Source organism: Clostridium manihotivorum, from assembly GCF_004015185.1.
Taxonomy (GTDB): Bacteria; Bacillota; Clostridia; order Clostridiales; family Clostridiaceae; genus Clostridium_AR; species Clostridium_AR manihotivorum.
Genome location: NZ_CP025746.1, coordinates 1,729,734 through 1,787,404, shown reverse-complemented (window position 1 = coordinate 1,787,404; position 57,671 = coordinate 1,729,734). Strand labels below are relative to the sequence as shown.

Genomic DNA, 57,671 nt, shown 5'->3' with positions numbered 1-57,671 from the left:
CTAAAATTACTGCAATTGTCTTTCCCATTGAAAACTTTGATATTATCTCTACAGGCATATATACCATAAATACCGTTGGTATTGCAGTATATAAAACATATTTTATAACACCACTAAATATCCCTTCTGGATATATAGAAAAACTTATCATAAACTCAGTAATAAGCCCTACCAAGCTGTCAACATTTCCTGCATAGAAGCTTATACTATGACAGGTTACAATCACTGATGCAAAAATTAGTGCTGCAGTTATAGAGAATGTGATGAACAAAAACAAACTCTTTATATGAACTCCATTAAGTACTATAAAAAGTATTAGCCCATACATTGTATCTCCCCAAGCAGACACTACAGTCTTGGAGCAAATTATATTTGAAAGTGGGTCTTTAGGCTGAAGCAAGTAAGTATCTAACTCTCCATTTAATATCATCCTTGTTATATTGCTCAGGTTACCAAAGGCTACAAAGCTTATTCCAAAGCCTGTTGACATTATAGACCACAACATCATCACATCTTTAAAGCCATAGCCTCCTATAGACCTTACATTGTCAAAAAGTATCCACCAAAAAAATATAAAAGCTGAGTTATTTAATATCATACCAAAGGTTTGAACTAAAAAGCTTACCCTATATTCCATTACCGATGATAGATTAAATCTAAAATAAAACATGATTAACTTTATAGATTTTTTAACCTCCATTAACATTTAGACTCTTTGCCCCCTTTCCATACATAGTTGCGGAAAGTAACACAAATACCACCAGGTATACTAGCTGCACTGAAAATCCTCTAAAAAAATCATAGAAGGAAAAGCTAACTGCAAGTTTAGCAGGTACGTAGGTTACATACGGAAAAGGAAGAAAGTGAGATATTGTCTTAAGCCAATTTGGGAAAAATTCTATAGGCATAAGCATACCACCTAAGGTAAAAATAAGCTTTGAATATATCCAAAAGAAGGCATTATTGTCTTCAAACCAAAAGGATAATAAAGCAATGCTTGTATAAATGAAAAAATTTATTATACATCCTAGGATAAGTGATAAGAAAATAAATGGTAAGAAGGCTAGGTTGAAGCTTTGCAAAGGTCCCACAAAGATTAATCCGATTAAAATTCCTATTACTCCATTGGTTAATAACTTTATTCCTAATTCACCAATGAAATAAGAAAAACAGTACGCCACATAATTGTAAGGCTTGTTAAGAAGATATGCTATATTACCTGACTTAACATCATCATTTATTTGAAGATGTATATCAGTTCTGGTCAAAGTCACAAGCTCTGTAAATACTAAATACCATATCATTTGATTTAAGGTAAAACCTGCTACAGTGCTTCCTTTACTGCCATATATATTTCTCCATAACATCAAATATATAAACATTATAAATACGAAAAATAGATTTTTACTTAAGAAGTTCCAAAAGTAGACCAAGTTATTGGCCATATTTATCTTTGATATCTGAAAATACTTATGAATTAACCGCATTCCTACCCACCTCCTTGTTTTCCTTATATATATGGGATATTACATCTTCCAATGGAGGATCTGATATGGTTATGTCTTTTACTTTTCCTTTACTTATAAGATTAGTCAGAATCACTTCTATATCATTTTTTGATGTATCAACCTCTACTTTTACTGAGCCTTCTTTATTTTTTATAACTTTAAAATTATTATCCATAAGTTTAACTGGTTCATCATACTTTATACTTATAACCTTCTTATTCAAATAATTATGCTTAAGGTCTTTGATACTTTCATTAAGCACTAGTTCTCCATGATTTATAATTATTGCTCTCTTGCACAATTGTTCTATATCACCAGAGTCATGGGAGGTAAGAAATATAGTAGTTTTCTCTTCTTTGTTTAGCTTAAGAATTAAATCTCTTATTTTTTGCTTTACTACAACATCTAAACCTATAGTTGGTTCATCTAAAAATATTATTTCTGGCTCATGAAGTATAGAGGCTGCGATCTCACACCTTATTCTTTGCCCAAGGGAAAGCTTTCTTACAGGTATATCCATCAATTCCTGAATTTCAAAAATCTCTTTTAAAAATTCAATTCTCTTTTTAAGCTTATTTTTGTCAATTTCATATATGTTTCCTAACAGATTAAAACTGTCAAGTGGTGGTAGATGAAACCAAAGCTGAGACTTCTGGCCAAATACTGTACCAATCCTATAGCTTAGCCGCTTTCTCTCTTTTGATGGATTAAATCCAGCTACTTCAACATGACCATTACTAGGATGAAGTATACCTGTAAGCATCTTTATTGTAGTGGACTTTCCAGCTCCGTTTGGTCCTATAAATGCTAATATTTCTCCTTTTTCAACTTGAAATGATACATTGTTTACTGCCTCAATTTCCCTATAACTAGGTGAAATAATAGATTTAACACTCCCTTTTAGCCCTGGCTCCTTTGTCTTTACTTTAAAGTTTTTGCATAGATTTTTAACCTTAATTATTTCCATGCTTATCTCCGTTACATAAAATCTACTAAAATCTAATATTTAGAGATTTATTCCTTATTCAACGCAACCTGTTTTGTCATAAGACTACTCCAGTTTGATATGTTGCTCCAAAGGCTTAAAATCCTGCGTAACGCACAGTACATATCAGCACTATCTTGTTAGTGATATTATGCTGATTTTTTATACCTTGAAAGATTTATTGAAGCATTTTTGTCCCTATCCATCCGAGCATTACATGATGGACAAACAAAAACTCTGTCTTTAAGTTTTAAATCTTTCTTTATTGCGCCACAACAAGAACAAGTTTTTCTTGAAGGATAAAACCTATCTGCTTTTACAAATTCAATGCCATTAAATTTACTTTTATATTCTAAGATACAAATAAACCTATGGAAACATTGTTCTTGTATAGCCTTTGATAAGTGTTTATTTTTAAGCATCCCCTTTACATTTAAATCTTCAACAACTATTCTGCTTGGCTTGGTTTTCACTATTGCAGTTGTTGTTTGATGAATATGATTTAAACGTATATTTGAAAGCCTTCTTTGAATAAGTTTTAATTCTCTTTCCAGTTTTTTAATATTATTAGTTTTAGTAAATTTATAACGGTTTTCACCTTCCTTTCCTATTCGAATTTTTACATCTTCATATTTTCTTGAAACTTGTTTCTGCTTTCTTTTTAACTTCTTTTTTAGTCTTTTCACTTCTTTAGCTTTGTTAATATTTTTAAATGGCTTATCTATATTTGAAACTATTGCTAAATCTTTTAATCCTAAATCCACACCTATTGATATATCTGTATTTTCTGATATAGTTTCTTCTTTTTCTATGCCTATAGATATATACCAGAACTTGCCGTCAAAACTTATTCTTGGATTAATATATTTAATACCTGTAGGTATTTGCTCTACTGTTTTAATCCAACCTACTTTTTCAATTAATACTAAATTTTCTTTAACCTTTAGTTTATCTGTATCATTATAGAATGAAGGTTTGCTTTTTCTTCTGCTCTTAAATCTTGGTTTATCAACTAACCCTTTAAAGAAATTTTTATAAGCATTACAACCATCTTTTACAGCCTGTTTTGCTACATTATTAGATACTTCATTAAGCCAGTTAAGTTCTGATTTCTTTAAAATAGTTAATTATTTTCTTAAATCTCCATCTTTTATAAACTTGCCACCATTTTTGTGATTTTCTTCTTGTCTTGCAAGTGTCCAATTATAAATATATCTTGCAGTACCAACAGACTGCCATAATTTTTGTTCTTGCTCTATATTCGGAATAATTCTAACTTTCTTCGCCAGTATCATTCTCTAACAGCTCCTTAATCATTTCCTTTGCTTTATTGGCTCTTTTGCCTTGCAACCTACAACTAAAAACTGTAACAATTTGAATTAAATCCTCAACTAATTCCTGTTCTTCTGTTTTTTCAGTGTTATCTATGATTTCGATATCAGTCCCATACTTATTACATAGATTTTCTATTATTTCAAACCCAAATCTCAGCAACCTATCTTTATCCCACAATCTTAAAGTTTGAATACTTTTTCCCACTAATTTTGAGAATTGACCAATTGTATAATACTTCATGCTATCACCTCTTTACACATATTATGACAACATAAAACTAACAATATTCCAATATATTTTAGTGGGTTTTAGTAGGTGTTTTAAAACTGCTGTATGCCTCCTAATTATTTTTGCGTATCTCTCTTTCCGGATCTATATAAGTCCAATCTGGCAGGCCACATATTTTTTCTTTTTTATTCTTTCTCCGAAATCTGCATGTAAGCCGTCTACACATACTTATACCCAGCTCTATCTGAAGTATAATTTTCTACGAAAAAGACAGACACTTTTTCATTGTACTTTTGTGGAGCTTAGCCTTCATGGTGGATTCCTAAAAAATAAAAAAAGCCCAAAAGACAAATCTCATCTTGAGACTCGTCCTTTAGGCTTTTATCCTAAAAGTGTAGAAAAAATCCTGTACCGCTCGGACCAGACATATATTTAATACCGGAACCCTAGATACACTCTCATATTAAACATATTATATGTTATTTGCCACTAATTGTAAACCGTTATTCATAATTGGTTCACATTTTTGTAACTTTGCTATAAACTATATTGAAAAAATTCTAATATGCTTAGCATAATGTGCAATACATTAATAATTTTATATACTAGTTTTAAAGTTTGGTATGTTTAAGAATCAAGCTCATCTAAGCATTGGATGACTAACCACTTAATTTCAACATGGCACTTTAACAGGCCTAAAGTTTAAATTTAGCTACTATTGATCTTAGATTCTCTGAGCTTTCTTTACTCTTAGCTACGCTATCCTCTATAACTTTTACCTTTTCAACAACTTCAGAAGATTTTGTTGCTATATTTGTTATTCCCACTGCCCCATTATTAACTGTTTCAGCTATATCTACTATAGCTGTAGACATACTTTCAATGGTAGCAGTTAGTTCTTGAGAAGTTGCACTAAACTCAAGCATCAAGTTGTTGACCTTTAGTGAGTCTAAATTGTATTGCTCTGATGAATTTGATGAATTTTCATAGTCTTGAAGTACTTGAGTATCTATAAACTCTAATACTCTCATGGCTTGAGAATTTAAATCCTTAACCGATGAATTAACAGTTTTAACTACATTCTGAATGTTAGCAGCAGTATTACCTGATTGCTCTGCCAATGCTCTAACCTCATCAGCAACAACAGCAAATCCCTTTCCAGCTTCACCAGCTCTAGCTGCTTCAATTGCTGCGTTAAGTGCTAGAAGGTTGGTTTGATCTGTTATTTCCAATATTGATTGGGCTAATATATCAATTTGCTTAACCGCTTCTGATTTTTTAATAGCTGTTTCTAGTTGCTCTCTAACGCTAAAGTATATGCTCTTTGCATTATTTCCAGAGCTAACTGCATTATCCTTTAACTCTTTGGATCTTTCTGCAATATCGTTAGTTACCATACTACCTTCTGATGCTCTCTCTGATATGGATTCGATAGCGTTGCTAACCTCCCCTGAAGATGCTGATATCTCTTCTACTGTAGCTGCACTTTCCTCCATACTAGCAGATAGAGTTTCTGTCTCTAAAGATGTTTCATCAGCATAAACTCTCAGGTTTTTTGTCATATCCTCAATTAGAACAGCATTATCATTTATCTGAGCAGAAACTTCTGTCAAGTTATTCACTATATTTCTAAGTATGCCTCTTGTAGCAGTAACTGCCTTGAACATAATACCTACTTCATCTTTATATTTCTCATATTTACCGTACTTTTCATTAAACACCAAGTTAAGTTCAGCAGTATCATTTATTAGATTGGTTATATCAGCTATAGGCTTTGTTATTCTATTTGAGAAGAATATGCTAAATATACCTGCAAAAACACTTATAAATACCGCCAATACAAGATAAATAATCATAGTATTGATTATAGGACTCATAACCTCCGCCTTGTCTTCTGCCAGAACTACAATCCAGTTCATACCTACAGTTACCTCGTAGTAAGCAGACTTAGCTTTCCCCCCCTCAGAATATTCTATTTTATCTCCCTTTAGGTCTGGATTAGTTTTTACTTTATCTACTATATCCTTTATTTTATCATTTTCAACAGTCTTTCCTATCTTATCATCATCTGGGTGGTACACAACATTTCCAGCTCCATCGACAATATATATGTAACTAGACTTTGAAGCAGATGCTTTTAAATCCTTTAAGTAATTAGAAAAACTTTCGCAAGTAACTGACGAAGCCACAGCTCCTATAACATTTCCATCTTTCACTATTGGAGATGCAAATACAATTATCTGACTTCCTGTAGATCCAGAAGTCAAAGTACTGCTTATTACGCTGATACCAGACAATGCAGTTTTAAGATAATCTTCATTCTTATGATCTTTTCCAAAGCTAGAGGTTCCTTCTATTACAGAATTATAATTTTTATCAACTACAAATACATTGTCCAAGTTTGCAGCCTTACTTGAGTAGTTTTTAAGCCAAGTTGTAGCATCTGTTATCTTAGCTCTTAAATCATCTGATTCCTCACCATTGGCTTTTCTTGAAAGTATATCAATAAATTCATTTTTACTAGCAAGCATAGCATTAGCTTGCTTTTCTTTCTCTATTAAAGCCTCTAAAGTTTTTACGCCTTCTGTGGTTAAGGATTTCATCTCGCCATCGCTTTGATTTCTTAGGGCTTTTGACATATTAACATACGTCACCAGTGAAAGTAATCCTACAGATACAATTATTATTGTAATTATTACTATTGGTAATCTCTTCTTTATAGACATTTTTATCCTCCTTTAATTTGAAAGTAATGATATCTGTTTTGTCTTTAGGAAATCGTATACATGTATGTGCCTATTTACTCTTACTAAAACATTAAATGCTTACAATATATATTCTATATTCTCAACTGAAATCCTTTTAGATAATTCTACAATATTTAATACTTTTTTAAATTAAAATATATTTCTTTCTATAATTTCTTAATGCATAACTACACCTTAAAATAAAAAAATCTTAATTTTTCTAATATTCAACATAAACCTTCACTTATCTACTTTATATTAATTCTTTGCGCAGCTCATTAAATCATCACATAACTGTTTGCTTAATTTCAACAGGATACTTTATATATAGGGAGTCAACTTCAACTATTAATTTATACATGCCCGATAACCCCCAGAAGCGGGGATTATAGAACATGCATAAATTAAGTTTTCATAAAGGATATCTATACAACAGCTCCCAAAATAAAAGCCATGTATAAAAGTAAGTGAATCTTCTTTTATACATGGCTTTTACTTAGAGCTTTTAATTATGTTGCCAAAGCCCCTTATTTAATTAATATATTCTTTAAGCCCCTCTATATCTTTTACGTGGCTTTTCTCTAGTTCTACTATGCTTGTCAGAATTTTATAGTTTTCTTTATAGGTATCAGCTTGAGAATTTACCAAAAGACCTCTTATCCTCAGTACCAAGGCTAAGCTTTCCTTTTCAAATTCCAGTGCATCTAGAACAAATTCCCTAATACCCAGACTAAATTCTTCTTTTTTCCTAAGTCCAGTGAATTCATAAATTAATTTAACTGCTTTATCATAGGTAAAAAAATCTACTTCTACATCTTCGCTTTCTTGAATTTTTGATTTTATTTCAAGATAGCTGTCGATATGTCTCCTATCCTTTTTAGCAAGAGCCTTTGTAAGTATTCTTATCTTTTCTTTTAATTTATCATCCTTGCTTATTTTTAGATAGTATTCTTCAGAGCTTCTGTCAATCTCAATAAGTTTGTCAATTAAATCAATTACGGTGTACATTCCTTCCCTTCCCCACAAAAACATTTGTTCTCTAGTAAATTATACACCATATTCTACATTTTTCTACACCAAATATAGCTATAAGAAAAAAAATTTTCATCATATACCATGTAAAGTACATTTATGAAATATAGTGGTAGATTACTACATACTTTACGCTAGATATTCTTGAATATTTTCCTCTAAGCCTTCTTCTAGCAACTTTTTATAATATCCATTTTGAGTTACTAATTCATTATGATTACCCATCTCCACAATGCTTCCGTTTTTTAAAACTATTATTTTATCAGCATTTCTAATAGTTGAAAGTCTATGAGCAATAACTATAGTTGTTGTATTTATAATCACATTATCAATAGCCTTCTGTATCAATTTTTCTGTATGGGTATCGATGTTGGCTGTGGCCTCGTCTAATACAAATATTGATGGTTTGTGAGCTAAAGCTCTAGCGAAAGCCAGTAACTGCTTTTGTCCTGAAGAAAAAGTACTTCCTCTTTCCATAACAGGATGATCTAATCCTTGCCCAAGACTATTTACAAAGCCTAAAGCATAGGATGTTTTTAATGCTTCATTTATAACTTTATCATCTATATTGTCATTTAGAGTTACATTCATTCTTATGTTCCCAGAAAATAAAAACACATCTTGCAACACCACTGATATATTTCTTCTCAGATCTTTTTTACTGATGTCCTTTATATTTACTCCATCTATGAGTATTTCCCCTCTTTGTATATCATAAAATCCACTAATAAGATTTATTATTGTAGTCTTTCCCGAACCTGTTTCCCCTACAAAAGCCGCCATCTCACCTTTATTAAGTTTAAAACTTATATCCTTAAGTACCCAATCCTTATTGTTATAGGAAAACCATACATGCCTAAACTCAATATTTCCTTCTATTTTATTGATATTTAAGCCTTTATCAAGATCTTCTAAGTTATTTTCTTCATCTAATAACTCAAAGATTCTATCCGCAGACACTAAGGCTGACTGAATTGTGGTATAGTTATCTGCTAAGTCTGATATTGGTGCAAAAAACTGTTTTATATAGGTGGTAAAAGCGTAAAGCACACCAATTTCTAAGGTTTTACCAGCAATCTTTCCCATGCCATACCATATGATTATAGCTACTGCTAAGGATTGGAATATATCCGCAGCAGGTCTTAATATACTATTTAATCTTACTTGAAATAGTGTAGTGTCAAAATAATCACCATTTAGTTTAAGGAATTGCTGTTTCTTTTCTTTTTCTCCCTGAAAAATCTGTATTACCTTCATTCCTGAGATACTTTCAGCCATGAACCCGTTTATTCTTCCTATTAGACTTTTCATATTAGTAAAATTATCTTTAATCTTTTTCTTAAGTAGAAACACTATAAAAAACATAACTGGAACTACTGAAAAAGATATTAAAGCCAACTTTAGATTTAATGTTACCATGGCATAAACAATGCCTATCAAGAGGAAAACATCTTTAAAAAGGTTTATAATAACATCGGTATACATCTCACTGAGAGCCTCAACATCATTAGTTGCTCTAGTAATAAGTCTTCCTGAAGAATTCTTATCTAGATATGATAAAGGCAATAATTGAATAGTTTTAAAAACCTTGTTTCTCAGAGTCTTCATTATATCCTGTCCAACTCTATTAATGAGATTTACTTGAGCAAAGGTAAGCACACCTCCAAGTAAAACTATTACAAAATACAAAAACGCCATTGCATTTATAGAGTGAATACCTGACTGAACACTTTTATTAATTAAAAAATCGTCTATTATAAGTTTTAATATATAAGGTTTAAGAAGCTGAGCTATATTCACTAATATTACACATGCAGCTGCCAAAATTATTTTACTTAGGTACGGGATAGTAAATTGCAATAGCCTTGTGAGACTTTTGGCTTTATGAAACTTCAAGTCCCTGTTTCTTCTGGTTGTATTGCTCCATATAAATTTCATAATAACGCCCCCTCTTATTCATAAGCTCCTTATGGTTACCAAACTCAACTATCCTTCCACTGCTCATCACAATAATCTTGTCGGCCATCTCAACCGCTGAGACTCTATGAGCAATTATAATAGTGGTCTTACCTTTTCTTACTTCTTTTAAGTTTTCGATTATATCACCTTCGGTTATAGTATCCACCGCTGATAATGAATCATCTAATATTAGTATTGATGGATCTTTTACTAATGCCCTTGCTATAGCTATTCTTTGTTTTTGTCCACCAGAAAGGTTGACACCTCTCTCTCCAAGTATGGTTTCAAAACCATTTGGAAGGTTAATTATGCTATCATATATACAGCTATTTTTAGCTGCTTCTTCAACTTGCTCATTACTGAATTGCTCCTTAAAAAACTTTATATTATCTTTTATTGAAGCGGAAAATAAAAAGTTATCCTGTGGTACATATCCAAAGTTCTTTCGTAATGAGGATAGGGTATACTCATTTATATCCTTTCCATCTAATAATATAGAACTTTCCTTAACGTTATATAGCTTCAACAATAGATTAACTAAAGTACTTTTACCTGAACCAGTCTCTCCTACAATACCTAAGGTGGTTCCTAAAGGGATATCCAAATTAATATCCTGCAACACTTTTTCATAACTTCCTTTATACGAAAAATCTAAAGAAGTAATTTTTATATTGCCTTTTATATCTTTTGCCATTCTCTTCTTACCATCTATAACCTCCGGTTGTTGGCTAAATATATCGTTCAGTCTCTTTAAAGAAGCCATACCTCTTTGGAAAATAGTTATCACACGTCCTATAGATAGTATTGGATTCATTATCATAGTTAAATATCCATTAAAAGCTATAAAACTTCCTAGGGAAATCGATCCTTTTAAAACTGCATTTCCGCCATATATTAAGTTAATTACAAAGCTTATACTAAAACATATCTCAATGGCTGGTGATAGAAAGGATGATACCTTAATCATGTTTATATTAGCATCCTTCATATTTTGGTTTAACTTTTCAAAGTTATCCAGCTCATGCTCTTCTTGAACATAGGCTTTTATAACTCTTATTCCGTATATGTTTTCCTGCACTCTATCAGATATAGCTCCAAAGCTTTCTTGAACTATCTTGAATCTTTTCTGTATCAAGGTACCTATCTTCATCATAAAAAGTATTATTATGGGAATTGGTAGAAGTGATATTAAAGTAATCTCCCAATTTATAGATCTAGCCATAGAATAAATTGATATTATGCAAATAGCTACTCCGTTTATAGACATGGCTATGGCTGGTCCAAAAGTCATTCTCACTGCAGATATATCGTTAATAGCATAAGCAATAAGATCTCCTGTCTTTCGATTATTATAAAAATCTGGTGATAAGGTTTGGAAATGATCAAATAACCTCTCCCTTAGAGAACATTCTAACTTTCTTGCATTTACTATAACAAAATTTCTCCAAAGATAAGTTGTTATAAAAGTAGCTATGGCCACCAAAAGCAAGTAAACAATATTTAGCTTTACACTGCTTGAATCAAAATTATCCTTTTTTAATATATCTATTGTGTTTCCTAAGATATTAGGAAATAAAGATTGGATATAGGATGTTAAAAACATGAACACTACTCCGACAAAGTAGGTTAACTTGTTTTCTTTTATAAAATTAAAAATTAAATTATCTTCCATCTATGCATCCCCCTTTTCATAAAAGTTCGCTAAAGAGCATTTCTTTAGCGATTTTTTTGCACATTTGCTATTGATAATTTTATTTATTCTTATCCATTATTATGTTATTTAGAGCATTTATAAAAGCTAATGCACTGGCCTTTATTATATCTGTATCGATAGCTCTAGAAATATAACTCTTTTTATTATAACTTAAGTTTATAGTAACCTTCCCCAGGGCCTCTTTTCCCTTTGATATACTACTTATCTTATATTCCCTTAAATCAACTTCTAGTTCAGCAACTTCCTTTATGGCAGTATAAAGAGCATCAACAACTCCATTACCAATGCTACTTTTTTTGTATGTTTTATCGCCTCTTTTAATCTTTACACTGGCAGAAGGGAATATGCTATTGCTTATCACTTGAAGTTCTACAAGTTCATAAAGATTTTTGCGTTTTTCAATTATCTCATCACCTAAATCAGGATTTATATCTACTATACTTTCTATTAGATAATATAGATCGTAATCATACACTTCTTTTTTTAATTCAACTATCTCTTGAAACTTATCAAATATCTTATTTAGCTCTTCATCAGCTAACTTCTCAAAACCTAACTTAGAAAGTGCATCCTTAAGCTCACTTCTTCCTGAATGCATAGTTAATATTATATCTGACTCTTCATTTCCAATATCCTCTGAGTGTATTATTTCATAAACATCTCTGCTTTTAATGGCTCCTGCTTTATGTATTCCTGAAGAGTGAACGAAAGCATTTCCTCCTACTATTGCTTTATTGGCAGCAACATCCAAGCCCATAATATAGCTCACTAGCCTTGATGTTTTCTTTAGTTCTGTTGATATTATACTAGTATAGGCATTATAATAACTATCTCTTACCTTAAGAGCCATAGCAATCTCTTCTAGAGCAGCATTACCAGCTCTTTCACCAACTCCATTTATAGTAGCCTCTATTTTATCAGCACCATTTTTTATAGCAGCTAAGGTATTAGCTGTAGCAAGTCCCATATCATTGTGACAGTGAACGCTTAATATTGCATTTTCGTTTAAGTTTTTCAAATTATAGTTTATTTTCTTTACCAAATCCCCAAACTCTTCTGGCAATCCAAAACCTACAGTATCAGCTATATTAATTATTGTTGCTCCAGCTTTTACTGCGTTCTCTATATTATCCCAAAGATAATTAAAATCTGCTCTTGTCGCATCTTCAACAGAATACTGTATGTTATTACATAACCTTTTAGCATAGCTTATAGCTTCGCTACTTTGTATTAATATTTGCTCACGAGTTTTTCTAAGCTTTTTTTCTATATGTATATCTGATGCCCCTATAGATATGTGGATTAGGGGATTATCTGCAAACCTTAAGCATTTGTATGCTAGATCAATATCTTCCTTAACAGCTCTAGCTATGGCAGATATTGCGGTATAACTTCCTAGCTTTTTTGAAATACTCTCAACAGACTTGAAATCTTGGGTAGAACCTGCTGGGAACCCCGCGTCAATTATATCAACATTTAGATTCTTAAGCTGATCTGCAATCTTTAACTTTTCATATAAGTTAAGTTTTACCCCTTGAACTTGTTCTCCATCTCTCAAGGTTGTATCTAAAACTATAATTTTTTTCATATATCCATATCCTCCAAACAATAGTAGGTTATTAACTAAATACAGATTTATCACCTAACTGTAGAAATTATACTGTAAAGGGTACATCTTTAATTATACACCTTGGAATAAATAATTGTGTTTTTTGTTTTATATAATAAACTTAGGCTATGTCTAATAATAAAAAAAATATGCCTATACTTAATAGACATATTTTCTCTGTTCCAATCTCACTTTAATTATATTCTAGCAACTCCAGTTTCTCTTGCTGCCTTAGCTACAGCCTCAGCTACCACCTTAGCTATATTTTTATCTAAAGCACTTGGGATTACATTTTCCGGGCTTAATTCTTCTTCCTTGACAAAATCAGCTATAGCATAAGCCGCTGCAATCTTCATCTCTTCATTTATTTCTTTAGCTCTTACATCTAAAGCGCCTCTAAATATTCCTGGGAAAGCTAATACGTTATTAATCTGGTTAGGAAAATCCGATCTTCCTGTACCTATTACCTTAACTCCAGCCTTCATAGCTTCATCTGGCATTATTTCAGGGACTGGATTTGCCATTGCAAATACTATAGCATCCTCATTCATACTTTTAACCATTTCTGTTTTCAATATTCCTGGAGCTGACACTCCTATAAATACATCTGCACCTACTAGTGCATCTGATAAACTTCCTTTTATCTTGTTTGGATTAGATATTTTAGCCAATGCTTTCTTTGCATCATCTACATTTTCTATTCCATCATATAAAATACCTACTTTATCACAAGCTATAAGATTTTTAACTCCAAGCGATAGCAAAAGTTTAGCTATTGCTGTACCAGCTGCACCAGCCCCATTTACTACTACTTTTATGTCTTCTATATTTTTATGTACTATCTTTAAAGCATTTATAACTCCAGATAAAACCACTACAGCTGTGCCATGTTGATCATCATGAAATACTGGAATATCAAGTTCTTTCTTCAATCTCTCTTCTATTTCAAAGCATCTAGGTGCTGAAATATCTTCTAAGTTAATTCCCCCAAAACCAGGAGCTATAAGCTTAACAGCTTGAACAATCTCATCAGGATCCTTAGATGCTAAAGCAATAGGAAAAGCATCCACTCCAGCAAACTCTTTAAAAAGTATAGCCTTACCTTCCATAACAGGTAACCCTGCTTCAGGTCCTATATCTCCTAAGCCTAGAACAGCAGTTCCATCAGTTACAACTGCTACCAGATTTCCTTTTGCAGTGTACTTATAAACATCATCTTTATTTTCATGTATCTTCTTGCATGGTTCTGCTACTCCTGGAGTGTATGCGATACTCAAATCTTCCCTAGTTTGTACCTTAAGCTTAGAAACTACTTCTATCTTCCCCTTATGTTCTTCATGAACTTTTAAACTTTCTTCAAAATAATTCATAGTTTATATCCTCCCCAAAATTTGTTTTATTTTTCACCGCTAAACCTAGTAAATTGCTCTAAGACACTGAATTCACTAGATTTAGCTAGCAAAAATTTTTATACTTCTATAAATTTAAAAGTCTCTAAAGAAGCTTTAGAGACCTTTTATCCATTTAAATCTCTACTGATCTCACATTTTTATCCTCTTCTATTAGAGAAATAAGATCAATAGGTGTAAGTGATGAACTTACTTTAATTATCAACCTCAAATCTATCAGTTGTTCATCAGTTTTCTTTACTACTTTCATCTTTAATACTGTAATATCATTTTCTTTAAACTTATCATTTATCTCTTTGATTGCCCTTTCATGGTCAACTACTATGATATTCATTGGTACAGCCTTAGGAGAAGCTAACCATTTATAATCACGGTGAAGTACAGTCTGCCCTATAACTATAATTATAGTAGCAGCGAAGCCAACGAAATAAATCCCTGCACCTATAGCCATTCCTATCCCTGCTGTTACCCAAATTCCTGCTGCTGTAGTAAGTCCTCTTATTGTATTTTTCTGCATAAAAATCGCTCCAGCGCCAAGAAATCCTACTCCACTGACTATCTGAGCAGCAATTCTGGTTGGATCGATAGGTACCTTTAAAAAAGCTTCTTGATCTTGAAAGCCATATTTAGAAATAACCATCATCAATGCAGCACCTAGTGCCACTATGAAATGTGTACGTATGCCAGCTTCTTTCATCCTGCTTTTACGTTCCCAGCCTACCAGTATGCCACAGAAGGACGCCAATAGAAGCCTTAATAAATTCTCTAACAACAACCTATAATCCATTATATCACCTTTGCCATAATTAGCTTAAATTTTCACACTTCTTTTTTCTTTTTTCATCATACATTGCTATGTCGGCTTTTTGTATAAGTTCATCAAGCCCATCTGCTTCATCAGGATAGACTACTGCTCCTATACTTGCTCCTACACTATATTTATTATTACTTAAAGTAAGAGGTTGTTCAATATATTTTTTAATTTTTTCAATAGTATCCATAATATCCTTCTTATCTTTGAAGTCAGTTAAAATCACCGTAAACTCATCTCCCCCAAGTCTACAAACTATACCCTTTCTATTTATTACATCAACTAACCTCTTTGCGACCTCTTTTAAAACTATATCCCCCATTTGGTGACCTAAGTTATCATTTATCCATTTAAATTTGTCTAAATCAAGAAACAAAATCGCAAATTTTGTTTCAGTATCCTTATACTCCTCAATAAGTTCTTCAATCTTTTTCATAAAAAAAGCTCTATTAGGTACGCCGGTAAGCCAATCATGGTTAGCTACTTTTTCTGATAGATCTCTTGCTCTTCTAACCTCATGATAGTTATCGATAAGCCTATCAAGCATCTTGTTTACTGAATCACCTATTTCCTTTACTTCATCCTCACAGTTCAACTGTATCCTTTCTGATAAGTCTCCTTCTGCTATTTTAGCAGTAACGCCTTTAATAGATAGAATACTATCTAAGATAGATTTATAGAATCCTAAAAACAAGTAAATTATAGAAGCTAATATACCTAAAATTGATACAGTTATAAGGTTTCTAGAAAAAGCCAAATCTCTGATTCGTCTTTCAGATTCCTTTGACAGTATACTAGCTTCAACTGAAGGTAACTTCTTGACTTCATCAATCTTACCTGTGGCATAGGAAAAGAACTCATCTGGACCTATGGTTATATCCTTTTTATATGAAAATTCACTATTAAGAGTAAATATCAAGTCATCAACAGCTTTAATGGCACCTTCATAGGATTGTTCTAGCTGTTTCTTGTCATTCAAGTTATTAGATATAACTTTCATACTTTTTTCTGTCTCTTTTAGTCTCTGCCTTATCTCCTTGGTTATATACTCCAAGTTTTCACTATCATAAGATGTAAGATTTTCTCTAGCAGCAGCCCTAGCACCTATGGCTCTAGCTTGCCCCATTTGTTCTATTATATTAGGTAAAGTGTTAATTAGATCATTTGCTACATAATGGTTTTCTATTTTTTCTTGAACTCTTAAAAGTGATATATCAGCCACATACTGACTCATATCGCTGATACTAGCTATAAGCTTTGTATGCTCATCAAAAGATTCCTCTCTAGTATACATGCTTATGCTGTTTTTAACTTCTAACCACTGACTATTAAGTTTACTCCACTTATCCTTTACCTTTAGCTCCTCATCATATTTTGAATTTAGCACTTCAATTTCTTCTATATCTCTTTTTATATTATTCTCATCTTCATCAATATATTTGTCAAATGCTACATCACCACTAAGATAAACACTAAGTAATCCTCTATGTTTTTGAATATCCACCGTTAGTTTATCTAAGGCAAAGTTATATTCCAAGCCTATTTTTTGCTTCTTTGCATAATTCAATTCTTTACTTATCTGAAATATAAATATAAACATCATTATAGACATAGGTAAAAGCATTATTGCAAATATCAATTCAAATTTCCTAATATATCTTAAATTTCTCATTAATGCAACTGAAGGTTTTAGTAATTGCATCTTATTTATCCTCCGTGTCTTTTTTTATATTATCGGCCGGAATAGATAATAGTTTTATATGCAGTAAAAAATATAGTTAAAGTTAAAAAAGTCACTGAAGCGACAATCTAGACAGCAAAGAAGGTCTACAGCCATTTTTTTAATGATTGTAGACCTTCGTAAATTGATTTTATACTCCAGCTTCCTTAAACTTATGCTCCATAAACTCTGTCAGCCGATGAAATGGCCTCTTAAGAACTGCAAGGATTGCAAAAAACAAGGCAAAAGTAATTAGCGCATTTATGTTTTTATAAACACTTTCCCATACTGGCCCCGCAATTGCCTCTCTAAAACCATTTATTGCATAGGTGAACGGCCATAAAGGCTGTAGGATTCCAAATATTTTCGGATTAGTTTGTATAGGATATATTCCTCCAGCTCCAGCTATTTGAAATACCATTATTACAACAGCTATAGCTTTACCCACATTACCAAATATGGAAACCAACGTGAATATTATAATAGTAAAAGTCACTGCTGAAAGTAAGGCAAAGATCAACATAAGCCTCAAATCTACTGGTTTTACACCTAGTATATACTTATCTCCTAAGGTTACTATTACAGCTTGAATCATAGAAATCATTAAAAATAACAGCATTTTTCCAAAGTGTCTTTGAAGTAGATTTAGCTTTTCTCCATCTTCAAAGTCATGAGCTTCCACTGTAAGTAAAGATGATAAAAGTAGTGCTCCTACCCATATAGCTAGTACTGTATAAAAAGGAGTAAGACCAACACCAAATATACCAGAATCATAAACATCAACTTCCTTAACATTTATTGGTGAAGATATGAAATCTGCTATTTCATCTGGATTCATATTCATAAGTTTTACTATTTGATCTATATTATCATCAGTTAAATCTTTCATCTTATCACTTAGATTATTTAGCTCTACCTGCAAAGCTGCCAACTTGCTATTAAGTTCACTAGCCTCGCTAACTGATGCTTTACTACTTGCTATTCCAAAGTTAGCTAAAGCATCTAATTGTGGAACAATAACCTTAGTAGATTCTAAAATCGAATTAGCGTTGTCTAAGCCGCTTGTAATACCATCAGCTACACTATTGATAACTGCAATTCCATTAGAATAAAAACTATTTGAAACATTCATAATTTGATTAGTCAAATCGTTGCTTATTTGAGATATCTGCTCTAAAGACGCATTGATAGAATCCTTGCTACCTCCATTGTTTTTAGAACTCTTCAAATCATTAAGAGCTTTTTGCTCCATATCTACAGTACTTTTCAATGTATTAAGCGAATTGATAGTTCCTCCTAAAGGGTTATTAGGCCTTAGACTACTTATAGCTTGCAAGTTTTTTGTATCAGCCTCTATAGTATTCTTTAAGGAATCCATAAGATTTGACATCTCACTAACAATAGTATCGAAGTTATCTGAACTTAATCCATTATTTATATCCTTTAGCTTTTGCAAAAGTGTTTGGTTTTGCTGATTTATGTTCTGAAGCTTACCTATATCTGTATTTATTGATGACGCTATGGTATTGATACTTTGTTTTGTAGATATAGTCAAGTCCTTACTGGCTTCCGTAACTTTCTGAAGACTATTTATCTGCTCTGTTATCTTTGGTAACTTTGTCTTTACATCATTTAAATACTTCTGAATATCCTCAGAATTATTATTTGCTTCTGTTATGTATTTTCTTATATCTCCTATATTACTGTTTGCTTCGGCCATAGTATCTTTAAGTTGGACTATTTGTGATTTGTTCACCTTAAACTCTTCACCCACAGAATTTATAGTCTTTAAAGCTTCTTTATTTACAGTATCTACAAAGTTTTCTTTAATGCTTTTAGCTACGCTCTCTTTAGCTGCATTGGTAATCTTAGCTGCAATAGCATTCAACTTTTGATTAACTCTGTATATTATATCTGGCTTTTTTGGTGTTACAGTAGTAAGACTAACTAAACCTTTTGAAAAATCAGAAGGGATTTCTATTAAAGCATAGTACTTCCCTTCGTTTAGCCCGTAGTTTCCCTGCCATTGATCTACAAAAACCCAGCCAATTGCTTTATTATTCTTTAATTGGGCTACTATTTCGTCACCAGCGTTTATATTTTTTCCGTTGAAGTTTGTTCCTTCATCATTGTTAACTACAGCTACTGGAAGATTGCCTGTATTGGCATAAGGATCCCAGCAAGCTTTTATATTAATCCACGCGTAAAGAGAAGGCAAAATGCATAACCCTATTACTATAGCCAATGCTGCAGGATTTTTAACTATACTTCTTAAATCTCGTTTAAATACTTTAAAAACCTTCTTCATAACTCGCTCCTTAAGTTTTATTCTCCTATACCTGACTCTTCGAACCTCTCTTCAAATCTATGAATTGGATTATGCAAAGGCTCTTTAAGGAAGAAACCAATCAAGATAAATATTGCTGCTATTATAAGAAGCACAGTAAAATCTAAAACCACACTACTTATAAGCGGTCCAGCTATAGCTTCTCTAAAACCTCCTACGCTATAGGTAAAAGGAAAAAGAGGCTGAAGTATTCTAAAAATCATCGGATCCACTTGAATTGGGTAGGTTCCTCCGCTACCTGCCAATTGTATTATCATAAACACTATAGCTACTGCCTTACCTATATTACCAAGTATAGAAACTAAAGTATAAGTAATTATTGCAAATACAATAGATGATACAACTCCAAAGATAATCATCAACGCTGCATTTACCGTGTATACATTAAGTAATAACTTATCACCTACTGTTACTATAAAGCCCTGAATTGCTGCTAAGGTTATAAAGGTTAGCATCTTACCAAAATGTTTTTCTCTCAAGGTGATTCTTTCACTACCTTCAAAAGGTGCTACCTTAGTCTTTAATAGTGAAGTAAGCAGTAAACAGCCTACCCACAGCGCAAGTACAGTATAAATCGGAGCCATAGCTGAACCGTAGTTTGGAATTGCATTTATAGCTTCATCCTTTAGATTTATAGGATCAGAAATAAAATCACCCATAAACGTAGGATTACTCTGCAATATTGTTATTATTTCTACTAAATCATTATTATTTATTAATTGCAACTTATCACTTAACTTACCTATGACATCCTTAAATTGAAGTAGTCTATAATCTAAGTCACCTGATACTTTATTAGCTAAGTTAGTTCCGTCTATAGCTGTATTCATAAGTTTGTCGATCTGAGTACCAAGATCTTGTGCTGACTTTAGTAAATCTGTAGCATCATCTGTAGCAACTATTAGATTATTAGCTATGGTATTTAAAGATGCTCTTGTACTGGTGTTGTATAGCTTTGTAGTATTAATTATTTGAACATTTAGGTTTGAGACACCGTTATTTATAGAATCTATCATGTCTTTATTAATTTTATTTGCATCATTTAACTGACTTTTCAGATTATCTAACCTTTTACTTTCATCATTAAGTGCATTTTGAATATTTTTTAATGATGTTATCATTTTTGTTATTTCACCATTAGGATTTGTTTCATTGAGCTTTTGTAAAAAATCTATTGTAGAATTTATTCCATTATTTAAATTAGTAATTTCCATGCTTATCTGACCAACTGTAGAGTTCATCTGAGAAGTGGCAGTTGATGAAGCCGAGGTATTAAGCTCTGAAACTAAGGCCTGAATTCTATATACTGAGGCTTGTGAGCTATTCAAAGTAAGTCCAATATTATCAAAGGAGTTATTCATTGCAGTTTGAGTTGATTTAATCAATTGTTTATTATTATCATTGCTTTGAATAACCACATTAAGTCCACTGCTTATTGATGGCATTGTAGCTTTTATTTCTGTTAAGAATTTGCTTAAGTCTCCAGATCTAGTATGTATGTTCTTTAATCCATCAATTATAGAATCCATATTTTTATTCATTAGAATAATATTATCTTTTAATTTAATTATGTCTTGCTTGTTCTTTTCAGCATTTTGTCCTACATCATTAAGTGATGTAAAAATAGTTGAGTTTACAGTTTCTACAAAGTTAGAAGTTATCTCTTCAGTTAGGGTATTTTTGGCTACCCCTGTAATTTTAGTGGCTACTGGATTAGCTTTTGTATCAACCTTGTAATTAATTTGAGGCTTCTTCGGATTGTCAGACAATACACTTACAAACCTTGAAGAAAAGTCCTCAGGAATTTCTACAGCTGCATAGTAGGTTCCATCTACTACACCTAAATCTGCATCTTTAGAGTTAACAAATGTCCATCCAATCTTTTTATTGTCTTTTAGTTTTTCTACTACTTGTTCACCTATATTAATTTCTTTTCCCCTAAAAGACACATGTCTATCGTTATTTACCACAGCAACTGGTATTGTGCTTGTATTTTCATAAGGATCCCAACATGCCTTTATGTTTACCCAAGCATACAGCGAAGGTATAACGCATAGTCCTCCAATTATCAATAGAGCAACAGGATTTTTTGCTATACTCTTCATATCTCGTTTAAATACTTTTAAAATATTCTTCATCTTACTCCTCCATCTATTATTACACATGAACTCTATAAATGAATAACAAAAATAGTTGTCCTATACTAGCGTATGTATTATATACTAGATTTTTGTATAATACAATTTACATATACTTAAAAATGACTAAATATCCTATATTAAAAACTGTGATTAAGTTTTAAAAAATGATACTTATTTTAAAATTTAATAACATTGTTTGACAGTATAAGTCTTATAAAATATAATATCTCATTGTAATTATATATTTTAAGATATATCAAAACATTTTATCCATATATGATTTACAAACATATACTTATATATACTTTCATTTTAAGGAGATTTATTATATGGACAAAAAAAGTAATTTATTGCCCTATATTGCTGTATCAATTAGCTCTGTAATTTTCGGTTTAAGCTTCTTATTTTCAAAAATGGCACTGACTGTAGCCACGCCTTTTATGCTTGTTTCTTTTCGTTTTTTATTGGCCTTCTTAGTGATGACAATACTAATAATATTTAAAATAATAAAAGTTAATTATAAAAATAAACCTCTAGGTGGTTTAATAGTACTAGGTCTTGCTGAACCAGTAATATATTTTATATTTGAAACATACGGTGTAAAAAATGCATCTTCATCCGTTGCAGGACTTATGCTAGCTTTGATTCCCATAGCAGTAACCCTACTAGGAGCTTATTTTTTAAATGAAGTTCCTTCCATAAAAAGAATATTATTTATAGTATTATCCGTAAGTGGAGTAGCTCTCATCGGAATAATGAGTAGCACTGGTGGACAAGGAACCTCTATTTTAGGAATAATATTGCTTTTAGGTGCAGTAACTTCTGCCGGCTTCTACAGTATAATATCTAGAAAAGTATCTAAATACTATACTCCTGTTGAGATTACTTATTTTATGATGTTCTTCGCAGCTTTATGCTTTACAGTAATGAATGTAGTAGATGTTCTAATCAACGGAAATATCTATAATTATTTCGAGCCATTAAAAAGTAAAACCTTTATTATTTCTATATTATATTTAGGAATAATATCGTCCATAATTGCTTACTTCTTAACTAATTTTACATTATCTAAGATACAAGCATCAAAAACCTCGGTATTTTCTAATGTATCAACTATAGTATCTATAGTTGCAGGGGTTTTAATACTTAATGAGAGTTTTCACATATATCATTTTGTAGGCTCAATACTTATACTTACTGGAGTGTGGGGCACTAATAAATTCAAATAAAGCTTGGCTATTTTGAACCCATAACAATAATTAAAGGTGATACAGATAACTTATAAGTATATCTTGGATCACCTTTAATTATATTACTATAACCTTGTATTAAATTACTATTCTAAATGTATTATTATTTTACAGTGACTTCTTTCAAAAACTTAGTAGTTAATATTTTTAAATTCTCTACATTACTAGCTAAACCACTGATTATTTCCTTAGCATCACTATAAGCTAAATCATAATCTTCCTTACTAATTAAGCTATTCTCCAAAGCTTCTTCTAATTCATCTTCATCAAGCAATATTATTTCAGAAGATGGTAATGCAACAACATCTAAATACATGTCATCATAGTAAACTTTCCCCTCTTCATCAATTCCATTTTTCTTTGTTATATCAAAATACCACTGAACTATCTCATCTTTATCATTAATCATAGTTGTAATAGAATACCTCTTATCTAAAGGTAATATCTGTAGCCATTTATAACCATCATCCAGTAAATGTACTTTCTTTCCTTGCATGTCAACCTCTAAACAGCTATTAACCTTTTCACAAAGTATGTAGTATACATACCCCTTAAATTCGTCATTTTCAATATATATGGTTTTAGATGTACTTTTGTCAACTCTACTCCAAGAGCTTCTATCGATAAACTTTCTCTTCACAAAGAAACCTCCTAAGTTTTTATAGTCCTACCAAGGGTACCAAAAATGAGTAAAAATATTTTTCTTCAAGATTAGTCCAATCACCAAAAGAAGAACAAATAGAATAATGAAAATTATATCTAAAGATCTTAAATTTTCTCTGTTATACCATGTCCTTTTTTTATTAATTCCAAAGCCCCTAAGCTCCATGGCGTTAGAAACCACTTCAATCCTATTCAGAGAGGATATTATAAGTGGGAAAAGTATAATAGTATAGTTTTTTAATATCTTATAAAATGGAGCATCACCTTTTTTAAAAGCAATACCTCTAGCTTGTTGCGCATTAACTATATTTTTAACCTCATCCTTCACATCAGGAATATATCTTAAGGCTATGTTTACTGCATAGGCTACCTTATAGGAAATTCCTACTCTATTTAGACTACTAGCAAACTTACTAGGATGGGTAGTAAATATAAATATAATGGTTAAAGGTATTATAGATAGATACTTAAGAGATAAGGTTATAGCATAAAATAAAGTTTCGTAAGTTAACTTGTATCCATGAAAATTAACTAAAGCTGTATACTTTCCGGCTAAAGTAGATCCGTAAGCCGGAGTTACTATAAATAGCAGTAAGGAATTAAATATTGTAAAAATAAATATAAATACTATTAGTGGAGCTATGCTCTTAAACGGAAGTTTTGCAATTAGTATAAAGCCAAACCCTATGATTAACATAATTAAAAACACACGTGCATCCATAAACATAAATATGAATATAGTCCAAATAATCATCATTAATAGCTTTACACTGCCATCAAGCTTGTGAAATATAGAATTTTTTTCAATATATAATGAACCGCTTCTATTCATTAGTACACTCCTCCTTTACCTTATCAATAAAATAAGAAGTAAATTTATCTCTTTCCTTTACCCCTAATATCTCTGCCATTTTATATAAAGAAGGTTCCTTTAAACTAGCTCTCTCTATTATTTTCTTATTATTCATTATTGAAAATATTGATCCGCAGCCGATAAGCTTTCCTTCTGATAATACAATAACTCTATCAGCATATTCCAAGGTAAGGTTTAAATCATGAGTTATCATAATAATTGTAACTCCTGTAGCTTTAATTTTCTCAATAAATCCCATAAACTCTTTATAATTTCTATAATCTTGTCCTGCTGTAGGTTCATCTAAAATTAGTATATCAGGCTTTGTAGCTAGTATAGCAGCTATAGTAACCCTCTTTTTTTGCCCATAACTCAAAGCTCCTACTGGCCATTTTCTATATTTGTATAATCCACAGATTTTTAGAGTTTCTTCAACTCTTGATTTAATGAACTCTTCTTCAAAGCCCTTGTTTCTTAAACCTAGAGCTACCTCATCAAAAATCATGTTTTGAGTTATCATTTGGTTTGGATTCTGCATTACATATCCTATTATTTCCGAACGCTTTTTTATAGACCATTTATCTATAGTCTTACCTAAATACTCTATGGTTCCACTGCTCTGCCTCTCTATGCCTGTAAGTATCTTCATCAATGTAGACTTTCCAGCACCATTATTGCCCAATATAGCTAACATCTCACCTTTCTCTATAGAAAAACTGATGTTACTCAATATATTTTCCTGTTCTTTAAAATACTTAAAGCTTAGGTTTTCAAGCTCTAATAACTTGTCACTAGTTTTCTCTTTTATATGTACATCTTTGTTATTAAATTCATCAAGTATAGCTTCTTTATACTTTATACAGTTATTTATATTGACTATGTTGTCATGCTTACTAATACTCAAATTGCATTTTTTTATCGCTTCTACATAAAGTGGCTCTCTTATTCCATATTGTGAAAGCAGATTAAGACTTAAAATTTCATCTGGAGTTCCGTCATATTTTATTTCTCCATCACTTATCAGAATGATTCTATCAAAATTGTGTTCTAGTACCTCTTCAACTCTATGCTCGATTACAATTATAGTACTGTTAGTTTTTTCATTTATTTCAACTATCTTTTCCATAGCTTTTTTACTGCTAAAAGGATCTAAGTTAGCAAGTGGTTCATCAAACAAAAGTGTGTTGCAGTTGGAAGTCAAAATACCAGCCATTGATACCTTCTGTTTTTGTCCTCCACTCAAATTTTGTGGGGTTTCATCTATATAATCAAGCATACCAACTGCTTCTAGAGCCTTCCATACTCCATCTTTCATAATATCTTTAGATACATTATGATTTTCATAAAAAAAAGCTACATCCTCACCTACACTAATACCTACAAACTGACCATCTTGATCCTGAAGAATTGTCCCTACATGCTTACTTACCTCATGTAAGCTGCTCTTGTGTGGTTCCAAATCATCTATTTTTATACTTCCTTTTATTTCTCCCTTATACATAAAAGGAATTAGCCCATTTATGCAATGAGCTAAAGTTGATTTTCCACTACCACTTGGACCAGCTATTAGAACTTTTTCACCTGGGTTGATCTTAAGATTTATATTTTTTAAAGTATACTCTTTTAAACTACTATACTTAAAGCTAAATTCTTTGAATTCTATAGCTGACACCGATAGTTCCCCCTATTCACTTACCTCTAAATTATTATTACTTTTTCTTAGTTTAGCAATTGCTATTATCACTGGATTTGCAATAACAAAAAGTATAGCTAGATTAGTAGCACCAGCTAATATTATTTGAAACCACACCTTACTAGCAGACTCTGAGTATAAAAATACATCCCCAAAGTAAGCAACTACACTTCCTGCTACTATTCCTATCAAAGAATATACATAAAGCTGTATGTAGTTTCTTTTAGAAATCAGACCAACTAAAGGATTAAATTTCTTATCAAAGGTTACAAAGCCTCCAAATAATCCTATACCAGCGGACATAAACACCCAGCTCCACCAAACATTACCGTAAGCTAATGCATCATTTAATGCATGTCCTATAAACCCTACCAAGAATCCTACTAATGGTCCAAAAATAGCACCGAAAATAGGAAGAATTGCAACTGCAAGTCTAAAAGATGTGTTTGGACCTATAGGTATTGATATAAAAGATAAAGCTGCATAAAGTGCTGCACCAATACCAATAGCTACTACCCCTTTAGTTGAGAGAGTTACCTTATTTCCTTTTTTCTTTGCATAATAAACCACTGCCGCAATAAGAAGCAACAATATTACTATAGATATAATACCTTGAACTGTAGCAATTGATGTAAAAAAACCTTTGATTCCATCCATTAAAAAAGCCCCCTTTTATTTTTTAACTATAAATAAAAGCTATTTTTCTAAATAAGAAAAATAGCTTAAATAAACACACCACTATTTGTCTTATCTTTCAGAAGTTAACTTAAACTTCCTGCAGGAATTAACACCGCTGCAATAAAAATGCCGGTTGTTGGGTTTCATAGGGCCAGTCCCTCCACCACTCTTGATAAGTGAATATTATTGTATTTTTTTCAATCAATGTACGTACTTTAAATTATGCTTTTATTATATTCGTTAGTTTAATATATGTCAATATATGTTTTTTATTCAATCTTTGTCCATAAGCAGAATCTCTAAGGTCATCTTTTTTATCCTCTGACTTTCTAGCTAACCTTCTCAGTTTGCATAGACATGGCTTCATCTAAAGTACTGCAGAAGTTCTCCTCACCGATCATATCTACAAAGCCATATTTCTTAAGCATTTTCATCGGCTGCTCCTGGGCATCTAATATCATTAGTCTTGTATTATTATTGACGCACATCTCATTTAGCATCTCAAAAGAATTGTAAGCTGTAGAGTCCATATAAGGAACCTTACTCATCTTTACTATTAGGATTTTAGGTGGTTGTCCCATTTCTCTTATAGCACTCACAAACTTGCTTGCTGCACCAAAGAAAAATGGGCCAGTTATCTCGTAAATTGCAAATTCTTCAGATATGCTCTTATATTCATTTAAGCTGTTATCTTCTAAATCCTTTATGTCATCTAGTACGTACTTAACTTCAGCGACCTCAGCCATCTTTTTCATAAACAATAAAGACGCTAATACTACTCCAACTCCTATAGCAACTACTAAGTCTAAAACAATTGTAAGTATGAAAGTAACAATAAAAACCAAGGAATCGCTTTTTGGCGCTTTGAATACCTTCTTAAAAACTGTCCATTCTCCCATATTATAAGAAACCATAACGAGAATTGCTGCCAATGATGACATTGGAATAAGCTTTACATAAGGCATGCAAATTAGAAGTATAACTAATAATCCAATAGAGTGAACTATTCCGGCAACAGGTGTTCTTCCTCCATTTTTCACGTTAGCAGCAGTTCTTGCTATTGCGCCAGTTACAGGTATACCACCAAAAGCTGCTGAAAATATATTGGCAGTTCCTTGAGCGATAAGTTCCATGTTTGAACGATGTCTTCCACCAATCATCCCATCTGCAACCACTGCTGATAGTAATGATTCTACACCACCTAATATAGCAATAGTCAAAGAAGGCATTAAAAGCTCATTTATCATTTGCATACTTATTTTAGGTAAAGTAAAGCTAGGTAAAGATGATGAGATATGACCAAACTGTTTTCCTATGGTATTGATAGGAAGGTTAAATGCAGAAGTTATTATAGTAACAATTATTATAGCAACAAAGGTGCCAGGTATCTTCTTATTTATCTTAGGCCATGCTATTATAATGGCAAGCGTAAGAAAAGCTATAATAGTTGCTGAAAAATTTATAGTTCCTATATTCGAGATATAAGCTTCCCACTTACCTATAAATTCTGAAGGTACAGACTGGATTCTAAGACCAAGTAAATCCTTAATTTGTGTTGAAAAGATTACAACTGCTATACCACTTGTAAATCCTGTTGTAATTGAGGAAGGAATGAATTTAATAAAACTTCCAAGCTTTAAAAATCCGATTATGATTAGAAAAACTCCTGCCATCATTGTAGATACTATAAGTCCATCTAATCCATACTTTTGTATGATTCCGTATACAATAACTACAAAAGCTCCAGTAGGACCACCTATCTGCACTCTGCTTCCCCCAAGCAAAGATACTATAAACCCACCGAAAATAGCTGTATACAATCCCTTTTCTGGTGATACTCCTGAAGCAATAGCTAGAGCTATAGACAATGGTAATGCTATTATAGCTACTATTATCCCTGAAACTATATCCCTTAGAAATTGTTCCTTTGTGTACCCTTTTAAACAAGTTACCAACTTTGGAACTAGCATTTTTATCCCCCACTTTTTTAAAATAATTTATTAAACCGTAGAAATTATAACACAAAAATCCAAATTTACAGAAAGTGTTCCAATTTTTTAAATTATTTATTTATTGAATAGGTTCTTACATAATTCTTTGTTTTAAGGGCAATAAGCTTCAGTTTCAAGCTTTTTATCATTTCTTTCTAATTCTATAGGTTTCCTATAGTTATCCAACTTCAACTATTAATTTATACGTGCACGATAATTCCCAGAAGTCGGTATTATCGAACATACATAAATTAAGTTTCGATATAGGAACCCTATAGACATACTACTTCATATTTAAATCTATCAAGACAAGGCTTGGTAAGTTCATCGGAATATATCCTTATGTTTTATTCTGGCATCAATTTCTTCTATACCCTTTTCGTTGAGTATATACCTGCCTTTTCCAAGTTTTTCAAACCAATTATAGTAATTTTTATAAATTATTGAGTAAGCTTTTTTGTGGTCAAACCCTATTTTAGCAAGATCTACTGCAGAAGTTGCGCCATTTTCTAGCATATACTCTGCAATTTTTATAGCTTGTTCTTTATATGCTGTCATTAGCTTTTTTCCTCTACTGCCTCCTACATTATCTTCTAAACTTCTACTTTTAAATTCTTTCACTAAAACGTTTCTCTTCTTCTTCCCAGAATTAACACTCTTTTTTATATCAAAAGGCATTGGTTCTAAAGCAATCTTTATATTATGGTCATTATCTTTTTTTGATACTAGAATTAAACCTAGCTGCAATCTTCTAAGGAGGTGTAAGGTATCCTTCCACTTCTTACTATAGAAATTAATTTTAGGTTTTGGTATAGCTATATAAACTATGTCAGCAAATCTTTGCCTATTAGCAGCTTGTATTAGCAACTCAATAGTTAGTCCTTTCTTTAGTTCTACCACTGTAACTTGATCTTCCTTCATAGCGAACACATCACAATGTCCTACTTCTGCTTTTACTTCATATCCTATACTAATAAAATACTCCTTAACAGGAATATATAGCTCTTCCTCAAGTAAAAAGTCTTTCTTCATATTTCCTAAGTCCCCACTCACTTCAAATTTATATCTAATAACTCTTTCATGGTGATTATACCACAAAATAAAAACCACTTTCTTCAGTGACTTAACTATTAGTCATTTATCAATAAAGACTCCTTTATCAGCCCTCAATATTATTAACTAATTATAATTTTTAGCTCTTAATTCTAATATATGTTTTAAATTAAGCACAAACAAAAGCCCTAATAAGCTTAGACATAAATTGTCTACTTTATTAGGGTCTTTTATAAATTAGACTCACTTAATTAATATCATTAATATGTAATATGATAAAACCTATTAATTCTTTACTTAAGCTTATAAAGGAATGCTAAGAACTTAATCATAATATAGTACTCTAACAATACATAAGGTCATAATTACTATAACTATCACACCTTAAACTCACTTATACTATCCTCTAATCTATCTGAGCTTTCTTTAGTATTTTTTGCCTCTTTAACTAAGGTATTTATACTATCAACCATAGCTATAGTTTTCTCAGCTATATTAGTTGATCCAATTGCTCCATCATTTGCTGCACTAGTTATTTCATTTATGGTTGTAACCATATTGTTTATTGATCTAGCTAACTCCTCTGAAGTAGTTGAAAAATCTGCGACTAAGCCTTCTACGAAAACTGCATCCTCTCTATACTGTTCACCAGTCTGTACAAAAGTTTTATAATCTTCAAAAACTGTGTTGTCCATAAACTCCAGCATGTTTTGGGAATTTTCTGCTAGCTCGTCCACTGATTCAATAACCTGTTTAGTTATATTTTGAATCTCTGTTGCAGCATTTTGCGAATTTTCTGCTAAGGATCTTACCGCATCTGCTACTACAGAGAACCCCTTTCCAGCTTCTCCTGCACTAGCTGCTTCTATAGCTGCATTTAGAGCTAACAAGTTAGTTTGAGCTGCTATCTTTAATATTGTTTCGGATAATATCTTAACTTTTTCAATTGATTTTGATTTTTCTATAGATACAATCATATTTTTTTGAGTTTTGTCATATATGTCTTTAGCAACTTTTTGTGAATTTACAGCCTTTACCTTTAGCTCCTCAGCCCTTAGCTTTATTTCTCTAGATGCTAGCTTTCCACTTTTAGCTTTTTCTGAAGTTTCTTCTACCTTTGATTCTATGGCTGAAGAAGTTTCATTCATTTCGTAAGCAGAAGCAGAAGTTTGCTCTAAGCCTGCTGATAACTCTTCAGTAGTTGAAGATATACTTTCAATATCCACATTAAGTCTATTGAGTCTCTCATTTATAGTATCTACATTACTTTCTATTGCCCTAGTTTCTTCTATAACATTCCCTACTATATCCTTAATTCCACTTTGCATAGACTCCACTGCCTTGCTAATCTGTCCGATCTCATCTTTTCTAGTCAGAAGTTTATGGTTCATCTTTATACTAAAATCACCTGAAGAGAATGACGCTATATCTTTCTGCAAGACTTCTAAGTCTTTTGTTATGTATTTTGCAATTCTAGTAGCGATAAACCCACCAATTAATATTAGAATTAAACTAAAACCTGCTATGTATACAGCCATTTCTGTAAGTTGCTTTAATACATCTTCTTGTGCTATACCAACGAACCACATCCCTACTATATTTCCACTGTCGTCTTTCAATGGTACGTAGTGTGATTTTACTTCATTGCCTTGTATGTTTACTTTTCCGTCATAGTTTTTACCGTTTTTGATAACTGTATCCACAACATCAGAATTTGCCTTAGTACCAATGCTTCTATTCCCGTCTTTATCCTTAATATTAGTAGCTACTCTGGTATCTCCCATAAAGATAGTTGCATACATACCAGTTTTTTCTCTAACCTCATCTATTACAGAGGAATCATTATTGATAAGATTTTCCCCCTTGTATAGCTTACCATCCTGGACTTTCCATTGTCCTTGATATTTTTTATCCAAAATCAATAACCCCATATTTGAGTTTGTATTAAGTTCACTTTGTATCTTCATATCAATAATATTAGTAACCTTCAAATAAATAATTCCACCTAACAATGAAGAAAACAAAACAAGAGTAATGGAAATAATTAAAGATATTCTCCCTTTTAATTTCATCTAGTATCCCCTTTTCCAAAGTGTATAATTTTATATATATTTTAAAAGTATATAGTCCTTTTATCGTAAAACTTTTATATTTCTTTACTTCTATGAAAAATGTCCCACTTTTCTATAATAAAACCAAAATTGAAGTGATTTTTTTGTAGAAAGAAATAAAACTTTGTTATATAATGTTGATAATAATTATCGTATATGCTATATTCTAAGTTTTCTGAATTTTACAAAAATAAAATTTTATTTGGGGTGAACTTATATGCTAAAATTCTTAAAAATCAACAACTTTAAGTTAGGCACTAAAATGTCTATTATTATGCTGGTACCTGTATTGTCATTATTTTTTGTATCAGTGGTATCGCTAATAAACATTGACAATCTTACAAGAAAACTAGTTTCAAATCTCTATGATGAGATCCACTTGAGTGATTATTGGTTGTTAAATGCAGATCGTGATTTTTATCAAGCCTTGTCTGCAGAATCTGAACTTGAGTCTATAGATGCTTCAGACGATGTTAGTAAGCTAAAAAGCACCTACGATGAAAACGTAAAGCAAACTTACGAAAGAGTTAATAAAGCTAAAGACATATTAATTAAGGATCAAACTAATATAAGCAAATTAACTCATAAGGATTCAAATTTGAATGCATTCCAATTATTTGATAATTTTGATAAGGACTTTAAAACATGGACAAGTCTTTATGATTCTCAATCCAATTCTCTTAAGGATAAGAAGCAATTCTATACTACCTTTAACTCTACGAGGGAAAGTATAAATCAGATAGAGGAAATACTTGATGATTATGCTAAAAATGTTATATCCAATAGCAGTTCATCTGCGAAAAGCGTAGAAAGGGTTATATTAACAACAGCTTTAACAACGTTAACTCTATCCTTGCTTCTTGGAATCGCTTTGATAATTAACATTAATAGAAGAGCCAAACTAGCAATTTCTTTGATTAACAAGACAGCAGCTCTTGATCTTGTATATGATGATAGCTATACAAAGTATCTAAATGATAAAGATGAATTCGGACAAATAATAATAGCTGAAGGTGTATCCAGAAAAGAATTTAGACAAGTACTAAAAGATGTAGTTGATTCTACAAATTCTGTTAATGAAATGGTAGAAAGTTCAAATATAAATATGGTAAGTCTAGGTGCAGAGCTTGAGGAAATATCAAAAACCGTAGAACAACTATCTGCCGGAATGGAAGAAACCTCTGCTGCTACTGAAGAAATGAACGCTTCAACCATTGAAATAGAAAAAGCTGTTGAAAGTATTGCAGCAAAATCAGGAGATGGGGTTTCCTCCTCAAAAGAGATAAGCTTAAGAGCAACCACATTAAAATCTGAAGCTATAGAGTCTCAAAAAGATTCTCAACTAATGACAGTTGCATTAGATAAAAATCTTAAAACATCTCTTGAAGAAGTACAGGCCGTAGAACAAATTAACTCACTTACTGCAAGTATATTAGAAATATCTTCTCAGACTAACTTGCTTGCATTAAATGCTGCTATTGAAGCGGCAAGAGCTGGAGAGTCTGGTAAAGGCTTTGCAGTTGTAGCTGATGAAATAAGGAAGTTAGCTGAAGTTTCAAAGCAAAGTGCTATGCAGATTCAAACAGTTACAGATTTAGTGATAAATGCAGTTAATAAATTAAAGGACAGCTCTGTAGATGTGTTAGCTTTCATTGAAAAACAAGTTATTCCTGATTATAAAAAGCTAGTTACTACTGGAGATCAATATAATGTTGACTCATTAACCTTTAATGATTTAGTTACAGACTTAAGTTCTACTGCTGAGGAGCTTCTAGCTTCAATACAAGATGTTAATAGATCAATTGACGAAGTTAGCCATGCTACCAATGAAGGTGCTTCTGGCATGACTACAATTGCTGAAAAGACAAATACTATTGTTGATATGGCAGGTGAAGTAATAGATCAGTCCCATAAATCAAAGGAAAAGGTTGAAAAACTTCTGTCTATAGTATCAAAATTTAATATCTAAAACTTTAAGCTATTTTATTAAAGAGACTATTAGTAGAATTAACTTCTCAATAGTCTCTTTCAATCATCAATCTTTAAGTATTTGGTGATTTCTAAGTATAACTTTCCTTCCTCTCCAACTAAAAGCTCTATCTTTATATCGTCTCATAAATTCTTTATTAGATATTTCCTCAAGTTCCTCTAATTCAATTCTATACTTTAAATCATTTTTAAATTCCTCTAAATTAGTTTCTTCAATTTTTCTATTATGAGGACAAACATCCTGGCACACATCACAGCCCCATACCATATCTGTCTTTTTTAATATCTCAAGCTCTTCTTCTGACAGTTCACCTTTCTTTTGAGTTATATAAGATCTACATCTTAGCGGATCAATAGTAAAATCTCCTAAGATACACTGTCCTGGGCATTTTCTTACACAAGTAAAGCACTGAAAGCAGGTTCTATCTTGAGGGATATCTACTTCAAAGGGATAGTTATTTAATATGTACCCGATAAACACATAAGAACCATATCTATCAGTTATTATGTGGTTGTTTATCCCCCAGAATCCTAGTCCAGCTCTATACGCTAAATATCTATCACTCAAAGGACCAGTATCAACAAAGGCCTTATAATTAAAACCTTCAAGGCTTTCACTTAAAAAAGCACCAATTTGCTCTAACTTTTTCTTACCTATAACATGATAATCTTTGCTGAATGCATATTTAGATATATTTGCTCCTTCTTTCTCACATATATAGTATGGAAACAAGCAGACTATTACAGATTTACAATCAGGTAACGTCAAATTGGGATAAACTCTTTTTTCAATATCTTTTTCTTCAAAACCAGTTATTTTACCTTTAGCAATTTGTTTTCTCCAAAGTTTTTCAAAATCAAGATAAGGTCCTGAAGGAGCAATTCCTACACACTCTATTCCAATGGACTTACAAAAATCTATGAGTTTTTCTTTCACTCTAATCATTCCTTTACTTGTATATAAAAAAATAAACATACTAGTTATTCAAGAATAAATATCATCTTAGCTATAATTATAAAGTAATCTTAATATAAAATAGTAATTCAAATTAATAAATCTTTAATTAACTTTATTATTTCCATATTATAAAATAGATAAGCATGTAGACTTTTAACTACTTACTTATAGTTTTTATTGACACTTTCTTGTACTTTTTATAAAAGCAGCCTTAAATTACTATAATTATAGAATTTCTTTACATTTTATTTATTTTGTACATATGCTAAAATTGAGTATATTTTAATCAAGTATTTAAGTTCACCCACAAATATAAATTAATTATAAGGAGATTTTAATATGAAAAAAGAGGTAAACTCTAAGGTTTTCTTAGCTGCGGTGATTTTTATTGTTCTAATCACACTAGTTGTTCACTGGTTATTTTTACTTCCTTTAACTTTAGGATTTATATCAACAACTTTATTTGTTTCAATGGTCATTATTGCTCTATCAGTCTTAGCTAGACTAATTTTAAGAAAAAAGAAGTTTGTAATTATTATACCTATAATTATTTTAGTATTCCTAGGATATTGTCTAATATCTAGTGGTATATTTAGATCAAAAGATTACAAAAACCTAATTGGTACAATAAAAGAAGAAACCTTCTCTAAAGATATTTCGCCAATAGATATAACTCAATTGCCTGTAGTAGACAAGTCATATGCAGAAAAATTAGCTGAAAAGAAGCTTGGAGAAGCTGGAGCTATAGGTAGCCAAGTAACCCCAGGAGAACCTGTAAAACAAATTGTAAAAGACAAGCTTTGTTGGATTGTTCCATTATTGCACTCAGGCTTCTTCAGTTGGTCAAGCAACCGTGAAGGTACTCCAGGATATATAGTAGTAAGCGCTACAAACGCTGACGATGTAACTTTTGTTAAAGAACTTAATGGCAAGCCTATACACCTGAAATATCAGCCTAATGCTTTTTTAGGGGATGATCTCCTAAGACATACTTATTATCAAGGAAATGAATTTGTAGGTTTAACTGACTACTCTTTTGAAATTGATGATAACGGTACTCCTTATTGGGTTGTAACTAGATACAAAAACACTATAGGTTTTTCCGGTGAAAAAGTATTAGGTACAGCTATAGTAAATGCACAAACTGGAGAAGTAAAAAATTATGCTATAGATAATACTCCTAGCTGGGTAGATAGAATTCAGCCTGAGGATATAGTTAGAAAACAATTAAATCTTTATGGAGAGTATATAAAGGGATTTCAATGGTTCACCAAGAACAATAAGCTTAAGACTACTGAAGGTGGGGAAATAATTTATGACAAAGGTAACTGCTATTACTATAACGGATTGACTTCCGTAGGTAAGGATAGTGCTACTATAGGTTTCACTTTGACAAATACTAAAACTCATCAAACAACCTTATACAAAACTTCTGGTGCTACAGAAGAAGCAAGTATCAAATCAGCTGAAGGTAAGGTTCAAAATATGGGTTATAAAGCAACTTCACCAATATTAATCAATATAGAGAATGTTCCAACCTACTTTACTACACTTAAAGATAAAGATGGAATAGTAAGAATGTATGGAATGATAAGCGTACAAGATTACAATATAGTAGGTGTTGGTGAGACAACTAAACAAACCTTATCAGATTATACAAAGGCACTTACTGGTAAAGGAAATCTTTCATCCTTGAATTCTTCAGGTAAGATAAATCATGAACAAGCTACCGTATTGAGAATCGGTCAGGAAATTACTGATAAGACAACCTTCTACCACATTATAACTAAAGAAAAACCAGATGTTATATTCGTTGTAAGTGCTGATGCATCTAGTGAACTTGCATTAACTCAGGCTGGAGATAAGGTACAACTTGATTATATTGACGCAGACGGAATTGTAATAAATGCAACTGGATTTGACAATCTTGAATTCTCACAAAGAAAATCTGATACTCAAGAAAAAATAGAGAAAGAAAATAAGCCCTCAACAGAAAAGAAATAATTCTCATTTTATTTAAATTAAGCGGTCATTCAACCTGTGCTCCTATGAGCTTTTAAAGGATTAATATGATTTTTAAAACTAACCTATAAAAAATCATTTAACTCTAATAGCTCTCTCATATATCAGGTCTTGAATAACCGCTAAATTTTTTAAATATCCTTATATAATCTTAAAACTCAAATAGAATTATTGAAAATTATATATTTGAGTCTTTTGGTTTTGATATGGTTCCTAACTCAACCATTAATTTATACGTGCCCGAAAATCCCCAGAAGCCGGTATTATCGAACATACATAAATTAAGTTTTCGTAAAGGATAGCTATAGAATCTAACTTTTCAGTTCGAACCTTTCTATATCTTTAGTGACTTTTACACTATACCATACTAATACGAAGCAATAGCTTATCATGAATAGAAATATAAAAGCAAAATGTATCCTACATAAAAACATAAACATTACATCAATAATAAGTGTCCATACTCCCATATAAATCAGATGCTTTCCAGCTACTTTCGCAAGAGTATCGCTATCATATTTTTTCGTTCCATCATAATATGAAAGTATTTCTATCTTTTTTAACTTATACACCATAATTCCCAAGGAAATAAATAATATACTACAAGCTATAAAAATTATAAAAACTAGTGTCATAATATATCGCCCCCATAAAATTCTATATAAACCATTTAAAACCTAGTGATATAATTAGTCAATATATCTATTGTGGATTAAATAATAAAAGAATCGCTAAAGCAACTTTCTTTAGCGGTTCTTTTGTGCATCTGTATTTTGCAATATATAAAAGGAAAATCTGTCAGGAAAATTTACTTCTTAATTCCGGTATAAATCAAGATGGCATCTCTCAAAAACGCTGCTGTCCCTGGCTGCTCTTTATCATAAAATTCTCTAAATCTTTCATCCTCTACATACATTTGTGCAACTCCTGCATGTGCTTCCTTACTATACTTATCCCAATAAAAACTAAGCCACTGTCTATGAAGATCTGCCGCCTTTTGAGCAAGTTCTCCTGCTGGATCTCCTGTTGCAAAAGCATTTGAGAGAACTTCTATAACTTCATTTCCTAATCTAGTAACTTCTTTATATTCTTCTTCAGTCATCCCCTTAAGCTTTGCATTTGACTTATTAATTGAATCATCCCCATATTTATCTCGTATCTCTTTTCCATATTTCTTTTCATTATCATCTATAAGCTTCTGTTTAAAGCCTTCAAATTTTTCTTTATCTTCCATTGTAATTACTCCTTCCATAGACTTTAAAGTCTTATCAACATTTTCTAATAATAAATCTAGTTGAGCCCTTCTCTCAAGAAGCTTCTGCTTATGCTCCTTCAGTGCCTTTGCTCTATCAAAATCAGGGTTGGTCATTATATCCTTTATACTGTCTAGCTCTACCCCTAACTCTTTATAAAAAAGTATTTGCTGCAGTTTATCCACCTCTTCTTGGCCATAGATACGATATCCTGATGAGTTGATTCTTGCCGGCTTCAGAATCCCAATCTCATCATAATATCTTAGAGTTCTTGTACTTATCCCACCTAGTTTTGCTAGTTTTTGCACTGTGTACTCCACAACATCACCTCCTGATAATACTAATATAAACTTTTACGTAACGTTAATGTCAATACTAAAAATAGAAAATTATTATAAAAGTAAAAAGCTGTACATAGAGTTATTCTAATGTACAGCTTTTTATCTAATGTTCGTCCAAAACATTTTCTTATAATATACTTATTATCCTTAAGATTAGTAGTAATCTTTATGATTACTTTATATATATCTTTTATCTATCTATAATTTTCTTTTTTCCCATAAAGGTCATAAGCTGATCCATATATGGGTATGCTTCCATGTCCCCTTGAACAAGAGTTGCCATTGCGCCAACTCCATTTCCTTGCTTACCACACTCATTTAAGCTTAAGCCTCTTAGAACTCCTGATAGAAATCCAGCTGCAAAGCCATCTCCAGCACCAGCAGAATCTATTAGTTTTTCTATTTTAAAGCCTTTAACATAAACGGCTTCATCTTTATCAGCTACATAACAACCTTCTGCTCCTAGCTTTACAGCTACTATTTTAGCTCCCATTGACATGAACTTAGCAGCTATCTCTTTTTCATCACTAGTGCCTAAAAGTAGCTCGCCTTCATCACATCCAGGGAAAATTATATCGGTCATTTTTGCTATTTCTAAAAGTACAGGCTTAGCTTCTTCTATAGTCCATAGCTTTAATCTTATATTAGGATCAAAAGAAATTGTTATTTTGTTTTCTTTAGCTATCTTAAGAACCTCAAACACCATGGCCCTAGCACTTTCAGATAAAGCTGGAGTAATACCAGTAACGTGAATTATCTTAGCTTTTTTTATGTAATCCACATCTATATCTTGTACAGAAAGCCTACTTGCTGCAGATCCTTTTCTATAGTAATAAACACTAGGATTGTCTCCACCTATTCTTTCCTTAAACATGATACCTGTATTTGCTTCAGTATCAGTCTTAACTCTAGAGGTGTCAACACCCTCTCCTCTTACTACATTGAGGATTTGTCGTCCAAATTCATCATTGCCTAATTTTGAAAACCACGCTGTATCATGTCCAAGTCTTGCAAGAGCTACTGCTACATTAGAGTCTGCTCCTCCTACTGACTTACCAAAACTATTAACATATCTCAATGGTCCATTAGATTCAGGATTGAAAAGAACCATAGTTTCACCAAAAGTTAATACTTCCATCGTTCTTACACCATCTCTCAAATAATCTTTAGAAATAATATTTATATTTCTCTTGCTTTATTTAATGCATCAACAAACTTTTTAGCAGTTTCAGTAACTAAAGCATAATCACCAGTCTTTGCTCCTTTAGTTAGATCAGAACCTGTTCCAACTGCTACAGCTCCAGCTTTTACCCAATCCTTTATGTTATCTAGGTTAACTCCGCCTGTAGGCATGAAGTTAGCTTGTGGTAAAGGTCCTTTAAAGGAACTTATTATTGAAGGTCCATAAGCATTTCCTGGGAAAACCTTTAGAACTTCAACACCGTATTCAAGTGCAGCAACAGCTTCCTTAACAGTCATTATTCCTGGCATTACTGCAACTCTGTATCTATTGCACAGCTTAACAGTTTCTGCATCAAAGTAAGGACTTACTATAAATTCTGCTCCAGCAAGAATGCATGCTCTAGCTGTTTCTGGATCTAGAACTGTACCTGCACCTATTATTAAATCTTCATTCTTATAAATCTCTGATATCTCTTTTATTATCTCTACGGCTCCAGGCACTGTCATTGTTATTTCTAATGCCTTTATTCCGCCTTCTTTTACAGCATCTATTATCTTTATAGCTTGTTCCTTAGATTCCGCTCTTATAACGGCTACAACACCGCATTCAGTTATTTTTTGAATAGTTTGTATTCTCTTCATTTAGTCCTCCTAATATTTATAGATGTAAAGCCTTCTAATAAAATCTTTATAGATACGCTACTTTAAGAAACTACTATTGCTTTAAAGTACAAAGGGCAGAAGTATTTACAAAGTAAAGTATTTATAAAAAGCAACGTATCCTTATATATTCATTTTTAAAATTTTATTTACAGAGTTACACCTGTTTTAAATATTGCTAATTCTCTAAAATCATTCTTTTCATTATTGGCAAGCTCTCCGCTAGCTACACTGATGATATGATTGATAAATTCCTTTAGAACTTGTTCTGCATCTTTATCTTCAAGCAGACTTCCTGCATTAAAATCAATCCAATGAGGCTTCAAATTATATAATTGAGTATTAGTTGATATCTTTAGTGTTGGAACATATGAACCAAATGGAGTTCCTCTACCTGTTGTAAACAGAACCATTTGGCATCCTGCTGATGCTAAGGCAGAAGCAGCAACTAAATCATTGCCTGGTGCACTTAATAAGTTCAGTCCTTTTTTCTTAAGGGTATCTCCATATTTAAGTACATCTATTACAGTAGCTGTACCAGCCTTTTGAGTACATCCTAAAGATTTATCCTCTAATGTTGTGATTCCGCCAGCTTTATTTCCTGGTGAAGGGTTTTCATATACTGGTTGATCATACTTTATAAAATATTCTTTAAAATCATTGATTAGATGAACAACTTTATTAAACACTTCTTCGTCTAAAGCTCTATCCATAAGTAGAGTTTCTGCTCCAAACATTTCTGGAACCTCTGTAAGTATAGTTGTCCCACCTTGAGCTACTAGGAAATCTGAGAATCTTCCAACAAGAGGATTAGCTGTTATACCTGAGAATCCATCAGAGCCTCCACACTTAAGACCAACCTTAAGTTCTGAAAGAGGTACGTCTTCTCTAACATCATTCCTCATATTTTCATATAGCTCTTTCAATAGCTTTACGCCTTCTTCTAGTTCATCTGATACCTCTTGACAAACTAGGAATTTGATTCTGCTGTCATCAAATTCACCTAAAGATTTCTTAAATTCAGCCATATTATTGTTTTCACAGCCAAGACCAAGAACTAATACACCACCTGCATTTGGGTGCTTTGCTGCATCTCCGAGAATAGTTCTTGTAGTTATATGATCATCGCCTAATTGGGAACATCCATAGTTATGCTTAAGAACTAAAGTGTTATCTATTTGTAATTCTCCAACTTCCTTCTTAAGTCTATCTAACATTCTTTCTGCTATACCATTGACACAGCCTACAGTTGGAACAATCCATAGTTCATTTCTTATTCCCACATTACCGTTTGCTCTCTTATAGCCTTTGAAGGTCAGATTCTTATGGTTATAAATGTTGTCTACTAGCTTTTGGTTGAAAGAATAATCTTTTATTCCATCAAGGTTTGTTTTTGTATTGTGAGTATGAATCCATTGACCTTCTTCTATAGGAGTTATTGCATGCCCTATTGGAAATCCATATTTAACAACATCTTCATTAAGATTTATTGCTTTTATAGCAATCTTATGACCTCTTTTAACGTCTTCCTTTAGTGTAATAACCTTACCGTCAACTTCTATACTTTGCTCTTTATTCAAGTCCATTAATGCAACAACTACATTATCATTTTCATTTATTTTAAGAACACTTTTCATGAAATTACCTCTCTCTATTTATAATTACATAACTTCTTTAAGTGCTTCCTTAATTCCTAGTGTCTCTATTTTTCCAAGGTAGTAAGTAACAGCATCTGTTAAGCCTTTTACTTCATTTAAGTTCATCTTCCAATTCTTTTCATACCCAAGAACTGTAGTAACTACTTGTCTTAAACCAGCTTCTGTTCCATCACAGCTACCCCATGCATTTTTGTATAAATCTAATATATCTGCATCGTCAGCTAAAGCTATAGCTTCTTCTCCTCTTTTGCCTTTATAGAACTCTATCAATGCTGCAAGTGAGAATACTAACTTCTTAGGAAGTTGTTCTTTTCTGTTTATGTATTCTAATAATGAAGGAAGATCTCTAGTTTCAAACTTTGACATTGAGTTTAGTGCTATACTCATTAGATAGTGATTTACAAATGGATTTTGGAATCTTTCAAGCACTGCACCTGCAAAGTATTCTAATTCCTCTTGTGGAAGATCTAATGTAGGAATTATTTCTCCATAAACAACTCCCTTTATAAATTCACCTATTACTTCGTGATCAACTGATTCACCAACTGTTTCTAATCCATATAGGTATGAAACTGGTACTAATGAAGTATGAGCTCCGTTTAGTATTCTAACTTTTCTTGTTCTATATGGAGTCATATCTTCAACAAATATAGTGTTAAGATTTGCTTTTGCAACTGGGAATTCATTTCCGATCCATGATGGTCCTTCGATTACCCATAGGTGGAATTGCTCACCAACATTTACTAGATTGTCTTCATACCCTAATTCTTCAGTTATTTCTTTTATAGTATCTCTTGGGTATCCTGGCACTATTCTATCAACTAAGCTTCCACAGAATGTATTAGCTTCATTTATCCAGTTTACAAATCCTTGTCCTAAGTTCCAAAGTTCAGCAAATTTAAGAACTATAGCCTTAAGCTTTTCACCATTCTTCTCTATAAGTTCACATGGTATTATTATTAATCCCTTTTCCTTAGCTCCATCAAAAGCCTTGAATCTGTTATATAATAATGCAGTTAACTTTCCTGGGAACGTCTTTTGTGGTCTGTCTTCTAACTTATCATTTTCATCGAAAGCTATTCCAGCTTCTGTTGTGTTTGATATTATGAATCTTAGTTCTGGGTTTTCAGCAACCTTTAGATATTCATCATATTGAGTATATGGGTTAATTCCTCTACTGATGCTATTTATAACTTCATGCTCTTTAACTGCTTTTCCGTCTTTTATTCCTTGTAGGTAAAGAGTATATAAACCATCTTGTTCATTTAATTTGTCAACCATACCGAATTCTATAGGTTGAACTACAACAACGCTGCCATTAAATCCAGCTTCCTTATTCATTTTATCTATTTGCCAATCTACAAAAGCTCTTAAGAAGTTTCCTTCTCCAAATTGTAAAACTTTTTCTGGATATTGTTTGTATTCTTTAAAGGTTTCTTTATTTAATTTCATTTTCCGACTCCTCCATACACGTTTGTTCACGTGTGCAAAATAGTTTAAAAAATTTTTATTAACAATCTTTGTTATATTGATTTTCTCTACATTCACATTATAACACCTAATGCACACGTTAACAATAACTTTTATAAATATTTATTTCAATAATTTTAGAGATTTTATAAGTTTTTGATTATACTTTCCAATTTTACTTGTATTTGTTTTAACAATATAATTTTAAAGCAAAAAGTATTGAAGTGACCTTTTTCAATAAGCTTTTTTACGCATCTGCCTTTTCTGAATGTATATAATGAAAATCCAACAGGCTAATAAGATTTATCTACTGTCTATCCTAAATGGTTGTTCTTCACCCTTATATTACTAGGTTTAGCTAGCACGAAATTTTATTTTTTCCTAGAAAGTAAAAAATGAACTAAATCTCTTCAGTTCATTTTTCTGTATTATGTTAAAGCATCGGATGACTGACCACTTAATTTCAATATATTACCTCAACACTGCCCCATTATAATTATTTATTTTAGGCTGTATTTAATAATGTTTTTTTGAAATTAAGCGGTTATGAAGGAGATGCTATATGAGCGAGCTACTAGAATTAAATGATTTTTTCAGATGGAGTGGCGTTAAGAAACTGTATTGTTCGAACGTAGTGAGTTTACAGTTTTAGCCATGGAATATGACAAAATCATATTAATTCTTTGCGCAAGCTCATCTAAGCATCGGATGACTAACCGCTTAATTTCAATATATTACCTCAACACAGCTCTATTTTATAGTTTAGCCGTTGATTCTCTTACGATAAGCTCAGTCTTAATATAAACTTTCTCGCCTCTATATTCTTTGTTGTCTATTATATCTATTAACCTTCTACCACCTATTATACTAATTTCCTCCATAGGCCTTTTTACAGTAGTAAGAGCAGGAGTGGCATATTGGGCAAAATCTATATTGTCAAACCCAACCACAGAAATATCTCTTGGTACCGCAAGTCCCTTCTCTGCAATTGCCTTTATAGCACCAATGGCCATATCGTCATTTGAACAAAAAACTGATGTTGGCGGATTTGATAAAGCTAGTAACTTTTTCATTGCTTCATATCCACCTTTTATATCATAATTACCTCTTACCATATATTCGTTCTTTACCGGAACACTATACTTTATCAGAGCTTTTAAAAATCCATCTTTTCTTTTCTTGCTTGACTTAAACTCTTCTTTCCCTTCTATTATAGCTATGTTCTTATGATTATTTTCTATTAGATACTTAGCAGCTTTATACGCGCCTTCCTCATCATCTGAAAGTATATTTATCAAAGAATTTCCTTCCACTTCTCTATTCAATACTATAAGTGGTATTTGATTTTGCCATACATGATATATAAATTCGTTATCATTGTCACTTTGGCTCATAAGCACAATTCCATCAAACCTTTTACTATTAATTCCTGAAAAATCCTTGTAATCATCTATACCACGTACTACAAGGTTATAATTTTCTTTTATTGCACTATTTACCCCTCTTACGATCTCATAGAAAAAACTAGGGGAAGTTCCCTTGCTTATGCTAGAGAAAAATAAACCTATGGTATAAGATTTATCTAAAACTAAACTCTTAGCACTATAGTTAGGTACATAATTAAGCTCAGCAGCTAAAGCTTTAATTCTACTCTTAGTTTCCTCATTTATAAGAGGACTATCATTTAGTGCTCTAGATACTGTAGTATGAGATACATTTGCCAATTTTGCTATGTCTTTTATCGTTATGCTCATGATTTCACCCTTTTTTATTTATTTACTTTATGTATATTTAATCAATTTCATTGTTATTTCCATTAGTATTTTATTAATAGTACCTTGTTAAGTCGCTATTCAATCATGGTGTTTAAATTAAGTGGTTAATCCTATGCTTATATAACCACTTAATTTAAACAATATTCTTAAACATAACCCTTGTTAAGAATATGATTAAGTACCACCATATACACATTCTATTTTAAATAAAATAGCCATCAAATTTTAGGTTAACAACATTATAACCCTATGTCAATACATTAGCAGCTACAATTAATTGAAAACGTGAAAATCTTTCTAAACTTTCCTATATCCTATATTCATATCTACTCACAACTTTACCTTATATAAATATAAAAGGCTACCAGAAATAGGGCCTTATTGAACTAAAAAAATAAACGCAAGCACTTAACTATTTTAAATACTTGCGTTTTCATTAATTATAGAGATATTGTATGTCAATTTAAATATATAATTAGGATAAGTAGCTGAAAATAGTATTTATAATTATATATTTTGTTTGACTAATTTATATATAGTTGCATCACTTAACCTATGGAATTCACCATATCTGTTTAGAAAGAAACGTTTTATTAGGTAACCTATTAGCACTATATAATTTGGTGGATTTATAATAACTTCTTATTGGTAGCTTACCTAAAAGCGTAACCTAGATATATACAACAACTGCTAACACTTATTTTATAGAAAAATAAGTAAGTCTATTAAGCTAAATGTATATATCCGGTTAAGTGATTCAACTACGTACATTTATTTATACAGTTTTCTTTTCATATCTTCCTGCTTGAAGATCTGCAACTATATCTTTATATTTTTTGTCTGATAGTCCGTATAATACTCCTAGTACTATAGCAGCTATTATTAAAGCTATACAAGGATATAACATTAATAATCCCTTCATACCCAATAGAGTTTGAGCTGATTGTTTTACATTTGGAACATATCCTATCAATGCTAAACCAAAACCTGATAGTGATCCAGCTATTGCTTGAGCTATCTTTCTTGAGAAGTTAAATGCTGAATAAGTTATACCTTCTCTTCTTTCACCTGTATGCCATTCACCGTAATCTATAACGTCTGAAACAAAAGCCCAAGTAGCACCATTTGGTAGAGCTATTCCTATGAATGATATAGCCATAAGTATTGTAAATGAAACTATGTGAACTGGTAATATAAAGTTTAATCCATCAGCTATAAAGCTCATTGAAAATCCTAGTATTGCTGTTCTCTTCTTTCCTAATTTCTTTACTAACGTAGGTATGAATAGAATTGCAACTATTGAACTGCCTATTGTAAAGAAGTTTGTTCTAGATAAAAGTGCAGCGTTTCCAAGGTAATATTGACAGAAATAAACCATCATAGAAGTTTTTATGTTGTATGCTGATATTGAAAATACTGTCATAAGTATTAATGTTAATAATGGCTTGTTTGTAAATACTGCATTAGCAAAATCTTTCGGTCTTACTTTTTCGTTGCTTCTCTTAACTTCTACAACTTCTTTAGTATTTTTGAAAGTTATAAAGAAGGATATTACACCTACTAGTGACATGATTCCAGCAGCTATAGGGAAACCAACTTTTGAATCTGAAAAGTGTGTAACTATTGGCATAAATGCAACACCTGTTATTAATAGAGCTGACACTGAACCAGCTTGTCTAAATGAAGCTAAATTAGCTCTATCTTGAACATCTTGAGTCATTACTGAAGCTAATGAACCATAAGGAACATTAGTAAATGAGTACATTAATCCCCATATCATATATGTAGCATATCCATATATTAATTTTTGATGAGCTGATGCTCCCACTGGTGTAGTAAAGGTTATCACAGTAAGAATAGCAAGTAATATACTTGAGAAAAACATAATTGGCTTAAATCTACCATTTTTACCTATGTTTTTTCTTGAATCTATAGCTATACCTGCTATTGGATCCATAAATGCATCAAATACTTTAGTGAATAGGAATATTCCACCTGCAGCGGTTGAAGCTATTCCACAAACGTCTGTGTAAAACTTAAGCAAATATGCTTGTCCAAGGTCGAACATAAAACCATTACCAAAATCGCCTAGACCGTATGAAATCTTTTCTTTCAAAGTTAACTTACTCATACTATTTACCTCTTTCTTAATATTATTTTATATTTTAAAAATTTTATAACTCTTGTTTAAATTTTTTTAATACCCACACTTAGCTTTTGATACCAGTTTTTCAATAACGTTTACACAAAATTATTCTATAATACCTTACTTATATATTTGTTATTGAATAATATATATAGTGTATATATAATTGTCAACGCATGCAATGATATTATTATTTTCCTTGCACACGTTAACAATTATATGCAAATTACACTAGTAATTTCTATAATTTGAAGTATTCCTTGGCGTTTCTATAAGATATATCTTGAACTATGTTACCTAAAAGTTCGATATCATCTGGAACTTCTCCATTTTCTACCCATTGACCAATAAGGTTACATACTATTCTTCTGAAATACTCATGTCTTGGATAGGATAAGAAGCTTCTTGAATCTGTAAGCATTCCTACAAATCTACTTAATAGACCAAGGTTTGCTAGAGCTTTCATTTGTTGAATCATTCCATCTATACTGTCATTAAACCACCAACCTGATCCAAATTGTATTTTTCCTGGTACTCCACCACCTTGGAAGTTTCCAAGCATTGTTCCAAGAACATAGTTATCTTTTGGATTTAGAGTGTATAATATAGTCTTTGGAAGTAAGTCTTCTCTATTTAATGAATCTAAGAATCTTGAAAGTGCTTCAGCTACAGTTCCATCATTGATAGAATCAAATCCAGTATCTGCTCCTAGCTTATTAAACATTCTTGTATTGTTGTTTCTAAGTGCTCCGATATGAAGCTGCATAGCCCAACCTAACTTGTGATAAATCTTTGCTATAAAACCTAATGTGTAAGTCTTGTACTTCTTTTCTTCTTCAAAGCTTACAACTTCTCCCTTTAGTGCCTTTGCAAATATCTCTGCTGCTTCTTCCCTTGTAGCCTCTGCATACACTACTGTATCTAAAGCATGATCTGATACTCTACATCCAACTGAATGGAAGAACTCTACTCTTGAAGCAAAAGCTTCTAGGAAAGTTTCATAGTTAGCTATTTCTTTACCTGATACTTCTTCTAACTTCTTAACCCATGGTAAGAATGTAGCTCTGTTTATCTCTATCCCTTTATCTGGTCTAAAGGTTGGTAGTACTTTCACATCAAAGCTTGTATCTTCTTTAAGCTTTATATGATATTCAAGAGAATCAACAGGATCATCAGTAGTGCATATAGCTTCTACATTTGATTTTTTAATTAGTTCTCTTGCACTAAAATCTTCTCCACTAAGAATTTCATTGGCCTTGTCCCATATTTGAGGAGCGGTCTTCTCAGTTAAAGGCTCATAAATTCCAAAGAATCTTTGAAGTTCTAAGTGAGTCCAATGATAAAGTGGATTACCTATAGCAACTTGTAATGTCTTAGCCCATGCTAAAAATTTATCATAGTCACTTGCATCTCCTGTAATAGTGTTTTCATCTACTCCATTACTTCTCATTGCTCTCCACTTATAATGATCCCCGTATAACCAAACTTCAGTTATATTTTTAAATCTCTTATTTTCATAAATTTCTTTAGGGTTTAAGTGGCAGTGATAGTCAATGATTGGCATGTTTTTTGAATAATCATGGAACAATTTTACTGCTGTTTCATTGGATAACAAAAAATTTTCATCCATAAATTTTTTCATATTAATCACCCTGCTCTTTATCAATCATTTTTCTGATTGTTCACGTGAACAATCATCTACAATGTTATTATAATCGTTTTCTTTACAGAATACAATAGCAAATTGTTCACGTGAACAAAAAATTGTGAAATTATTCACCACTGTAATTTCTTTTAAAAAAGTCAATGAAGCGATCTTCTTCAATGAGCTTTTTTTGCGCATCTGCCTTTTCTGAATGTATATGAGGAAAATCTGGCAGGCGAATAAAAAAATAGGCATGCAAAGCATGCCTACTAATGCTAATCCATACTATTCACTTAATCATATCTAATAATATGTTGTTCTTCATTACTTTCCTTTATTTTTTCTAGATTGTTCATTCAATTTCTTTGCTTCTTCAACTCCGCTATTCATTGATCCAGTCGCAGCAGAGCTTAGGGATGAGCTTCCACTTGCAGATTGTGCATTTAATTGTTTTGTCTCTTCAACTACAGAATTACTACTTCCTGTTGATGCTGCACTTGTCATTCCACTCTTGTTTTGTCTTGATTGTTCATTTAATTTTTTTGCTTCTTGCACTCCATTAACATTCGTAATCATATTATTTTCTCCTCTTCATAAGCATATTTTTGTAAGCCTAATATAAATGCAAATTGATTTTCAGTTATACTTTTGACTTACGAATTATATTTTGTCTAGTTCTCATATACTTATTACAAGAAAATAACACTAAATTTGATTTATTCATGGTTCAATATTCAAATACTTTATTTTTAAAGCTTACTATATATTAAAGCTTCTAACTAGTTCACCAAGGTCTTCAGTAAGCTTTGTCAATTCATTTATAGATGCTGCCATATTGTGTATGTTTGCTGTGTTCTCTTCTGATGCAGCCATTACTTCCTCTGTAAAAGTTGATGAATTCTCTACAATTAGTAAAATATCTTTTGTATATTTACTAATCTTATTTGATACACTATTTATGTCTTTGGAGAAATCAGCAACTTCTTTTACATACCTAAGTATGTCGCTTGCATTAACTTCAATCCCATTAAATCTTGAAGATGCTTCATTGACTACCGCTACTCCATCCTCCACATATTTAGTTCCATTACTTATATATAGAGTTATTTCTTGTATTTGCTCTTGAATCTCTTTAACAACATTTGTTATAAGTCCTGCAGAAACACTGGATTCTTCAGCTAACTTTCTTATTTCTTCTGAAACAACACTGAACCCTCTACCAGACTCCCCTGCTCTTGCAGCTTCTATTGCCGCATTAAGAGCTAGAAGATTTGTTTGAGTAGCTATCTGAGTTATAGCTTCAACTATCTGATTAATCTTCAATGAGTTTTTCTCTAACTCACCTATCTTTTCTACATTCTTCTTATTAAATTCAAATATTAAACTCATATTACTTTCAATGTCTCCCATTGATTTTGCACCTAGTTTACTTATGTTTTGCGATTCCATAGTTATCCTTGATGTCTCTTCCAGCTTATCAACTGCCTTTTTTATGTCTGAATCTAATTTTGTCATCAACATAGATACTTGATTTATCTCATTTAGTTGTTTAGTAGCCCCAGTAGAAATCTCTTCTATAGAAGAAGCTACTTGATTACTTGCGCTACTAGTAAGTTTTGATGCGCCTGTAAGATCCTTAGAAAAGCTATTTACAGTCTTTGAGGTATAGTCAATCTTGGATATTATATTTCTAAGGCTTTGTACACTTACTTCAAAAGCATAAGCTAATTGTCCAATCTCATCCTTTCTTTTACTAATTCTACTTTGTTTACTTAAGTCTCCCTTTGCTATAGCCCCAGCATATTCTACTAATTCGTTTAAAGGTTTTAGCACCTGTCCAGAAAGTATAAAAATAAAAACTACTAAAATAGCACCACTAGTAATTAATATGTATAGTGAAAGGTTATTTTGAAATGCACTCTTACCCAAAGAGCTTTCTATATCAGAATCTTGATCTTTAGCAAACTTGTTTGTCAGTTCAAGAATTTTCTCTGAAGCTTCGTCAAACTGAGGCATAAACTTATTTCCTGCTTCTGTACCATCTTTTATGTATATATTAGCCATTTTTTTACCGACAGTATAGTAATCATCAAAAGCTTTTAATATATCATCTATTTGCTTCGCTTTATCAGGTTCTATAGATTTAAGATCATTAGCAGCCATCTTAAATTTATTTGCATTGTCTTCAGCCATTTGTAACCCATCATCTAACCCGTCTAAAGCTCTAGTAGCACTTATATCTGATAGATACTGCCATACCGAAATAAGGCTTGTAGACATTTGATTGGACAACTTATAAGCTGGAAATGTAGTTTTATTCACGGATTTTATATCCCTATCTCCTTTATAAGATAAAATTCCATTTGTAAAAACCATAACAGTAATTAAAAAGATTATAATACCAAACTTTCCTCTAATAGTTTTTAAATTCATTTTACTCCTCCTATGCTTTTTATTGATTAATTTTTTAGTAATGTTTTAATACATACTAAAAAATAAATTATCCTAAGTTCCTAAGCATATTACGTATATTTCTCCACAGTTTCAATTAAAAGATAAATGTGTTAATATAAGAAGTTTTATATTTATAGGTTTAGATAGCAATATACTTTTCTTTACAGTAAAAAAGGCCAATATAAAAGCTAACTATTTTAGTTAGCTTTTATATTGGCCGGTTGCACTTTAAACTCAGAATTTCCAAGTGCCCAAATTAAGAAATCCTTCATAGTTTCCAATATAATTGAATATTATGTTCTAATTCCATATATATACATATTAACACATACTTTTTCATTTTTCAACATTAGTTATATGTTATTAGTTGTATATATTTTTCTAATTTAGAAAATCAATTATATCAATTCAAAGCCTTTTAGCATAATTTGTATTTTATCCTGTAACTCTTCGTCTAATAATATATCCCAAACGACCAGAGCATATTATAATTTGAAACTATGAAGTTTATTTATTAATTCCTATTAGCTATAGTATTTAATTCATCTGCTAGCGTAGCAACCTCTGAAAGATTAGCAGTAACTTCTTCCATTGCAGCCGATTGTTGTTCTGTAGTTTCAAGCGTAGCATTAGATGTTTCTAGAGTTCTATCAACTGATTTTTGTATCTGCTCAGTTAATCCCATAATCGCAACAGCAGTTTCTTTAGACACTTCAGATAACTTTTTTATCTCAGTTGCTACTACTCCAAAGCCTCTACCTGCATCACCTGCTCTAGCTGCTTCAATAGCAGCATTCAATCCAAGCATTTTAGTTTGGTTAGCAATGCTTTTTATAGAATCTAATATATTATTTATTTCTACTGATATATGCTTAACATTTGTTATTTCATCATTTAAGTTGTGCTGATTGTTAGCCACATTTAATGATGTAGCACTCAATTCTTCCATAGTAGAAGATATCTGAGTAAAGTTTTCGCTTAATACTTGTGACATGTTACTAAGAATTAGTTGTTCATAACCTGCTCTAGATAATGAATTTGCTACTATAAATAAAACTTCTGCAGCTGCCTTTACATTTTCCTCTTCGGTCATGTATACATTCTTTGCAGCATCAAAATATCTGTCAGAATCAACACCTATCTCAATAGCAGTTTGCCTGAAGCTCTCCTCCTTTGGTGTAGAAGTAAGTATTTGTCCTCCCAAAATTGTTCCTATCAAGTGTCCATCAATTAATATTGGAGCTGCAAAGTCTATCAATCCAGCATGGCATGTATAAATATATGGTCTTCCAAGCCTTGCAGCTTCTTCCCCGCCCTTTTTATGAGAAAGTGCACATCTACTATTACCAGACTTAGTTGATTGTGTTAAATTAATACAAAAATTTGTGTATGAGCTGGGCTTTGTTATTGGTGTTCCATTTCTATCAACTGTGACGCTAGCTATATTCATACTAGTTGCAAAGTTATCTTGAAAGGTTTGTAATAGATTTATATCTATTACATCAGCTATTTCTAGGACATCTACATCAAGTTCTCCGTTTGTTAATCTCCTAATCATTTAATCCTCCTCAAAGTCATCAGAACTTATCCACATACTTAAATTTGCTATTCACTATATTATCGTAACAATTCTATAATCACTTACTCTTTTTTTATGCTATATTGATAATTTACATAAACAAACTGCAATAACCACATTATTCTTTTCAGCCCTCAATTAATATTAAAATTTAATATTAATCTACATTTTTGTCCTTAAGCCCTTTCCAATCATATTTTTTGCGTATACCTTTTCTGAACTTATGTGAAGAAATTGTAGCAGGCAAATAAAATTTCTTTTTTACTTTCATTTACGCTAAAAAGATGCTAACTCCCCAAATAGAGTTAGCACCTCAAAAATCAATAGTATTTCTATATTAAGTTTTTAATTCCATCTACTTATTTGTCTTATGTACATTGCTTTTGCAAATAAATAATAAATGATTTGAAACAACAAGTATATGCATACTATTAGCATTAGGTATATGCTAAGATTTGATCTCAGAATATTACTCAAAGCCTTAATTGCAAAACACGTATGCAAGAAAGCAACTGCGAAAGGAATGAAAAACATAATTGCACATTGGATATTGACAACCTTTTTGATTTCTCCGAAGGACATTCCCATTTTCTTTAAAGCTATAAACTCTTGTTTATCCTTTTGAACCTCATTGAAAAGCTTAAAATACAGTATACTTCCTGTGGCTATGAAGAATAATATTGAAATAAATGTACCTATAAAGAAAAACAACGACATACTTTTCATAACTTCAGTGAAATCTGTAACTCTCTCATTAAATCTACTTTTCATCTCTTTTGGAATTTGATCTTTCATTTCCGTTACAGCTTTCTCAGCTTTCATGGAATCTTTTAAATTATATCCATAATATACTTTAAGTTTATCAGCTTTAGTCCAAGACTTTACCTTACTAAAATCCTCATCACTTATTACCACTGTATTGGCATAGTTCTGATCTGCATTTATTATACCACCGCTTATCTCATCTCTCAGAGTATAAGTCACAGATTTGCCTTCAATATTTAGCTTAAGTTCCTTCATATCTGAAAAGATCTTTTTACCGTCTCCTCCAGTAAAGTTATACGAATGTATTACAGCCTCTCCAGCCTTAAGATTAAGCTTTGATATTTTCTCACTACTAGCTAAAGAATTGTAATCTGAATTTGAAATATATATATTGCAAATTGGTTTCTACAATCTAACACATAGCCTGTCTATTGTTTGAGTAGGAACCTTATTTATGTTACTTATAAACTTTTGAATTGCAGTTCTAACTTGTGGCAGAGATTTATAAAAGACATTGTTAATAACAGATGCCTTTAGCCATCCCCATAACCCCTCTATAAGATTCATTTCTGGACTATACGGTGGTAAAAACATCAATTCAAGCCTATCTTTAACTCTATTAAGAAATGGCTGAATCAGCTTTGCATGATGAATCTTAGCATTGTCTAATACCACAACAATTTTTCCTTTTGGATACTGCTTAAGTACGTTTTCTAAAAAAGTCATTAAATATCTTAGCGTCATATCTTTCATGTTCCTCGCAATATACGTTACCAGTCTCGTAATCCAATATTCCCATAAGTTTAACACCTGCATTTTTACCGAACGTAGGAATTTTCCTTTGTTGTCCTCTTATAAACCAGCTCTTTTGAATTGCTTGATAATCTCTAATCATTGATTCATCTTCAAATAAGATGGTATCAACTAAGCCATTGAGGCATTTTTTTTAAAGCTTTAAAGTCACTTTTAAAAATTTCTTGCTTTTCTTTATCAGCTTTCGCTTCAAGACGTAAGTAGGTCTAGTATAACTTAAATTTAATCTATGAAGTACATATGCTATTCCTCTATGTGACATATTTATATTAAATTCTTTAATAACCCATTGCCTCACTAATTCAATAGTCCAATTCATTTTAGATTCGAAGCCTACATCTTCTGGAGTTTTTGTAGTTATAGTTTCTACAATGAGCTTCTCTTGAAGTGAATTGATTTTCTTTGCGCTCCGCCGCCGTGGCCAATATTTAATCCATCTATTCCTTTTGATTTATAATTTTTTATATATGTAGAAACAGTATGTTCTTCTAGATTCTCCATTTCAGCTATTTTTCTATTTGTAAATCCATCAAAATGCTTAAGTAAAACAGAATATCTTTTATATAACCTTGTGTTTTTAGTCTTTTTTAAAGCTGATTTTAACTCGTTTATATCATCTTCATGCCCAGCAATCTTATTAAGAATCAAAATATCCATATTTAAAACCTCGCTATAATTTTTATTTTATATTCTAGTTTGGATATTTTAGTTATCTTATATTAATGGATGTTCTTACCTAAATATCATATCGAAATTTTCATCTTGCAACATATATAATATAAAAATCCTTCGTATTATTTAATCCTTTTTGCTTTTCAGCTTTATCAATTCCTTCATTAGTGCCTTTTAATAGAATAGCCTTAGTTTTTCCTTGTATTTCATTTCCATAGGACTTAAGAATGCTATCTATGCTTTCAGTAGATATTATCTTGTGCGATTCTATCCCATCTTCTATGAAGCTAATATCTTGTGGAAAGTTAACTACAATATTCTTTTGAACAACTTTTTGAAAAGAATATACCGATGCTGAAGCTGTCAAAGTTACTGCTGAAAGTATTGATACTGCAAACAATATCCTTGAATTGTCTTTAAGTTTATATATTATCTGAGATAAGGTTATCATATTTATGCCTTTGTAAAACACTTTTTTATTCCTCTGAAGCTTGTTTGTAAAATAAACACTAAATTGAGAGTAGAACATATAGGTTCCAGCTACGGTAACAACTAAAATAGGAAGCATAGTAAAAATAATAGCTTGCCCTGATATCAAAGCCATAATATATCCCAAGGCGATAAGAACTATACCAGCTATAGCCTTCTTAACAGAAAACTTAGGTACCGGTTTTGCAATCTTAGAACCTTTTAATAATTCTATAATATTGTTGTTCTTAACCTTATAGCTTGATATAAAACATATCCCTTGAAATAATATTAAGAAACAAATTGCTGTCAAAATTATAGCTTTAAACGAAACCATTAGTGGAAGTTCTGTATCTAAGATTAATATAGCTGACACAGCCATAAAGAAAAGCTTTGAAAAAATTATTCCAAAAACAAGTCCTGTTCCTATTGACAGTATAGCTACAGCTAGGTTCTCAAACATGATATAGCTTCTTATCTGCCTTCTGGTAAGCCCAAACATAGTAAGCAATCCAAATTCCTTTTCCCTTGACTTTAGAAAGCTTGATATGGAGTAATTGGTAAAGACCAGTGTAAATACAAGTATTACGATTTCGCAAAGGTACATAGCTTCTGTAGTAATGGCTCCCATTTGTCCCATAACTTTTATATTTCTCACTTGAGGATTCATTAAAAAGTTTGCAAATATGAAGAATACCATTACCACTAGGGCATTGCTAAAATAGTACATTACAAACTTTTCAAGATTACCTTTTATATTCTTAAGAGCAATATTACGCAAGGTCATTATATCGTCCTCCTATAAGCGTAAGTGAATCCATTATTTCCTTAAAGAAAGCCTGCCTATTTCCCCCTTTTACTATTTCTAAAAAGTGCTTTCCATCCTTTATCATAATTATTCTTTCACAGAAACTGGCTGCAAAAGGATCGTGTGTTACCATCATAATAGTTGCTTTCTTTTCTTTATTTAAATTACTCAGTGATTCCATAACATCTTGAGACGCTTTAGAATCAAGATTGCCAGTTGGTTCGTCAGCTAATATTATTGATGGGTCATGAATAAGTGCTCTGGCACAAGCTGCTCTTTGCTGCTGTCCACCAGAAGTTTCATATGGTCTTTTATTTAAAATTTCCTTTATATTCAATAGCTCAGCGATATCCCCTACTTTCTTTTCTATTTCTGATACCTTGAGTTTATCTAGTACCAATGGAAGTATTATATTTTCCTTTATTGATAGCGAGTCTAAAAGGTTGAAATCTTGAAATATAAAGCCAAGTTCTTTCCTTCTAAATAATGCTGCTCTAGTTTCATCGAGCTTGCTTGGGTTCACTCCATTTATAAAAAGCTCCCCTGAAGATGGAGTATCAATAGTTGCAAGAATATTAAGAAGAGTACTCTTTCCACTTCCTGAAGGTCCCATGACACCGACAAACTCTCCTTTTTCAATATTTATGTTAAACATATCCAGAGCTTTCACTGTTAAACTCCCTCTTCTATCACCATAAATCTTAGTTATATTTTCTGCTTTAAGTACCACCATATTATCCTTCCTCCCAATTACACTTTAAGTATTTTAAGTTTTAAGCTACTGATTTAACTATTAATTTATACATGCCTAAATATGTCTAAAGCCCGGATTTTCGAACAAGTATAAATTAGCTTCTATATAGAAATTCTTTAACAATTACTTGATAGTAAAAGCAAAATGAAAATCTATCACTTTGTACTCAAGCATTGTTATGTATACATTATAAAAAAAATAGAGAAATCAATGTATCGATTTCCCTTTCAAAAATAATATTAATCTTACAATATTGAAAGATTAAAGCTTAAATAAGTTCTTGCCATTATAGAAAACTATGAAAAAAGTAGTTCCTTTTCCTTCTTCCGATATAACCTTCAATTCATGGCCTAATTCATCGCAAACTCTCTTAGATAAATACATCCCCATACCTGTGGACTCAGAAGTTTTTCTGCCATTTT

At 31.7% G+C, this 57,671-nt stretch carries 40 protein-coding genes, 3 pseudogenes and 2 riboswitches (2 of these 45 cut by a window edge); of the genes and pseudogenes, 3 read left to right on the top strand and 40 right to left on the bottom strand.

The features are described from left to right. The 15 genes and pseudogenes from C1I91_RS08010 to C1I91_RS07940 all read right to left on the bottom strand — a co-directional run. On the bottom strand, positions 1-700 hold the 5' portion of the coding sequence (locus tag C1I91_RS08010) for an ABC transporter permease (protein WP_238475943.1). The gene continues 92 nt to the left of window position 1, outside the view; the window shows 700 of its 792 coding nt (coding positions 1-700); its start codon is at positions 698-700; the stop codon falls past the left edge of the window. Beyond that, on the bottom strand, positions 690-1,487 hold the full coding sequence (locus C1I91_RS08005; protein ID WP_128212403.1) for an ABC transporter permease: 798 nt from the start codon (positions 1,485-1,487) through the stop codon (positions 690-692). Before C1I91_RS08005 ends, C1I91_RS08010 begins: the two co-directional genes overlap by 11 nt. Beyond that, positions 1,471-2,475 carry an ABC transporter ATP-binding protein gene (locus C1I91_RS08000; RefSeq protein WP_128212402.1) on the bottom strand — a complete coding sequence of 335 codons (1,005 nt, stop codon included), beginning with the start codon at positions 2,473-2,475 and terminating at the stop codon, positions 1,471-1,473. The genes C1I91_RS08005 and C1I91_RS08000 overlap by 17 nt, the downstream gene beginning before the upstream one ends. 167 nt (positions 2,476-2,642) lie before the next feature. Further along, positions 2,643-3,788 (bottom strand): annotated as a pseudogene (locus C1I91_RS07995) (RNA-guided endonuclease InsQ/TnpB family protein). Beyond that, positions 3,766-3,999 (bottom strand): annotated as a pseudogene (locus C1I91_RS07990) (IS607 family transposase); the annotation flags it as partial. The pseudogenes C1I91_RS07990 and C1I91_RS07995, both read right to left, overlap by 23 nt. 752 nt (positions 4,000-4,751) lie before the next feature. Next, positions 4,752-6,782 carry a methyl-accepting chemotaxis protein gene (locus C1I91_RS07985; RefSeq protein WP_128212401.1) on the bottom strand — a complete coding sequence of 677 codons (2,031 nt, stop codon included), beginning with the start codon at positions 6,780-6,782 and terminating at the stop codon, positions 4,752-4,754. Between the two features lie 552 nt (positions 6,783-7,334). Further along, positions 7,335-7,835, bottom strand: a complete 501-nt coding sequence (locus tag C1I91_RS07980) for a hypothetical protein (RefSeq protein WP_128212400.1) — start codon at positions 7,833-7,835, stop codon at positions 7,335-7,337. 129 nt (positions 7,836-7,964) lie between these two features. Further along, entirely contained in the window at positions 7,965-9,773 is a 1,809-nt protein-coding gene (locus C1I91_RS07975) for an ABC transporter ATP-binding protein (RefSeq protein WP_128212399.1), read from the bottom strand. After that, positions 9,718-11,466, bottom strand: coding sequence for an ABC transporter ATP-binding protein (locus C1I91_RS07970; protein WP_128212398.1), 1,749 nt, complete (start codon positions 11,464-11,466; stop codon positions 9,718-9,720). Before C1I91_RS07970 ends, C1I91_RS07975 begins: the two co-directional genes overlap by 56 nt. Positions 11,467-11,545: 79 nt before the next feature. After that, positions 11,546-13,096 (bottom strand): 2-isopropylmalate synthase, encoded by a 1,551-nt coding sequence (locus C1I91_RS07965; RefSeq protein ID WP_128212397.1) that lies wholly within the window; start codon positions 13,094-13,096, stop codon positions 11,546-11,548. Positions 13,097-13,314: 218 nt separating this feature from the next. Next, the gene (locus C1I91_RS07960) at positions 13,315-14,487 is read right to left on the bottom strand and encodes an NAD(P)-dependent malic enzyme (RefSeq protein WP_128212396.1); all 1,173 of its coding nucleotides are present in this window, start codon (positions 14,485-14,487) and stop codon (positions 13,315-13,317) included. A 154-nt stretch (positions 14,488-14,641) separates the two neighbouring features. Then, positions 14,642-15,313 (bottom strand): MgtC/SapB family protein, encoded by a 672-nt coding sequence (locus tag C1I91_RS07955; protein WP_128212395.1) that lies wholly within the window; start codon positions 15,311-15,313, stop codon positions 14,642-14,644. Between the two features lie 19 nt (positions 15,314-15,332). Then, positions 15,333-17,039: a diguanylate cyclase domain-containing protein gene (locus C1I91_RS07950; protein WP_128212394.1), complete on the bottom strand. Its 1,707-nt coding sequence runs from the start codon at positions 17,037-17,039 to the stop codon at positions 15,333-15,335. Between the two features lie 169 nt (positions 17,040-17,208). After that, positions 17,209-19,365, bottom strand: a complete 2,157-nt coding sequence (locus C1I91_RS07945; protein WP_128212393.1) for a YhgE/Pip domain-containing protein — start codon at positions 19,363-19,365, stop codon at positions 17,209-17,211. Between the two features lie 17 nt (positions 19,366-19,382). Further along, on the bottom strand, positions 19,383-21,542 hold the full coding sequence (locus tag C1I91_RS07940) for a YhgE/Pip domain-containing protein (RefSeq protein ID WP_128212392.1): 2,160 nt from the start codon (positions 21,540-21,542) through the stop codon (positions 19,383-19,385). A 332-nt stretch (positions 21,543-21,874) separates the two neighbouring features. Between C1I91_RS07940 and C1I91_RS07935 the strand changes: the two genes are divergently transcribed. Continuing rightward, positions 21,875-22,774 (top strand): DMT family transporter, encoded by a 900-nt coding sequence (locus C1I91_RS07935; RefSeq protein WP_128212391.1) that lies wholly within the window; start codon positions 21,875-21,877, stop codon positions 22,772-22,774. 124 nt (positions 22,775-22,898) lie between these two features. Here C1I91_RS07935 and C1I91_RS07930 read toward each other — a convergent pair whose 3' ends face one another. The 7 genes from C1I91_RS07930 to C1I91_RS07900 form a co-directional block, all read right to left on the bottom strand. After that, entirely contained in the window at positions 22,899-23,435 is a 537-nt protein-coding gene (locus C1I91_RS07930; RefSeq protein WP_128212390.1) for a DUF402 domain-containing protein, read from the bottom strand. Positions 23,436-23,462: 27 nt separating this feature from the next. Continuing rightward, positions 23,463-24,290 carry an energy-coupling factor transporter transmembrane component T family protein gene (locus tag C1I91_RS07925; RefSeq protein ID WP_128212389.1) on the bottom strand — a complete coding sequence of 276 codons (828 nt, stop codon included), beginning with the start codon at positions 24,288-24,290 and terminating at the stop codon, positions 23,463-23,465. Beyond that, complete coding sequence (locus C1I91_RS07920) at positions 24,283-25,983, bottom strand: ABC transporter ATP-binding protein (protein ID WP_128212388.1); 1,701 nt, start codon at positions 25,981-25,983, stop codon at positions 24,283-24,285. The genes C1I91_RS07925 and C1I91_RS07920 overlap by 8 nt, the downstream gene beginning before the upstream one ends. A gap of 12 nt (positions 25,984-25,995) precedes the next feature. Next, positions 25,996-26,661 (bottom strand): ECF-type riboflavin transporter substrate-binding protein, encoded by a 666-nt coding sequence (locus C1I91_RS07915; RefSeq protein ID WP_128212387.1) that lies wholly within the window; start codon positions 26,659-26,661, stop codon positions 25,996-25,998. An 87-nt stretch (positions 26,662-26,748) separates the two neighbouring features. Then, positions 26,749-26,861: riboswitch (SAM riboswitch) on the bottom strand. 150 nt (positions 26,862-27,011) lie between these two features. Further along, entirely contained in the window at positions 27,012-28,652 is a 1,641-nt protein-coding gene (locus C1I91_RS07910; RefSeq protein ID WP_128212386.1) for a SulP family inorganic anion transporter, read from the bottom strand. Positions 28,653-28,997: 345 nt separating this feature from the next. Further along, positions 28,998-29,705, bottom strand: a complete 708-nt coding sequence (locus tag C1I91_RS07905; protein ID WP_128212385.1) for a DUF2161 family putative PD-(D/E)XK-type phosphodiesterase — start codon at positions 29,703-29,705, stop codon at positions 28,998-29,000. A gap of 398 nt (positions 29,706-30,103) precedes the next feature. Next, positions 30,104-31,798: a methyl-accepting chemotaxis protein gene (locus C1I91_RS07900; RefSeq protein WP_128212384.1), complete on the bottom strand. Its 1,695-nt coding sequence runs from the start codon at positions 31,796-31,798 to the stop codon at positions 30,104-30,106. Positions 31,799-32,054: 256 nt separating this feature from the next. Between C1I91_RS07900 and C1I91_RS07895 the strand changes: the two genes are divergently transcribed. After that, a complete protein-coding gene (locus C1I91_RS07895; RefSeq protein WP_128212383.1) occupies positions 32,055-33,806 on the top strand; it encodes a methyl-accepting chemotaxis protein in 1,752 nt (583 codons plus the stop codon). A gap of 66 nt (positions 33,807-33,872) precedes the next feature. On the opposite strand, the gene queG is transcribed toward C1I91_RS07895, so the two are convergent. Further along, entirely contained in the window at positions 33,873-34,802 is a 930-nt protein-coding gene (gene queG / locus C1I91_RS07890; RefSeq protein WP_238475942.1) for a tRNA epoxyqueuosine(34) reductase QueG, read from the bottom strand. A 321-nt stretch (positions 34,803-35,123) separates the two neighbouring features. Here queG and C1I91_RS07885 point away from each other — a divergent pair, with 321 nt between their 5' ends. Next, entirely contained in the window at positions 35,124-36,788 is a 1,665-nt protein-coding gene (locus C1I91_RS07885; RefSeq protein WP_128212382.1) for a cell shape-determining protein, read from the top strand. 329 nt (positions 36,789-37,117) lie between these two features. On the opposite strand, the gene C1I91_RS07880 is transcribed toward C1I91_RS07885, so the two are convergent. From C1I91_RS07880 to C1I91_RS07800, 17 genes and pseudogenes are all read right to left on the bottom strand, one after another. Then, positions 37,118-37,441 carry a hypothetical protein gene (locus C1I91_RS07880; RefSeq protein ID WP_128212381.1) on the bottom strand — a complete coding sequence of 108 codons (324 nt, stop codon included), beginning with the start codon at positions 37,439-37,441 and terminating at the stop codon, positions 37,118-37,120. A gap of 173 nt (positions 37,442-37,614) precedes the next feature. Then, on the bottom strand, positions 37,615-38,379 hold the full coding sequence (locus C1I91_RS07875; RefSeq protein ID WP_128212380.1) for a MerR family transcriptional regulator: 765 nt from the start codon (positions 38,377-38,379) through the stop codon (positions 37,615-37,617). A gap of 211 nt (positions 38,380-38,590) precedes the next feature. After that, entirely contained in the window at positions 38,591-39,538 is a 948-nt protein-coding gene (locus C1I91_RS07870; protein ID WP_128212379.1) for a sugar kinase, read from the bottom strand. A gap of 41 nt (positions 39,539-39,579) precedes the next feature. Then, positions 39,580-40,224 (bottom strand): bifunctional 4-hydroxy-2-oxoglutarate aldolase/2-dehydro-3-deoxy-phosphogluconate aldolase, encoded by a 645-nt coding sequence (locus C1I91_RS07865; protein ID WP_128212378.1) that lies wholly within the window; start codon positions 40,222-40,224, stop codon positions 39,580-39,582. A gap of 167 nt (positions 40,225-40,391) precedes the next feature. Next, positions 40,392-41,879, bottom strand: a complete 1,488-nt coding sequence (locus C1I91_RS07860) for a UxaA family hydrolase (RefSeq protein ID WP_128212377.1) — start codon at positions 41,877-41,879, stop codon at positions 40,392-40,394. Positions 41,880-41,903: 24 nt separating this feature from the next. Beyond that, a complete protein-coding gene (locus tag C1I91_RS07855) occupies positions 41,904-43,352 on the bottom strand; it encodes a tagaturonate reductase (protein ID WP_128212376.1) in 1,449 nt (482 codons plus the stop codon). Positions 43,353-44,125: 773 nt separating this feature from the next. Beyond that, positions 44,126-45,124, bottom strand: a complete 999-nt coding sequence (locus C1I91_RS07850; RefSeq protein ID WP_128212375.1) for a LacI family DNA-binding transcriptional regulator — start codon at positions 45,122-45,124, stop codon at positions 44,126-44,128. A 796-nt stretch (positions 45,125-45,920) separates the two neighbouring features. After that, positions 45,921-47,276 carry a glycoside-pentoside-hexuronide (GPH):cation symporter gene (locus C1I91_RS07845; RefSeq protein WP_128212374.1) on the bottom strand — a complete coding sequence of 452 codons (1,356 nt, stop codon included), beginning with the start codon at positions 47,274-47,276 and terminating at the stop codon, positions 45,921-45,923. Positions 47,277-47,532: 256 nt separating this feature from the next. Beyond that, complete coding sequence (uxaC, locus tag C1I91_RS07840; RefSeq protein ID WP_128212373.1) at positions 47,533-48,933, bottom strand: glucuronate isomerase; 1,401 nt, start codon at positions 48,931-48,933, stop codon at positions 47,533-47,535. Between the two features lie 327 nt (positions 48,934-49,260). Next, positions 49,261-49,512 carry a hypothetical protein gene (locus C1I91_RS07835; RefSeq protein ID WP_128212372.1) on the bottom strand — a complete coding sequence of 84 codons (252 nt, stop codon included), beginning with the start codon at positions 49,510-49,512 and terminating at the stop codon, positions 49,261-49,263. Positions 49,513-49,695: 183 nt separating this feature from the next. After that, positions 49,696-51,369: a methyl-accepting chemotaxis protein gene (locus C1I91_RS07830; RefSeq protein ID WP_128212371.1), complete on the bottom strand. Its 1,674-nt coding sequence runs from the start codon at positions 51,367-51,369 to the stop codon at positions 49,696-49,698. Between the two features lie 227 nt (positions 51,370-51,596). Next, positions 51,597-51,678, bottom strand: a riboswitch (cyclic di-GMP riboswitch). A 226-nt stretch (positions 51,679-51,904) separates the two neighbouring features. After that, positions 51,905-52,948: a PocR ligand-binding domain-containing protein gene (locus C1I91_RS07825; RefSeq protein ID WP_128212370.1), complete on the bottom strand. Its 1,044-nt coding sequence runs from the start codon at positions 52,946-52,948 to the stop codon at positions 51,905-51,907. 366 nt (positions 52,949-53,314) lie between these two features. After that, a complete protein-coding gene (locus C1I91_RS07820) occupies positions 53,315-53,989 on the bottom strand; it encodes an ABC transporter permease (RefSeq protein WP_164880482.1) in 675 nt (224 codons plus the stop codon). 150 nt (positions 53,990-54,139) lie between these two features. Next, positions 54,140-55,204 (bottom strand): annotated as a pseudogene (locus tag C1I91_RS07815) (IS630 family transposase). A 100-nt stretch (positions 55,205-55,304) separates the two neighbouring features. Further along, a complete protein-coding gene (locus C1I91_RS07810) occupies positions 55,305-56,474 on the bottom strand; it encodes an FtsX-like permease family protein (protein ID WP_128212368.1) in 1,170 nt (389 codons plus the stop codon). Further along, entirely contained in the window at positions 56,461-57,228 is a 768-nt protein-coding gene (locus C1I91_RS07805) for an ABC transporter ATP-binding protein (RefSeq protein ID WP_128212367.1), read from the bottom strand. The genes C1I91_RS07810 and C1I91_RS07805 overlap by 14 nt, the downstream gene beginning before the upstream one ends. Before the next feature lie 282 nt (positions 57,229-57,510). Then, on the bottom strand, positions 57,511-57,671 hold the end of the coding sequence (locus C1I91_RS07800; RefSeq protein ID WP_128212366.1) for a sensor histidine kinase. The gene runs 892 nt beyond the window's last position; the window shows 161 of its 1,053 coding nt (coding positions 893-1,053); its start codon lies beyond the right edge, outside the window; its stop codon occupies positions 57,511-57,513.

Coding starts and splice junctions, on each gene's coding strand:
- C1I91_RS07845 (WP_128212374.1), bottom strand. CDS start 47,276: ATGAGTAAGTTAACTTTGAAAGAAAAGATTTCATACGGTCTAGGCGAT.
- C1I91_RS07965 (WP_128212397.1), bottom strand. CDS start 13,096: ATGAAAAAAATTATAGTTTTAGATACAACCTTGAGAGATGGAGAACAA.
- C1I91_RS07820 (WP_164880482.1), bottom strand. CDS start 53,989: ATGAAGGAACTTAAGCTAAATATTGAAGGCAAATCTGTGACTTATACT.
- C1I91_RS07860 (WP_128212377.1), bottom strand. CDS start 41,879: ATGAAAAGTGTTCTTAAAATAAATGAAAATGATAATGTAGTTGTTGCA.
- C1I91_RS07830 (WP_128212371.1), bottom strand. CDS start 51,369: ATGAATTTAAAAACTATTAGAGGAAAGTTTGGTATTATAATCTTTTTA.
- C1I91_RS07925 (WP_128212389.1), bottom strand. CDS start 24,290: ATGAATAGAAGCGGTTCATTATATATTGAAAAAAATTCTATATTTCAC.
- C1I91_RS07950 (WP_128212394.1), bottom strand. CDS start 17,039: ATGCAATTACTAAAACCTTCAGTTGCATTAATGAGAAATTTAAGATAT.
- C1I91_RS07880 (WP_128212381.1), bottom strand. CDS start 37,441: ATGACACTAGTTTTTATAATTTTTATAGCTTGTAGTATATTATTTATT.
- C1I91_RS07900 (WP_128212384.1), bottom strand. CDS start 31,798: ATGAAATTAAAAGGGAGAATATCTTTAATTATTTCCATTACTCTTGTT.
- uxaC (WP_128212373.1), bottom strand. CDS start 48,933: ATGAAAAAATTTATGGATGAAAATTTTTTGTTATCCAATGAAACAGCA.
- C1I91_RS07870 (WP_128212379.1), bottom strand. CDS start 39,538: ATGGAAGTATTAACTTTTGGTGAAACTATGGTTCTTTTCAATCCTGAA.
- C1I91_RS07885 (WP_128212382.1), top strand. CDS start 35,124: ATGAAAAAAGAGGTAAACTCTAAGGTTTTCTTAGCTGCGGTGATTTTT.
- queG (WP_238475942.1), bottom strand. CDS start 34,802: ATGTTTATTTTTTTATATACAAGTAAAGGAATGATTAGAGTGAAAGAA.
- C1I91_RS07940 (WP_128212392.1), bottom strand. CDS start 21,542: ATGAAGAATATTTTAAAAGTATTTAAACGAGATATGAAGAGTATAGCA.
- C1I91_RS07810 (WP_128212368.1), bottom strand. CDS start 56,474: ATGACCTTGCGTAATATTGCTCTTAAGAATATAAAAGGTAATCTTGAA.
- C1I91_RS07975 (WP_128212399.1), bottom strand. CDS start 9,773: ATGAAATTTATATGGAGCAATACAACCAGAAGAAACAGGGACTTGAAG.
- C1I91_RS07835 (WP_128212372.1), bottom strand. CDS start 49,512: ATGATTACGAATGTTAATGGAGTGCAAGAAGCAAAAAAATTAAATGAA.
- C1I91_RS08005 (WP_128212403.1), bottom strand. CDS start 1,487: ATGCGGTTAATTCATAAGTATTTTCAGATATCAAAGATAAATATGGCC.
- C1I91_RS07855 (WP_128212376.1), bottom strand. CDS start 43,352: ATGAAATTAAATAAAGAAACCTTTAAAGAATACAAACAATATCCAGAA.
- C1I91_RS07805 (WP_128212367.1), bottom strand. CDS start 57,228: ATGGTGGTACTTAAAGCAGAAAATATAACTAAGATTTATGGTGATAGA.
- C1I91_RS07985 (WP_128212401.1), bottom strand. CDS start 6,782: ATGTCTATAAAGAAGAGATTACCAATAGTAATAATTACAATAATAATT.
- C1I91_RS07905 (WP_128212385.1), bottom strand. CDS start 29,705: ATGAAGAAAGACTTTTTACTTGAGGAAGAGCTATATATTCCTGTTAAG.
- C1I91_RS07970 (WP_128212398.1), bottom strand. CDS start 11,466: ATGGAAGATAATTTAATTTTTAATTTTATAAAAGAAAACAAGTTAACC.
- C1I91_RS07825 (WP_128212370.1), bottom strand. CDS start 52,948: ATGATTAGGAGATTAACAAACGGAGAACTTGATGTAGATGTCCTAGAA.
- C1I91_RS07955 (WP_128212395.1), bottom strand. CDS start 15,313: ATGGATTATAGGTTGTTGTTAGAGAATTTATTAAGGCTTCTATTGGCG.
- C1I91_RS07895 (WP_128212383.1), top strand. CDS start 32,055: ATGCTAAAATTCTTAAAAATCAACAACTTTAAGTTAGGCACTAAAATG.
- C1I91_RS07850 (WP_128212375.1), bottom strand. CDS start 45,124: ATGAGCATAACGATAAAAGACATAGCAAAATTGGCAAATGTATCTCAT.
- C1I91_RS07915 (WP_128212387.1), bottom strand. CDS start 26,661: ATGGATGGAATCAAAGGTTTTTTTACATCAATTGCTACAGTTCAAGGT.
- C1I91_RS07935 (WP_128212391.1), top strand. CDS start 21,875: ATGGACAAAAAAAGTAATTTATTGCCCTATATTGCTGTATCAATTAGC.
- C1I91_RS07960 (WP_128212396.1), bottom strand. CDS start 14,487: ATGAATTATTTTGAAGAAAGTTTAAAAGTTCATGAAGAACATAAGGGG.
- C1I91_RS08000 (WP_128212402.1), bottom strand. CDS start 2,475: ATGGAAATAATTAAGGTTAAAAATCTATGCAAAAACTTTAAAGTAAAG.
- C1I91_RS07980 (WP_128212400.1), bottom strand. CDS start 7,835: ATGTTTTTGTGGGGAAGGGAAGGAATGTACACCGTAATTGATTTAATT.
- C1I91_RS07865 (WP_128212378.1), bottom strand. CDS start 40,224: ATGAAGAGAATACAAACTATTCAAAAAATAACTGAATGCGGTGTTGTA.
- C1I91_RS07910 (WP_128212386.1), bottom strand. CDS start 28,652: ATGCTAGTTCCAAAGTTGGTAACTTGTTTAAAAGGGTACACAAAGGAA.
- C1I91_RS07945 (WP_128212393.1), bottom strand. CDS start 19,365: ATGAAGAAGGTTTTTAAAGTATTTAAACGAGATTTAAGAAGTATAGTT.